The organism is Streptomyces sp. (assembly GCF_036566765.1).
In the GTDB taxonomy this organism is placed as follows: domain Bacteria; phylum Actinomycetota; class Actinomycetes; order Streptomycetales; family Streptomycetaceae; genus Streptomyces.
In genome coordinates this window covers 1-47,364 of sequence record NZ_DATCVQ010000207.1, presented here as the reverse complement: position 1 = coordinate 47,364, position 47,364 = coordinate 1, and the positions used below count along the sequence as shown (strand labels likewise).

The 47,364-nt window shown below is 71.4% G+C and carries 46 protein-coding genes, 5 pseudogenes and 1 riboswitch; of the genes and pseudogenes, 30 read left to right on the top strand and 21 right to left on the bottom strand.

Features of this window, described 5'->3' with window-relative positions:
* Positions 1 to 744 (bottom strand): bifunctional 5,10-methylenetetrahydrofolate dehydrogenase/5,10-methenyltetrahydrofolate cyclohydrolase (locus VIU94_RS12035; RefSeq protein ID WP_331910528.1); only part of this gene is annotated, 744 nt, incomplete at its 3' end.
* 27 nt (positions 745 to 771) lie between these two features.
* Positions 772 to 862, bottom strand: a riboswitch (ZMP/ZTP riboswitch).
* Between the two features lie 147 nt (positions 863 to 1,009).
* Between VIU94_RS12035 and VIU94_RS12030 the strand changes: the two genes are divergently transcribed.
* Positions 1,010 to 2,293 (top strand): GAF domain-containing protein, encoded by a 1,284-nt coding sequence (locus VIU94_RS12030; protein ID WP_331910526.1) that lies wholly within the window; start codon positions 1,010 to 1,012, stop codon positions 2,291 to 2,293.
* Positions 2,294 to 2,352: 59 nt separating this feature from the next.
* Here the strand turns inward: VIU94_RS12030 and VIU94_RS12025 are convergent, their stop codons facing one another.
* The 3 genes from VIU94_RS12025 to VIU94_RS12015 all read right to left on the bottom strand — a co-directional run bounded on the left by VIU94_RS12025 (position 2,353) and on the right by VIU94_RS12015 (position 6,373).
* Complete coding sequence (locus tag VIU94_RS12025; protein ID WP_331910524.1) at positions 2,353 to 3,900, bottom strand: carboxylesterase/lipase family protein; 1,548 nt, start codon at positions 3,898 to 3,900, stop codon at positions 2,353 to 2,355.
* 97 nt (positions 3,901 to 3,997) lie between these two features.
* Positions 3,998 to 4,927 (bottom strand): 5'/3'-nucleotidase SurE, encoded by a 930-nt coding sequence (surE, locus tag VIU94_RS12020; RefSeq protein WP_331910522.1) that lies wholly within the window; start codon positions 4,925 to 4,927, stop codon positions 3,998 to 4,000.
* Between the two features lie 171 nt (positions 4,928 to 5,098).
* Positions 5,099 to 6,373 carry an MFS transporter gene (locus VIU94_RS12015; protein ID WP_331910520.1) on the bottom strand — a complete coding sequence of 425 codons (1,275 nt, stop codon included), beginning with the start codon at positions 6,371 to 6,373 and terminating at the stop codon, positions 5,099 to 5,101.
* A 636-nt stretch (positions 6,374 to 7,009) separates the two neighbouring features.
* Between VIU94_RS12015 and VIU94_RS12010 the strand changes: the two genes are divergently transcribed.
* The 3 genes from VIU94_RS12010 to VIU94_RS12000 all read left to right on the top strand — a co-directional run bounded on the left by VIU94_RS12010 (position 7,010) and on the right by VIU94_RS12000 (position 10,540).
* Entirely contained in the window at positions 7,010 to 7,726 is a 717-nt protein-coding gene (locus tag VIU94_RS12010) for a phosphatase PAP2 family protein (protein ID WP_331910518.1), read from the top strand.
* Positions 7,727 to 7,845: 119 nt separating this feature from the next.
* Positions 7,846 to 9,399 carry a carboxylesterase/lipase family protein gene (locus tag VIU94_RS12005; protein ID WP_331910516.1) on the top strand — a complete coding sequence of 518 codons (1,554 nt, stop codon included), beginning with the start codon at positions 7,846 to 7,848 and terminating at the stop codon, positions 9,397 to 9,399.
* Positions 9,400 to 9,532: 133 nt separating this feature from the next.
* Positions 9,533 to 10,540: a LacI family DNA-binding transcriptional regulator gene (locus VIU94_RS12000; RefSeq protein WP_331910514.1), complete on the top strand. Its 1,008-nt coding sequence runs from the start codon at positions 9,533 to 9,535 to the stop codon at positions 10,538 to 10,540.
* Positions 10,541 to 10,612: 72 nt separating this feature from the next.
* Here VIU94_RS12000 and VIU94_RS11995 read toward each other — a convergent pair whose 3' ends face one another.
* Positions 10,613 to 11,347, bottom strand: a complete 735-nt coding sequence (locus tag VIU94_RS11995; protein ID WP_331910512.1) for a phosphatase PAP2 family protein — start codon at positions 11,345 to 11,347, stop codon at positions 10,613 to 10,615.
* A 113-nt stretch (positions 11,348 to 11,460) separates the two neighbouring features.
* A complete protein-coding gene (locus VIU94_RS11990) occupies positions 11,461 to 12,411 on the bottom strand; it encodes an alpha/beta hydrolase fold domain-containing protein (protein WP_331910510.1) in 951 nt (316 codons plus the stop codon).
* Between the two features lie 205 nt (positions 12,412 to 12,616).
* Between VIU94_RS11990 and VIU94_RS11985 the strand changes: the two genes are divergently transcribed.
* The 9 genes and pseudogenes from VIU94_RS11985 (at position 12,617) to VIU94_RS11945 (ending at position 22,449) form a co-directional block, all read left to right on the top strand.
* Positions 12,617 to 13,096 (top strand): ATP-binding protein, encoded by a 480-nt coding sequence (locus VIU94_RS11985; protein WP_331910508.1) that lies wholly within the window; start codon positions 12,617 to 12,619, stop codon positions 13,094 to 13,096.
* Between the two features lie 112 nt (positions 13,097 to 13,208).
* Positions 13,209 to 14,807, top strand: a pseudogene (locus tag VIU94_RS11980) (AMP-binding protein); the annotation flags it as partial.
* Positions 14,793 to 15,335 carry an acyl-CoA thioesterase gene (locus tag VIU94_RS11975; protein ID WP_414720934.1) on the top strand — a complete coding sequence of 181 codons (543 nt, stop codon included), beginning with the start codon at positions 14,793 to 14,795 and terminating at the stop codon, positions 15,333 to 15,335. The pseudogene VIU94_RS11980 and the gene VIU94_RS11975, both read left to right, overlap by 15 nt.
* A complete protein-coding gene (locus tag VIU94_RS11970) occupies positions 15,326 to 17,626 on the top strand; it encodes an oxidoreductase (RefSeq protein ID WP_331910506.1) in 2,301 nt (766 codons plus the stop codon). Before VIU94_RS11975 ends, VIU94_RS11970 begins: the two co-directional genes overlap by 10 nt.
* Before the next feature lie 14 nt (positions 17,627 to 17,640).
* Positions 17,641 to 18,660: a carbon-nitrogen hydrolase family protein gene (locus VIU94_RS11965; RefSeq protein ID WP_331910504.1), complete on the top strand. Its 1,020-nt coding sequence runs from the start codon at positions 17,641 to 17,643 to the stop codon at positions 18,658 to 18,660.
* Positions 18,657 to 19,775: a cupin domain-containing protein gene (locus tag VIU94_RS11960; protein WP_331910502.1), complete on the top strand. Its 1,119-nt coding sequence runs from the start codon at positions 18,657 to 18,659 to the stop codon at positions 19,773 to 19,775. The genes VIU94_RS11965 and VIU94_RS11960 overlap by 4 nt, the downstream gene beginning before the upstream one ends.
* A gap of 19 nt (positions 19,776 to 19,794) precedes the next feature.
* Positions 19,795 to 20,703, top strand: coding sequence for a fumarylacetoacetate hydrolase family protein (locus VIU94_RS11955; protein WP_331910500.1), 909 nt, complete (start codon positions 19,795 to 19,797; stop codon positions 20,701 to 20,703).
* Positions 20,704 to 20,792: 89 nt separating this feature from the next.
* Positions 20,793 to 21,500, top strand: coding sequence for a maleate cis-trans isomerase family protein (locus tag VIU94_RS11950; protein ID WP_331910538.1), 708 nt, complete (start codon positions 20,793 to 20,795; stop codon positions 21,498 to 21,500).
* 94 nt (positions 21,501 to 21,594) lie between these two features.
* On the top strand, positions 21,595 to 22,449 hold the full coding sequence (locus VIU94_RS11945) for a PaaX family transcriptional regulator (protein WP_331910498.1): 855 nt from the start codon (positions 21,595 to 21,597) through the stop codon (positions 22,447 to 22,449).
* 26 nt (positions 22,450 to 22,475) lie between these two features.
* On the opposite strand, the gene VIU94_RS11940 is transcribed toward VIU94_RS11945, so the two are convergent.
* Positions 22,476 to 23,126 carry a dihydrofolate reductase family protein gene (locus VIU94_RS11940; protein WP_331910496.1) on the bottom strand — a complete coding sequence of 217 codons (651 nt, stop codon included), beginning with the start codon at positions 23,124 to 23,126 and terminating at the stop codon, positions 22,476 to 22,478.
* A 235-nt stretch (positions 23,127 to 23,361) separates the two neighbouring features.
* On the opposite strand from VIU94_RS11940, the gene exaC reads away from it, so the two are divergent.
* A complete protein-coding gene (exaC, locus tag VIU94_RS11935; protein ID WP_331910536.1) occupies positions 23,362 to 24,885 on the top strand; it encodes an acetaldehyde dehydrogenase ExaC in 1,524 nt (507 codons plus the stop codon).
* Positions 24,886 to 25,248: 363 nt separating this feature from the next.
* Here the strand turns inward: exaC and VIU94_RS11930 are convergent, their stop codons facing one another.
* Complete coding sequence (locus VIU94_RS11930) at positions 25,249 to 27,477, bottom strand: MMPL family transporter (protein ID WP_331910494.1); 2,229 nt, start codon at positions 27,475 to 27,477, stop codon at positions 25,249 to 25,251.
* A 175-nt stretch (positions 27,478 to 27,652) separates the two neighbouring features.
* On the opposite strand from VIU94_RS11930, the gene sigJ reads away from it, so the two are divergent.
* The gene (sigJ, locus tag VIU94_RS11925) at positions 27,653 to 28,561 is read left to right on the top strand and encodes an RNA polymerase sigma factor SigJ (RefSeq protein ID WP_331910492.1); all 909 of its coding nucleotides are present in this window, start codon (positions 27,653 to 27,655) and stop codon (positions 28,559 to 28,561) included.
* Positions 28,562 to 29,651: 1,090 nt separating this feature from the next.
* Here sigJ and VIU94_RS11920 read toward each other — a convergent pair.
* The 4 genes and pseudogenes from VIU94_RS11920 to VIU94_RS11905 all read right to left on the bottom strand — a co-directional run.
* A pseudogene (locus tag VIU94_RS11920) lies at positions 29,652 to 29,792 on the bottom strand (IS5/IS1182 family transposase); the annotation flags it as partial.
* Between the two features lie 340 nt (positions 29,793 to 30,132).
* Positions 30,133 to 31,140 (bottom strand): hypothetical protein, encoded by a 1,008-nt coding sequence (locus VIU94_RS11915; protein WP_331910490.1) that lies wholly within the window; start codon positions 31,138 to 31,140, stop codon positions 30,133 to 30,135.
* 222 nt (positions 31,141 to 31,362) lie between these two features.
* Positions 31,363 to 31,824: an ArsI/CadI family heavy metal resistance metalloenzyme gene (locus tag VIU94_RS11910; RefSeq protein WP_331910488.1), complete on the bottom strand. Its 462-nt coding sequence runs from the start codon at positions 31,822 to 31,824 to the stop codon at positions 31,363 to 31,365.
* Between the two features lie 33 nt (positions 31,825 to 31,857).
* Positions 31,858 to 33,231 (bottom strand): NAD(P)-binding domain-containing protein, encoded by a 1,374-nt coding sequence (locus VIU94_RS11905; protein WP_331910486.1) that lies wholly within the window; start codon positions 33,229 to 33,231, stop codon positions 31,858 to 31,860.
* A gap of 156 nt (positions 33,232 to 33,387) precedes the next feature.
* On the opposite strand from VIU94_RS11905, the gene VIU94_RS11900 reads away from it, so the two are divergent.
* The 7 genes and pseudogenes from VIU94_RS11900 to VIU94_RS11870 all read left to right on the top strand — a co-directional run bounded on the left by VIU94_RS11900 (position 33,388) and on the right by VIU94_RS11870 (position 36,624).
* Positions 33,388 to 33,750 (top strand): ArsR/SmtB family transcription factor, encoded by a 363-nt coding sequence (locus VIU94_RS11900; RefSeq protein ID WP_331910484.1) that lies wholly within the window; start codon positions 33,388 to 33,390, stop codon positions 33,748 to 33,750.
* A complete protein-coding gene (locus tag VIU94_RS11895; RefSeq protein ID WP_331910534.1) occupies positions 33,750 to 34,250 on the top strand; it encodes a GNAT family N-acetyltransferase in 501 nt (166 codons plus the stop codon). Before VIU94_RS11900 ends, VIU94_RS11895 begins: the two co-directional genes overlap by 1 nt.
* Before the next feature lie 91 nt (positions 34,251 to 34,341).
* Positions 34,342 to 34,686 carry a hypothetical protein gene (locus VIU94_RS11890; RefSeq protein WP_331910482.1) on the top strand — a complete coding sequence of 115 codons (345 nt, stop codon included), beginning with the start codon at positions 34,342 to 34,344 and terminating at the stop codon, positions 34,684 to 34,686.
* Positions 34,683 to 34,979, top strand: coding sequence for a MerR family transcriptional regulator (locus tag VIU94_RS11885; protein ID WP_331910480.1), 297 nt, complete (start codon positions 34,683 to 34,685; stop codon positions 34,977 to 34,979). The genes VIU94_RS11890 and VIU94_RS11885 overlap by 4 nt, the downstream gene beginning before the upstream one ends.
* Positions 34,980 to 35,032: 53 nt before the next feature.
* Positions 35,033 to 35,539 (top strand): DUF6069 family protein, encoded by a 507-nt coding sequence (locus VIU94_RS11880; RefSeq protein ID WP_331910478.1) that lies wholly within the window; start codon positions 35,033 to 35,035, stop codon positions 35,537 to 35,539.
* 80 nt (positions 35,540 to 35,619) lie between these two features.
* Positions 35,620 to 35,954: pseudogene (locus VIU94_RS11875) on the top strand (YnfA family protein).
* A gap of 130 nt (positions 35,955 to 36,084) precedes the next feature.
* Positions 36,085 to 36,624: a DinB family protein gene (locus tag VIU94_RS11870; protein WP_331910476.1), complete on the top strand. Its 540-nt coding sequence runs from the start codon at positions 36,085 to 36,087 to the stop codon at positions 36,622 to 36,624.
* A 5-nt stretch (positions 36,625 to 36,629) separates the two neighbouring features.
* Here VIU94_RS11870 and VIU94_RS11865 read toward each other — a convergent pair whose 3' ends face one another.
* From VIU94_RS11865 to VIU94_RS11855, 3 genes are read right to left on the bottom strand one after another with little or no spacing between them, the layout of a single operon-like run.
* On the bottom strand, positions 36,630 to 37,694 hold the full coding sequence (locus VIU94_RS11865; RefSeq protein ID WP_331910474.1) for an ArsO family NAD(P)H-dependent flavin-containing monooxygenase: 1,065 nt from the start codon (positions 37,692 to 37,694) through the stop codon (positions 36,630 to 36,632).
* Entirely contained in the window at positions 37,691 to 38,461 is a 771-nt protein-coding gene (locus tag VIU94_RS11860) for an aquaporin (RefSeq protein WP_331910472.1), read from the bottom strand. Before VIU94_RS11860 ends, VIU94_RS11865 begins: the two co-directional genes overlap by 4 nt.
* Positions 38,462 to 38,506: 45 nt before the next feature.
* Positions 38,507 to 38,821, bottom strand: a complete 315-nt coding sequence (locus VIU94_RS11855; RefSeq protein WP_331910470.1) for an ArsR/SmtB family transcription factor — start codon at positions 38,819 to 38,821, stop codon at positions 38,507 to 38,509.
* A gap of 74 nt (positions 38,822 to 38,895) precedes the next feature.
* Between VIU94_RS11855 and VIU94_RS11850 the strand changes: the two are divergent.
* The 4 genes and pseudogenes from VIU94_RS11850 to trxB form a co-directional block, all read left to right on the top strand.
* A pseudogene (locus VIU94_RS11850) lies at positions 38,896 to 39,048 on the top strand (arsenate reductase ArsC); the annotation flags it as partial.
* A 151-nt stretch (positions 39,049 to 39,199) separates the two neighbouring features.
* A complete protein-coding gene (locus VIU94_RS11845) occupies positions 39,200 to 39,535 on the top strand; it encodes an arsenate-mycothiol transferase ArsC (protein ID WP_331910532.1) in 336 nt (111 codons plus the stop codon).
* A 49-nt stretch (positions 39,536 to 39,584) separates the two neighbouring features.
* Entirely contained in the window at positions 39,585 to 40,001 is a 417-nt protein-coding gene (locus tag VIU94_RS11840) for an arsenate reductase ArsC (RefSeq protein WP_331910468.1), read from the top strand.
* A 5-nt stretch (positions 40,002 to 40,006) separates the two neighbouring features.
* Positions 40,007 to 40,993, top strand: coding sequence for a thioredoxin-disulfide reductase (gene trxB / locus VIU94_RS11835; RefSeq protein WP_331910530.1), 987 nt, complete (start codon positions 40,007 to 40,009; stop codon positions 40,991 to 40,993).
* On the opposite strand, the gene VIU94_RS11830 is transcribed toward trxB, so the two are convergent.
* The gene (locus VIU94_RS11830; RefSeq protein WP_414720933.1) at positions 40,983 to 41,291 is read right to left on the bottom strand and encodes a MerR family DNA-binding protein; all 309 of its coding nucleotides are present in this window, start codon (positions 41,289 to 41,291) and stop codon (positions 40,983 to 40,985) included. The genes trxB and VIU94_RS11830 overlap by 11 nt on opposite strands.
* Here VIU94_RS11830 and merB point away from each other — a divergent pair.
* Positions 41,250 to 41,453, top strand: a complete 204-nt coding sequence (gene merB, locus VIU94_RS44685) for an organomercurial lyase (RefSeq protein WP_414720932.1) — start codon at positions 41,250 to 41,252, stop codon at positions 41,451 to 41,453. The genes VIU94_RS11830 and merB overlap by 42 nt on opposite strands.
* A gap of 20 nt (positions 41,454 to 41,473) precedes the next feature.
* Here the strand turns inward: merB and VIU94_RS11825 are convergent.
* The 4 genes and pseudogenes from VIU94_RS11825 to VIU94_RS11810 all read right to left on the bottom strand — a co-directional run.
* Positions 41,474 to 41,723 (bottom strand): annotated as a pseudogene (locus tag VIU94_RS11825) (DUF5990 family protein); the annotation flags it as partial.
* Positions 41,724 to 41,739: 16 nt separating this feature from the next.
* On the bottom strand, positions 41,740 to 42,084 hold the full coding sequence (locus tag VIU94_RS11820; RefSeq protein ID WP_331910464.1) for a sulfurtransferase TusA family protein: 345 nt from the start codon (positions 42,082 to 42,084) through the stop codon (positions 41,740 to 41,742).
* A complete protein-coding gene (locus tag VIU94_RS11815) occupies positions 42,081 to 43,262 on the bottom strand; it encodes a cysteine desulfurase family protein (protein WP_331910462.1) in 1,182 nt (393 codons plus the stop codon). Before VIU94_RS11815 ends, VIU94_RS11820 begins: the two co-directional genes overlap by 4 nt.
* 23 nt (positions 43,263 to 43,285) lie before the next feature.
* Complete coding sequence (locus VIU94_RS11810; protein ID WP_331910460.1) at positions 43,286 to 43,963, bottom strand: ArsR/SmtB family transcription factor; 678 nt, start codon at positions 43,961 to 43,963, stop codon at positions 43,286 to 43,288.
* A gap of 88 nt (positions 43,964 to 44,051) precedes the next feature.
* Between VIU94_RS11810 and VIU94_RS11805 the strand changes: the two genes are divergently transcribed.
* The gene (locus VIU94_RS11805; RefSeq protein ID WP_331910458.1) at positions 44,052 to 45,431 is read left to right on the top strand and encodes an MBL fold metallo-hydrolase; all 1,380 of its coding nucleotides are present in this window, start codon (positions 44,052 to 44,054) and stop codon (positions 45,429 to 45,431) included.
* On the top strand, positions 45,428 to 46,711 hold the full coding sequence (locus VIU94_RS11800; RefSeq protein ID WP_331910456.1) for an MFS transporter: 1,284 nt from the start codon (positions 45,428 to 45,430) through the stop codon (positions 46,709 to 46,711). The genes VIU94_RS11805 and VIU94_RS11800 overlap by 4 nt, the downstream gene beginning before the upstream one ends.
* Positions 46,712 to 46,798: 87 nt before the next feature.
* On the opposite strand, the gene VIU94_RS11795 is transcribed toward VIU94_RS11800, so the two are convergent.
* Entirely contained in the window at positions 46,799 to 47,167 is a 369-nt protein-coding gene (locus VIU94_RS11795) for a MarR family winged helix-turn-helix transcriptional regulator (RefSeq protein ID WP_331910454.1), read from the bottom strand.
* Here VIU94_RS11795 and VIU94_RS44680 point away from each other — a divergent pair.
* The coding region (locus VIU94_RS44680) for a class I SAM-dependent methyltransferase (RefSeq protein WP_414720931.1) at positions 47,100 to 47,364 on the top strand (265 nt) is incomplete at its 3' end. The genes VIU94_RS11795 and VIU94_RS44680 overlap by 68 nt on opposite strands.

Here is a 47,364-nt window from a genome sequence, read left to right as displayed (position 1 = left end):
CGCCGTCTCGAAGTCGACGTCGCCGACGTTGCCCGGGTTGTAGCCGGCGTCGATCACGACCGCGCCCGGCTTGATGTCCTCGCCCTTGATGAAGTTCGGCTTGCCGACGGCGGCGACGAGGACGTCGGCCTCGCGGACGATCGAGGAGAGGTCGGTGGTGCGGGAGTGGCAGTAGGTGACGGTGGCGTCGCGGCCGAGGAGCAGCAGTCCGGCCGGCTTGCCGAGGATCGCGCTGCGCCCGACCACGACGGCCCGCTTGCCGGTCAGGCCGACCTCGTACGCGTCGAGGAGCCGCATGATGCCGCCCGGGGTGCAGGAGACGAAGCCGGGCAGACCGAAGCCCATGGCCGCGAAGGACGCCATGGTCACGCCGTCGACGTCCTTCTCCGGGGCGATCGCCTCGAACGCGGCGCGCTCGTCGATGTGCGGGCCGACGGGGTGCTGGAGCAGGATGCCGTGGACCTCGGGGTCGGCGGACAGCGCGCTGATCGCGGCGACGAGTTCCTCGGTGGTGGTGGCCGCGGGCAGTTCGACGTGCTTGGAGCGGATTCCGGCCTTCGCGCAGCGGTTCTGCTTCATCTTCACGTACGTGACGGAGGCCGGGTCCGCGCCGACCAGCACGGTGGCGAGGCAGGGCGTGACGCCTGTGCGGCGGGTGATCTCGGCGGCGCGGGCGGCGGTCTCCTCGACCGTGCGGCGGGCGAGCGCGGTGCCGTCCATGAGGGTCGCGGTGCTGGTGGACATGGGCTGCTCCTGGGCTTCGGCTGCAGAGGAAGTCGCCCAGGCGCGCGGCAGTCGGACGTCGGTCCGTCGGGCCGCTCCCCGGTGGTGATCCACCCAAGCGCCAGTCACGGCCCGAGCCCCACTCTACGTGACCGCCATCGGCACGGTCCGGCCAGGGCGGCGCCGGGACGCTTGTCGACGGACGGCTCCGCGACCACGATGGCGCGCACGGGCCAACGGGACACGGACCGGACACGGGCTGGACGACCTCGGTGGGGAGGCCGACTTGAACGAAGGCTGGACGGCGGCGCGGGAGCCGGACGTGGGCGCGGTGCGCCGGGCGCACGAGGTGTTCACCGCGGGCGGCGAGCTGCGGCGACCGCCGGTGCGCGACCTGGTCGCGGCGTCGTGGCGACGCTCGGCGCGGGCCCGGGTCAGCCCGGACGGGGCGGCCTGCGTGGAGCTGGGCGACGGCGACCTCGCCGCGTACCGGGAGGAGCATCCGCTGGCGGCCGCGATGCCGGTGATCCGGGAGCTGATGGGCGCGTACGCGACGGATGGGGAGCATCTGCTCGCGGTCTGCGACGCGGCGGGCCGGATGATGTGGGTGGAGGGCCATCCGGGCACGCTGCGCAAGGCGGACGGCATGAACTTCGTGGCGGGCGCGCGCTGGTCGGAGTCGGCGGCCGGTACGAACGCGCCCGGCACGGCGATCGCCGTCGACCGCCCGGTCCAGGTGGTCGCCGCCGAGCACTTCCGGCGTCGGGTGCAGGCGTGGACGTGCGCGGCCGCTCCGGTCCACGATCCGCACACCGGCCGGGTGCTCGGCGCGGTCGACATCACGGGCGGCGACGGGCTCGCCCATCCGCACAGCCTGGCGTTCGTGCAGGCGGTGGCCCGGGCGGCGGAGTCGCATCTGGCGCTGCACGCGCCGACCGCGCCCGCAGACCGGCCGCGGCTCTCGGCGCTCGGCCGGGACGAGGCGCTGCTGTGCGCAGGCGGCCGGACCGTACGTCTGAGCCGCCGGCACAGCGAGATCCTGGCGGTCCTCGCACACCGCCCGGAGGGGGTGAGCGGCGAGGAGCTGCTTGTGCAGCTGTACGAGGACGAGTCGGTCACGCCGGTGACGCTGCGCGCGGAGTTGTCGCGGTTGCGCGGGCTGCTCGGCCCGGAGGCGCTGCGCTCGCGCCCGTACCGGCTCGCGTCTCCGGTGGACGCGGACTTCGCGGCCGTGGACCGGCGGCTCGCCTCGGGCGCGGTCGCGGCGGCGCTGGCCGACTACGCGGGTCCGCTGCTGCCGGGTTCGCGAGCGCCTGGGGTGGTGCGGCTGCGCGAGCGGCTCGCGGACCGGCTGCGGGCGGCGCTGGTGGACCGGGCGGACCCGGGGCTGCTCGCGGACTGGACGTACAGCGCGTGGGGCGAGGAGGACGTGGAGATGTGGCGCGCGCTGGCGGACGCGGTCCCGGCGGTGCAGCGGCCGCCGGTACTGGCGCGGCTGCGCACCCTGGACGCGGAACTGTCCTCGGGCGCAACGGGGTTGCAAGGTCCGGGTCCGCGCACTCGGCGGTGAGGAGACAGAGAGGGGCCGGGCACCGCGCACGCGGTACCCGGCGTCGATTCATCGGGCGGCTACAGCGGTGGCCGCGGCGGCTGGGTGCGCCAGAAGGCGCACTGGTGGTCCGTCGTGAAGGACGAACTCATCTGCGTCGCCTGTGGGTTGAGAGTCAGTACCGTTCCCGTCCCGGTCGTGGGCCAGGAGGGCTGCCCCGGCACGGTCGGCGCGCCGAAGCGGGCGAAGGCGCCCCAGTAGCGCTTCATCCGCGTCGCGAGCGCTGCCTGGACCGGGGTCAGGGGGCGGTCGCCCGCCGTGAAGTCGTGCAGGTACGCCAGCTCGGCGCTGTGCGCGTTCGACATGTCGAGCCCGGGGACCTGCGCGCCCGCCAGCGTCGGGGAGTTCGGGTCGTCGAACTCGTAGACGTACGTGGGTACTTGCGTGGCGAACCGCTGAGCCGTCCAGGCGGTCTGGCAGGCGAACGTGGAGTCGGTCATGACCGCGGAGAGGGCCAGGTACGGCGAGCCGAATCCCGACACGGGATAGCGGGCGAGCACTTCAGGACCGGCGGCCCCGTACTCCGCCAGGATCTGCGCCGTGTACTCCTCCTCCGTCAGCCGCGGCTGCGACAGGGCCACGAACAGGCGCGACTCGGAGCGGGTGCTGCCGATCAGCACCGGCACCTTGTTCCAGACCCCGCTCCCGATCGCGGCGCCCGGATCCACCGGCAGCAGCCCGTCACCCGAGGCCGGTCCCGAGGTCGGCAGCGTGCGCGCCGCCTCGACCAGCGTCGCGGCCGGCGCGGCGCGCAGGCACGCGGCGGCCCCGGCCGGATCGGTACAGCCCGCTGCCGCGGCGAATGCCCGGGCCTGCGACGCGGCCCGCGCGATGTCGGGCGTAGGGAGCAGCGTGCACGGCCCGCTCTGCAGCACGGCGCGGTGGAACAGGCCCGCCGCCGAAGGCGCTGCCAGCAGCCCGCAGACCGAAGCGCTGCCCGCCGACTGCCCCGAGACCGTGACGTTGCCGGGGTTGCCGCCGAACGCCGCGATGTTCTCCCGCGTCCAGCGCAGCGCCTCGACCTGGTCCATCAGGCCGAAGGAGCCGGAATGCCGGACGTTCTCCCGTGCCAGTTCGGGCAGCGCCAGGTAACCCAGCTGTCCCAGGCGGTAGTTGATGCTGACCACGACGCTGTCGGTGAGGTCGGCCATCGTCCGGCCGCCGAACTGGGTGCCCGTGCCCATGGTGTACGCACCGCCATGGATCCACAGGATCACCGGAAGCCGGGCTCCCGCGCGGGCTCCCTTGGGACGGTACACGTCCAGGTAGAGGCAGTCCTCGTCGACGGCCGAGGGGTCCGCGAGACCGAACGGCGCGAACTGCACACAGGCCGGTGCCTGCCGGTCAGCCTCCCGTACGCCGCTCCAACGGCTCGGCTCCCGCGGCGCCCGCAGCCGGGCCTCGCCGACCGGGGGCGCGGCGTAGGGGACGCCGAGGAACTCCTGTGCTCCGTCATGATTCAGGCCGCGCAGCGGACCCTGCGCGGTGGTGACGACCGGGCGCGGGGGTGTGCCCGCGTCAGAGGTCGTGACCGCCGTGGCGGGGGCCGTCGACGCGAGCAGAGTCACGAGTGCAAGGGCCGTACCGAGCAGGGATCTTGCCGAGCTGCGCCGATTTTCGGGCCGCTTCATCCGTCCTCCTGAGTCAGCTGGTGTGGAGCGGTGGTCAAGGGCGCAGACCGGCGATCAGGGCTGAGGCAGTGGCGTGGTCGGCGGGGCCGGTGTTCCAGGTGGCGTTCATCGGGCTGACGGCGATCCTGTCGGCGCTGACGGCCTCGACGTCACCGCCCTTCGCCGCCGCGCGCAGATCCACCGTCACGTCGACCTTCCAGGTGCCGTCGCCGGAGTCGGTGAAGTCGGGTTCGAGGATGGTCTGCGGGTCCTGGAAGGTGGCGGCCACACCGACGGCGGCGCCCTTGCCGTCGGGGCCGACGACGGGGTGGTTCACGTTCAGGCCGACGCCCTGGGGCAGCAGCGGCCCGGACTTCGCCCGTGCCCGCAGCCGGTCGATGAGCTTGACGGCGAAGTCGAGCGTGGGGCCCATCGCGTTGACGGTGGCGACCGGATCGGGCGCCGAGACGCCGCCGGTGCTCAGCGCGATGGCGGGTACGCCGGACTCGAGCGCCGCGACGGCACCGCCGACGGTGCCGGAGTGCGTGGCGAGGCCGGCGACGTTCGGGCCGTAGTTGGTGCCGGACACCACCAGGTCGGGGGCGCGGCCCTCGAACACTTCGGAGAGGCCGAAGGCCACCGAGTCGCCCGGGGTGCCGTCGACGGCCCACACCTTCGGCTCGGGGTGCTTCACCGTGATCCTTGGGGCGCTCATCATCTTCGTACCGGCACCGGTCTGGTTGGTGAGCGGGGCGACGATGGTGACGTCGTGTCCGGCGGCGGTCAGCCGCTCGTATGCCTTGCGGATGCCGGGCGCGTTGTAGCCGTCGTCGTTGGTGAGCAGGATCCGCAGCGGCGCCGGGGGCGTCGTGCTCGCCGCGGGCGCCAGGGCCTCATGCGACGAGGCGACCGCGGGGGCCGTTCCGGCGAGGGCCGGCGTACACAGCAGCAGGGCGGCCAGCGGCAGTACTCGCTTGCGTTGCACGGAGCGCTCCTTCGAATGGGAGGTAGGCGAGGGTCGGGGATGAGGGGGTGACCGGCGGGCGCACGACCCCCGGCATGCGCCCGCCGGAGTACGTCGGCTGCGCGGAGCGCGGCGTCGACTGCGTCGGCTGCGCGGAGCGCGGCGTCGCCTGCGTCAGCTGCGTCAGCTGCGTCAGCGCACGCTGCGGATCGGGAGGATGGCGAGCGCGCCGATCAGTGACAGGGCGCCGCCGGCCAGGAACAGCGGGGTGTATCCGCCCAGGGCGGTGACGATGGCGGAGGCGACGAACGGGGCGACGATCTGCGGACCGGCGTTCGCGATGTTGAGGACGCCCATGTCGCGGGCCGCGTCCTCCGCTCGGGGCAGGACCAGGGTGACGAGCGCGGTGTCGACCGCCATGAAGCAGCCGAAGGCGAGGCCGTTGAGCGCGCTGAAGACGAGCATGCCGGTCCAGGTCGGGCTGACGACGGGGACCGCCATGACGACACCGGCCAGCGCGGCCGAGACGCCGACGAACACCTTGCGGCGGTTCCAGCGGTCGGAGAGCAGGCCGCCGACGACGGTGGACAACGCGACGGCGGCCATCGACACCGGAGTGAGGATCGCCATCGCCTCGGGCGGGTTCAGCCCGGCGGGCAGCGCGATGTGGTCGTCCAGGATGTACAGCTGGTAGCCGACGACGGAGAAGTAGCCCAGCACCATCAGGGCGCGGCCGATGAAGGCCCAGCGGAAGTCGTGGTTGGCCAACGCCGAGAGGAACGCCGCGAGTTGGGCGCCCTTGGGCGCTCTCGCGGTGAGCTCGGTTCTGGGGGTGTCACGGCAGAAGACGGAGAGCAGCAGGGCGGCGAGGGCGACGATCGCACCGAAGACCAGATACCCGGTGCGCAGGTGCGTCGCGGTCTGCGCGGCGACGAGTACGCCGACGGTACCGCCGATCGGCAGACCGAGCCCGACCAGCGCGGACGCCGTGCCGCGGCGGGCGACGGGGATGCGGTCGGGCACGATCGCGGTGACCGCCGCCTGGTAGGTGTTCATCGTCGCCTGGACCAGGCACCAGCCGATGCCGACGAGCAGCGCGGTGGAGACGCTGCCGAGGAAGGCCAGGGCGAGCAGCGAGGCGCAGGCGCCGCCGAGGATCCAGGGATTGCGGCGGCCGCTGCGGTCGGAGAGGGCGCCGGCGATCGGGTTGAAGGCGGTGGCGAAGATGGCGCTGATGCCGCCGATCAGGCCCAGGACGGCGACCTTGTCGTCGGGGGCGATCGCGGCGACCTGGGTGGGCAGGAGGACGGAGCCGACGCCCATGTAGAGCGCCATCATGGCCGAGTTGGCGACCAGGAGCAGGAGCATGAGCCCGCGCTGGCGTGGGGCTTCGGGCGCCACGGGGGTGGCGGTGGGGCCGGCGTCGGCCGGCGGGTCGATCGGATCGGTGAGCTCGTTCGTGGCCATGACGACTCCTCGGGGGACGGAGCGGGGAGGTGGCGGGGTACGGGACCGGGGGTCCGGCGGAGTGCGGTGCGGTGCGGTGGTGCGCCGGTTCCGGTACGCGGTTGGGCGGTGCTCGGGTGAGGGAGGCGCCGCGTGAGCGGTCGCGGGGGCGGCGGTGTCACCGGAAGCCGCCGCGGACAGCTGCGGTCCGATACGCGTTGTTACACGTGTCACTCGCAGCGCTGGACCCTGTGTAGCACCCATTTCCAGCCCCCGCTAGAGCTTGCGCAGGGTCGTTGCGCAGATCGTGACCCGGGCGAGATTCGCACGTGGAGCACGTGTAACCAGCCGGTCGGCAGTACGGACCAGGGCCGTTGCGTCTCGAAACCCTCTTGCTCTTGTGGCGACGGTCGCGAATCCGCAATACTCCGTGCCGCACTGTGACGGCCCCAGCGGCCCAGCGGTCCCAGCGACTCCGGCGCTCCGGACTCCGGCGCTCCGGACCCGGCGCTCCGAACTCCGGCCTGCCCAGTACAACCGGCGACCGCTCCCGCCTCTCCCCTCCCCCGCTTCCGCGCACCTCCCTTACGCCGCACCCCCGCGCCCGCCTTCCCGCGCGCCCCCACCGCTCGGGGTGAAGACCGTGAAAGGCCCGCCATGCCGCTCTCACCGGACATCGCCCTGCCCCCGCACCCCGCACCCCCTCCCCGCCATCACCTCCCGGCCGCTCCGCCGCGCCACGCGCTCGCCACCGGGATCGCGCTCCTCGTCGCGTCACTGCTGATCGGATTGCTGCTCCTGGTCGCCGACCGCCCCTTCTTCCAGGGGCTCGACGATCGCTGGGCGGCCTCCGTGGAAGGCGTTCGCTCCGGCGCGGCCACCGACTTCGCCACCGTGCTCGACCGGCTCGGCGGCCCGATCGGCCTGATCCTGCCGCTGATGCTGATCGGTTGTCTCTGCGTCTACGGGCGCTGGCGCTCGGCGCTGTACGTGTTCTCGGCCGCGATCGTCGCCAACCTGGTCGTGGTGCTGCCCCTCAAACTGCTCGTCGACCGCCCGCGACCGCCGCACGTCTGGGTCCTCGTCAACGACGGCTCGTACCCCTCCGGCCAGGTCTTCAGCGCCGTCACACTGATGGTCGCGGCCGCGGTCGTGCTGTTCCCGCCGCGCGCGCGACGCTGGTGGTGGCTGTTCGGCGCCGCGTACGTCGTCTCCATGATGTGGAGCCGCACCTGGCTGCACGCCCAGTGGCTCAGCGACACGCTGGCCGGCGCACTCGGCGGGGCCGGAGCCTGCCTGCTGCTGTGGCGGGCGTTCGCTCCCCTGCTGCGAACGGAGGCGGAGCGGACGGCGGACAGCAGCCTCTGGACCTGACGAGCGTCCACCGAGCCAGCGATATCGCGAATCATTGACGGTCGATGAATTTACGCAATACTCTCACCGGCGTGTCGGGTCGGCGCGTGTTCGGCGCGCGACCCAGGAAGGATTGCCTCATGGCTCTCACCCCAGGCCCTGATCACCCGCTGGTCGACCTCCCGACCGGGCGCCTGCGCGGCGCGGTCGAAGGCGGGGTCGCCGTGTTCCGCGCCGTGCCCTACGCCGCTCCCCCGGTCGGCGACCTGCGCTGGCGACCCGCCCGGCCGCACCCGGGCTGGAGCGGCGTCCGGGACGCCACCGCCGACGGGCCCAGCGCGCCGCAGCTGTACATGGAGGGCGGGGACCCGGTCCTCGGCGGCCATGGATCGCCGCCCTTCGACGAGGACTGCCTGACGCTCAACGTCTGGACCCCGGCGGCCGACGAGGCCCGTCGCCCGGTGCTCGTGTGGATCCACGGCGGCGGCTTCGTCTCGGGCTCCGGATCGCTGCCGAACTACTCGGGCGAGACCTTCGCCCGGGACGGTGATTTCGTGGTGGTGAGCGTCAACTACCGCATCGGCCCGCTGGGTTACCTGTACACCGGCCCCGAGGAGGGCAACCCGGAAGGCGCCGGCAACCCCTGGCTCAGCGACCAGCTGGCCGCGCTCCGCTGGGTCGCGGCGCATATCGCCTCCTTCGGCGGCGACCCGGAGAACGTCACCGTCGCCGGGCAGTCGGGCGGCGCATTGTCCACCGCCGCCCTCGCCGGACTCCCCGAGACCCAAGGCCTGATCAGGCGCGTGATCCTGCAGAGCCCTCCCTTCGGCCTCGATCTCCCCGGCCCGGACGCATACCTGGAACGGACCGCCGCCTATCTGGAACTGGCCGGCGTCAAGACCGTCGCGGAACTGCGCGAGCTGCCCTGGCCCGAGCTGATCGGCGCGGCCGGCGGGCTGTTCGCCCGGACGACGCGCTGGGGCTACTGGCCGACCCCGTTCCTGCCCGTGATCGACGGGGTCACCCTGACGCGCCATCCAGTGGAGGCCCTGCTCCACGGCGCCGCGACCGGCGTCGACGTGATGATCGGCTGGACCCGCGAGGAGGCCAACTTCGGCTTCGCCCTCGACGCGGGGTACGCGGCCGCAGGCCGGGAGCAGGTCACCGCCCGGATCGCCGAGACCTTCGGCGCCGAAGCCGCACCCGGGGTGTACGCGGCGTACGAGCGGGCCCGGCCCGGCGCGCGTCCCGTCGATGTGCTGATGGATCTGATCACGGACGAGCTGTTCCGCGTCCCCGCCGTACGACTGGCCGAGGCCAGGGCGGAGTCGGGGCCGCCCGTCTGGGCGTACCAGTTCGATCTCCCGACGCCCGCGCACGAGGGCCGCCTGGGCGCCGCCCACTGCCTCGAACTCCCCTTCGTCTTCGACAACTTCGACCGGTGGGCGCACGCGCCGTTCCTGGCCGGGATCGACCCGGCGGTCCGTGACGGCCTGGCGCACACCATGCACCAGGCGTGGATCGCCTTCGCCCGCACCGGCGACCCCAATCACCCGGCGATGCCGACGTGGGAGCCGTACGGCACGGACACCCGTACGACGATGCGCTTCGACGCGGTGGTGACCGCTCTCGGCGACCTCGCCGGCGACTCGCGCCGCCTGCACGGGCCGGTGGCGCGAGGGCTCCCCTCCTAGCAAGGGTGAGCGGTGGGCCGCGTCACGGCCGCGTGGCCCACCGCTCCCGTGACTTAACTCGTGTAACCTCGAAGGCGGAAGAAGGTACGAGCACAGGCACGAATCCCACCATGAAGGAGCGTCGAGGGACGTCATGGCCGAAGAAACCCCCGTCCCCGCCTCGATCACCAGCGCCGACGTGGCCCGCTTCGCCGGGGTGTCGCGCGCCACCGTCTCCTTCGTGCTCAACAACACCCAGGGCCACCGGGTCAGCGAGAGCACCCGTGCCCGCGTTCTCGACGCGGCTCGCCAGCTGGGTTACGTCCCGCACGCCGCCGCCCGCTCCCTGCGCGCCGGTCGCAGCAATCTCGTCCTGATGCCCACGTCGATCTCCGCGATCGGCCGGCTCGTCAGCGACTGGGTCGACGACCTGCACAGCGAGCTCGAACGGCACGGCTACACGGCCGTCCTCCACGCGGGCCGCTACGCCGACCCCGTCGACGCCGCCCGCGCCTGGGCGGAACTGCGTCCGGCGGCGGTCGTCGCCCTCGACGGCGACCGCCTCACCGCGCAGGCCGCCGAGTTGCTGCACCGCGCCGGAGTGCGGGGAGTACTCGCCTTCGCGTCCCGTCCCGTGCCCGGCGTCCACACCATCGCATTCGACCACGCCCACATCGGCGCCACGGCCGCCGAGCACCTCATCTCCCGTGGACGGACCCGGATCGGCGTCGTCATGCCCCAGGAGCGCGGCCTCGACAGCCTCGCCCGGCCGCGCCTCGCGGGAGCCGAATCGGTCGCCGCCCGGCACATGGCCACCGTCACCCCGCTGGAGCTCGCCTACACCCGGGAGTCGGCCACCGCGCTCGCCCGGCGCTGGGCGGAGCTGAACCTGGACGCGGTCTTCGCGTACAACGACGAATACGCGGCGCTGCTCCTGCACGCGCTCCAGGCCGAGGGCATCGCCGTACCGGACGAGGTCGCGATCGTCGGCTCCGACGACCTCGTCCTCTCCGCGCTCCAGCAGCCGGCCCTCAGCACGATCCGCCTGGACCTGGCCTCACCCGCGCAGATCGCGGACGCCCTGCACGAGCTGATCGAGACCGGCACGACGCCGCCGCTCCCCGCCATAGAGGCCGTACTCGTCCACCGCCAGACCTCCTGAGCCTCCCTTTCCCGCCCGAGTGTGATCCGCGGGCGGGAAGGGAGGCCGTCGTGCGCTAGGGCCGGACAGGCCCTACGGGACCGCAGGGGCCGGGGTGGTCGCGGCCGCCCCCCGACGGTCGCGCGCGGATTCCCGGGCGAGCGCGGGGGCGCAGAGCCACCAGGCCACCAGGCCCGCGCCCGCGCCGGCGGCCGCTCCGGCCGCCGTGTCGGTGAGCCAGTGCGCGTGCAGCCAGGTACGGCTCCACATCATGGCCAGGGTGAACACCGCTCCCCCGAGCCACCAGGCCCGGCGCCGCGCGGCCGGGACCAGCAGTGCCCCGACGAGGACGACGAGCAGCGCGGCCCCGGCCGCGTGGCCGGACGGGAAGGAGCCGTGGTCGACACGGACGAGCGGGTTCGCCGGACGCGGCCGGTCCACCAGGTGCTTGAGTCCCTGGACGACGAGCAGGTTGCCGGCGAGGTAGACGCCGAGCAGGAAGCCGGCCGAGGTCCAGCGCCTGCGCAGGAGCAGGAAGAACAGCAGGGCGAGCGGTACGACGACGCCCAGCGGGCCGCCGAACCAGTTCAGGGCCGCGGCCAGTACCGCGTACGGCCCGTCGTGCGGGCCGCCCATCCACGCCAGCCACCGGTCGTCCAGGTCCTGGAACGGCGGGTTCGCCGGGTCCGGCCGTACGGCGAGGGCCGGCAGCGTGGCGACGGCGAGCAGGAGAAGCCCTGCCGCCAGGGCACCGGGGCGGCGCCGGGGCGCCGCCCCGGGGGGTCTCTCGGTCAGGGGCGGCGAAGGGGTGAGGGGGTTGCTGGACATGGGGGCCTCTCGCGACCGCGGGGGTGGTGTCCGCGGCCCTTGGGTGGTCGACGTACGGGCGGGACGGGGGCGGACCGGATCCGGCGGCGAGGGAGGAGCGGACTCCGAGGGACTCAGGCCCCCGCGTCCAGGTGCCGTGCCAGGAACGCGACGCTCTCCGCGACGAGCCCCGGGATGTCGGAGCAGCCCAAGAAGATGTGGTCGGCGCCCTCGACGGGTCGGAGGGTCACCTCGCCGCCCACCCCCGCCAGGGCCTCGGCCAGGGCCTCGCTCTGGCTGTACGGGACCAGTCCGTCCTGGGTGCCGTGGATCAGCAGGAACGGCGGCGGCGTCGAGCCCTCGGCGTACGTCACCGGGCTCGCGGCCCGGGCCAGCGCCGGGCGCTGCGCTTCGGCGCCGCCGAGGAGGGCTTCGTACGGGTCGGGGAAGTCGCCGCCCGGCATCGCCGGCATGGGGTGCTCGGCGACGGCGACGAGGTCGGAGACCCCGTACCAGTCGACGACCGCCAGGACCCCGGTGTCGCCGGCGCCCACCCCGTGCGCGCCCTCCAGCGCCTCGGCGTCCGCGCTGTGCGGGCCGACGAGGCCGGCCAGGGCCGCCAGGTGGCCGCCCGCCGACTCGCCCCAGACGGCGATCCGGTCCGGGTCGATGCCGAGGTCGGCGGCGAACCGGCGGACGTAGCGGATCGCGGCCTTCACGTCGTGCAGCTGGGCCGGGAAGGGGGCTTCGAGGCTGTGCCGGTAGTCGATGGAGACGAGCGCGAGTCCGGCCGCCAGGACCGCTCCGTGCAGCAGGGCGGCGGGCACGGTGGGCGGCGGGTAGCGGCGGTCGCCGTCCAGCCAGCCGCCGCCGTGGATCCAGACGACCGCAGGGAACGGCCCTTCTCCGGCCGGGACTTGGACGTCGAGAAGCCGGGGGCGGTAGCCGGGCGTGATGGCGTACGTGACTCCGTCGAAGCGGCGTACCCCGTGCTCGTCCGTCGTGGGCGGCACCGGGGGGTGGTAGGGCGGGGGCGGCCAGGTCATGTCGGCCGGGTCGAGCTCGGCCGGGTGGGTTTGTGTCATGTGCGGCCCTTCTGCCGGCCCGGGGTTCGTAATGCTTTGTCCGAAATGCTTGCGCATGACACCCGGGGAGACGTAACTTGTTACACGTGTTACCAAAACTCTAGCGACGCATTTCCGCCGATGACAAGCCCATCGAGTGTCCGATTCTCGGGTTCGTTACACGAGTGACTCCTGGCGTCGCGCGTCCCCTCCCCGGGAGCACGTCATGCTCACCACCCCCGCTCATCCCGCACCCTGCGCTCCGGCCCGCACCACCACCCCCGCCCCCGCCCGCGCCTTCGCCCACTGGGTCGCCGAGCCCACCGCCGAGACCGTCCCACTGGTCCGCACCCGCGTCCGCGCCGTGCTCGAGGGCTGGCGGATCGCCTCCGATGTCGCGGACACCCTCCTGCTGGCCGTCAGCGAACTCGTCGGCAACGTCGTCCGGCACGCCGCCGCGGCCACCGGCCGGATGCGCGTCGGCGTCTTCTGCGGCGGGGGCTGGCTGCGCCTGGAGGTCGCGGACGGCGCGGCCGACCTGCCCCGCCTGCCCGACCCCTCGGCCGAAGTCGATGTCGATCCGGATGCGGAGGACGGGCGCGGCCTCCTCCTGGTCCAGCTCCTCGCCGCCGAGGCGGGCGGTGAACTCGCCGTCCTGGTGCATGAGTTCGGCAAGTCCGTGCGGGTGCGCGTCCCCGTCTCCTGAGCGACTCGACAGCACCGAGGCGTCTCGAATTATCGCGAAAGATTGACGGCCGCCAAATTATCGAGATACTTGCACCATCTCCCCCGCTGCTCCCTGATCGAGGTGCCGCCCCATGGAGCTCTCCCCTTCGGCTCATGCCGATTCCTTCTGCCGCGACCGGCTGCCCGACTTCTCCCTCTGGCCCGAACTCCACTTCGAGCTACCGGAGTTGGCGTATCCCGACCGGCTCAACTGCGCCCGCCGCCTGCTCGACGACGCCGTCGAGCGCTGGGGCCCCGACCGTCCCTGTCTTCTGACCCCGACCGAGCGCTGGACCTACGGCGAGCTCCAGCAGCGCGCCGACCAGGTCGCCCAGGTGCTCACCGAGGACCGCGGGCTCCGGCCCGGAAACCGCGTCCTGCTGCGCGGGCCGAACAATCCCTGGCTCGTCGCCGCCTGGTTCGGCGTGCTCAAGGCCGGCGGAGTCGCCGTCACCACGATGCCGCTGCTCCGCTCCGCCGAACTCGCCGAACTGTGCGAGATCAGCCGTCCGACGGTCGCCCTGTGCGACCACCGCTACGTCGCGGAACTCGAAACGGCGGACCTGCCGGTCATCCCGTACGGGGGCGCCGGCGCGGCCGATCTGACCGCCCTCTGCGCCACGAAGGAGGGCCGGTTCACCGCCGTGGAGACGGCCGCCGACGACGTGGCGCTGATCGCCTTCACCTCCGGCACGACCGGGCGGCCCAAGGCGACCCTGCATTTCCACCGGGACGTTCTGGCCAACGCCGACACGTTCTCCCGGCACATCCTCAAACCCCGCCCCGACGACGTCTTCACCGGCACACCGCCACTCGCCTTCACCTTCGGCCTCGGCGGGCTCGTGGTCTTCCCGCTGCACGTGGGCGCCGCGACCCTGCTGGTCGAGCAGGCCAACCCTGAGCAGCTGGCCGACCTGGTAGCCGCGCACGGGGTGACCGTCCTGTTCACCGCGCCCACCGCCTACCGGGCGATCATGGCCGCCGGAGCGACCGGGCAGTTGTCCGGCCTGCGCCGCTGCGTGTCAGCCGGGGAACCCCTGCCCGCCGCCGTGTGGGAGCAGTTCCACGCCGCCACCGGCCTGCGGATCATCGACGGCATCGGCGCCACCGAGATGCTGCACGTGTTCCTCTCCGCCTCCGACGACGACATCAGGCCCGGCTCCACGGGCCGGCCCGTCCCGGGATACCGCGCCGCCGTGGTCGACGACCAGGGCGATCCGGTCCCCGACGGGCAGCCCGGCCTGCTTGCCGTCACCGGACCCACCGGCTGCCGCTACCTCTCCGACCCGCGCCAGACGATGTACGTCAGGAACGGCTGGAACATCACCGGCGACACCTACATCCGGGACGCCGAGGGCTACTTCTGGTACGTGGCCCGCAGCGACGACATGATCGTCTCCGCCGGGTACAACATCGCGGGACCGGAGGTCGAGAAGGCCCTCGACGCCCACCCGTACGTCGAGGACTGCGGGGTCGTCGGCGCTCCCGACGAGCGGCGCGGCATGCTCGTCAAGGCGTACGTCGTCCTGCGCGAGGGCGTGCCCGCGGCCGAGGCCACCGTCCGCGAGCTCCAGGCGCACGTCAAGCAGGCCATCGCGCCGTACAAGTACCCGAGGGCCGTCGAGTTCGTCGCCGAACTCCCGAAGACGGCCAACGGCAAGCTCCAGCGCGGCGAACTGCGGCAGCGCGCGCGGGCCGAGGCCCGCGCCGAGGACACCCGTACCGACGCCGCGGAGAGCAGTTGCGCCGCCGGCGCCCCCGAGGCGCTGGTCCCGGACCTGCCCAGCGTCACCGTCGAACGCCGCGTCGAATGGCCCGACACGGACGCCGCCGGCCACTACCACCACTCCACCGTCGTGCGCTGGGTCGAGGCGGCCGAGGCCGTACTGCTGCGCCGTCTGGGCCTTTCCCATCTCTTCGGCAGTACGCCCCGCGTCCGCTTCGAGGCCGACTACCGGGCCCGGCTCTGGTTCGGCGAGGCCGTCCGTACCGAGCTGCGGGTCACCAAGGTCGGCGTGAGCTCCCTGCACTACGCCTTCACGGTCCTCGGTGAGGAGGGCACGGAGGCGGCCTCCGGCCGCATGGTCATCGCCCACTCGGCGGCCCGCGCCACCGGCGCCACGCCCTGGCCGGCCGATGTCCGCGAAGTCCTCACCAAGGCGGGCCCGCAGGCCCCCGAGCTGATCACCGGAACCACAGGAGTCACCCCATGCGCGTAGCAGTCATCGGAGGAGGGCCCGGCGGCCTGTACTTCGCGGCCCTGGCCAAGCAGCTCTCCCCGGACTGGGAGGTCACCGTCTGGGAGCGCAACGCCCCCGACGACACGTTCGGCTTCGGAGTCGTCTTCTCCGACGAGACCCTCGACGGCATCGCGACCGCCGACCCGGTCGTCCACGCCGCCATGTCGGCGGAGTTCGCCCGCTGGAGCGACATCGACGTCCGCCATCGGGGGCAGACCCTCACGTCCGGCGGTCACGGCTTCGCCGCCCTCGGCCGCCGCAGCCTGCTGCGGATCCTCCAGGACCGCTGCGCCGCCCTCGCCGTGGACGTCCGCTACCGCACCCAGGCGCCGCCGGCCGACCGGCTCGCCGCCGAGTACGACCTGGTGGTGGCCTGCGACGGCGTCCGCTCGGCGACCCGCGCCGCGTACGCCGACACGTTCGGTCCGGACCTGGACGAGCGTTCCGGCCGCTACATGTGGCTCGGCACCGACAAGGTCTTCGAGGCCTTCACCTTCATCGTGGAGGAGCGGGCCTTCGGCACCCTCCAGGTGCACGCCTACCCGTACGACGACACGCGCTCCACCTTCATCGTCGAGCTCGGCGAGGACGCCTGGCGGCGCGCCGGATTCGCACAGTCCGCCGACCGCGCGTATCCGCCCGGCGTCAGCGACGAGGAGGGCATCCGGCGCTGCGAGGAGATCCTCGACGGACACCTGGACGGCCACCGGCTGCTGCCCAACAACTCCAAGTGGCTCCGCTTCACGACGGTGCGCAACCGCACCTGGCGGCACGAGAACGTGGTGCTGCTCGGGGACGCCGCCCACACCGCCCACTTCTCCATCGGCTCCGGCACCAAGCTCGCCATGGAGGACGCCCTCGCCCTCGCGGCGTGCCTGCACGAGCACCCGGACGACGTTCCGGGCGCGCTCGCCGCGTACGAGGACGAGCGCCGGCCGGTCGTGGAGTCCACCCAGCGGGCCGCGCAGGCCAGCCTGGAGTGGTTCGAGAACATCGACCGCTACACCGGCCAGGACCCGCACCAGTTCGCGTTCAACCTGCTGACCCGCAGCCGCCGCGTCACCTACGACAACCTGCGCGTCCGCGACGAGGCGTTCACCACCGCCGTCAACACCACCGCCCCCGTCCCTCCCATGTTCCGGCCGCTGCGCATCGGCGGACTTCGGCTGCGCAACCGGGTCGTCGTCCCGCCCACCGCCCTCGCCACGGCCCGCGACGGCATCCCTGGCGACTTCGACCTCGTCCACCTGAGCGCCCAGTCCCTGGGCGGAGCCGGCCTGGTCATCGCCGGCATGACCGCCGTCGCCGCCGACGCCCGCCCGGACTCCGGCTGCCCGGGTCTGTGGAACGATGAGCAGGAGGCTGCCTGGCGGCGCATCACCGGCCTCGTCCACGACCAGAGCGACACCCGCCTCGGCGTCCAACTCACCCACGGGGGCCGCCGGGCCTCCGCCGGACCGCCGATCGCGGCCTCCCCCCTGCCCTGGGACGAGCAGGGCCCGGTGCCGCGCGAGGCCACCCGCCACGACATGGACCTGGTCGTACGGGACTTCGTCCGCGCGGCCGGGCGCGCCGACCGCGCCGGGTTCGACGCCGTGGAACTCCAGTACGGGCACGGACACCTGCTCTCCGGATTCCTCTCGCCGCTGACCAACCGACGCACCGACGAGTACGGCGGCGACCTGGAAGGACGGCTGCGCTTCCCCCTGGAAGTGCTGCGCGCCGTACGGGAGATCTGGCCCGCCGACAAGGCGCTGCTCGTCCGGATCTCCGCCGCCGACTGGGCGAAGGGCGGGCTCAGCGAGGCGGACGCCGTCGGCATCGCCCGTGCCCTCGCCGAGGCCGGCGCCGACGCCATCGACGTCTCCACCGGCGAGGTCGTCCCGTACGAGCGACCCCGCTTCGGCCGCAGCTATCAGACCCCGTACGCCGACCTGATCCGCAACGCGACCGGGGTCCCGACCATCGCCGTCGGCGCCATCTCCACGTACGACGACGTGAACTCGATCATCCTGGCCGGCCGCGCCGACCTGTGCGGCGTGGGCCGCGCCCAGCTGCACGACCCGCTGTGGACCCTGCACGCGGCCGCCGCGCAGGGCTACCACGGCCCCGCCGCGCCGTGGGCGCCGTCCTGGCAGGCGGGCAGCAGTCGCCCGCCGGCGGCCCGCACCGACCGGGTGCCGCCGCGGCTCGAACTCCTGCGGCAGCCCGCCGTTCCCGTGCACCAGCGCTGGCTGCCGCGCGTGGCCTCCACCGCCCGCGCCCGATGAAAGGGGGACCACCCGTGCGACAACCGCCCCTTGACACCCTGCCCCGGTTCACGGCCGCCGCCGTCCAGGCCTCGCCCGTGTACCTCGACCCCGCCGCCACCGTCGACAAGGCCGTCGCCCTGATCGCCGAGGCGGCTGGGAACGGGGCCCGACTGATCGTGTTCCCCGAGGTGTTCGTACCCGGATACCCGTACTGGAACTGGACGATGAACCCCGTCCAGGGCTCCCCGTGGTTCGAGCGCCTGCAGCGCGCCTCCGTCGACGTCCCCGGCCCGCACGTCGACGCCCTGCGCGCGGCGGCCCGCCAGTACGGCGTGGTCCTGGTCATCGGCGTCAACGAGCGAGCCGCCCACAGCCTCGGCGTCCTCTACAACACCCTGCTCACCATCGGCCCGGACGGTGAACTCCTCGGCACACACCGCAAGTTGGTCCCCACCTGGGCCGAGAAGCTCACCTGGACCGGCGGCGACGGCAGTTCGCTGCGCGTCCATCGAACTCCCGTCGGCCCGCTCGGCGCCCTCGCCTGCGGCGAGAACACCAACACCCTGGCCCGGTTCGCCCTCCTCGCGCAGGGCGAACTGGTCCACGCCTCCTGCTACATCGCGCTGCCCGTCGCCCCGGCCGACTACGACATGGCCGACGCGATCGCGGTGCGGACCGCCGCCCACAGCTTCGAGGGCAAGGTTTTCTCCGTCGTCGCCTGCTCCACCGTCTCCCCGGAGATCGTCGACACCCTCGCCGGCGACGACGAGGAGCTGCGCGCCCTCTTCCAGCGGCCGCGCAGCGCGCTGTCCGGCATCTTCGGCCCCGACGGCCGGCCGGTCACCGAACCGCTCGTCGACGACGAGGGCATCGTCTACGGCGAGATCGACCTCGGCCGCTGCATCCAGCCCAAGCAGATGCACGACATCACCGGCCACTACAACCGCTTCGACATCTTCCGCCTCGAAGTCGACAACACCCCGCGCCCGCCGGTGACGTTCACCGTGCCGCCGGCGGGCCCTCTGACCACCCATCCTGAGGAGGACGCATGACCATCGAGCAGGACGACGCCATGCTCGGCCGCGCCCGGGTCTCCGACACCCCCGAACTCACCGCGTACTACGGCGAACTGGAAGCCCTCGACGCCGGCGCCCTGTGGACCGTCGCCAACGACATCGAGCCCTGGTATCCGCAGCCCAAGTCCGTTCCCGTGCTGTGGCGTTACGAGGAACTGCGACCGCTCGTCCACAAGGCCCTCGGCCTCGTCAAGGCCGACGACGCCGGACGTCGCGTCGTCATGCTGGTCAACCCCGGCCGCAGGGACGTCAGCGCCGCCGCGGGTCTGCTCTACACGGGCCTGCAGATCATGGGCCCGGGCGAGGCGATGACCGCCCACCGGCACCAGGCCGCCGCCCTGCGCTTCGTCCACGAGGGCGCCGGCGCCTGGACGATCGTCGACGGCCAGAAGCTCAAGGTCGGCCCGCGCGACTTCGCCATCACCCCGAACGGCACCTGGCACGAGCACGGCAACGACGGGGCCGACGCCCCGGTGATCTGGCAGGACGGCCTCGACATTCCGCTGGTCAACGCCCTGGACGCCGGGTTCTACGAGGTGCACCCCGAGCTCCATCAGACGCCCGGGAAAGTGGTCAACTCCTCCGTCCTCACCTACTCCGGCACCCTGCTCCCGTACGGCGTGGAGAAGTGGACCCGGCCCTACTCGCCGCTCCTCGCCTACCCGTGGGAGCCGACGTACGAGGCCCTGCGCGGCCTGGCCGAGGCGACGGAGGGCTCCCCGTACGACGGGGTCATCGCGGAGTACACCAACCCGGTGACCGGCGGTTCGGTGATGCCGACCATGGGCGCCCACATGCAGCTGCTGCGGCCGGGGCAGGCCACCGCGGCCCACCGCCACACCGGCTCGGTGATCTACACCGTCGCCAAGGGCCGGGGCGCGTCGGTGATCGCCGGACGGCGGTTCGAGTGGCGGGAAGGGGACATCTTCTGCGTCCCGTCCTGGGCCTGGCACGAGCACCACAACCTCGACCCGTCCGAGGACGCCTGCCTGTTCTCCTTCAACGACTTCCCCGTCATGCGCTCGCTCGGCTTCCACCGGGAAGAGGCGTACCCCGACAACGGCGGCCACCAGCCCGTCACCGCCGCCTGACTCAGAAGGAACCCTTCCCATGCGTCTGCTGACCTTCACCCCCACCGCCGACCCCGCCGACACCGCACCGCGGCCGGGTGTCGAGACCGACGGCCACGTCCTCGACCTCGCCGCCCTCGCCGCCCACGCCGGCGTCCCGCTCCCGCACGACCTGCTCGGCCTGGTCAAGGCCGGTCCCGCCGCGCTGCACGCCGCCCGCAGGCTGCTCGAAGGGGACCGGCCCGCCCATGCCGTCCACCGGACCGAGGACGTCCGTCTCAGCGCCCCCTTCCGCCCCGGCAAGATCATCGGGGTCGGCCTCAACTACGTCGAGCACGTCGAGGAGTCCAGCCGCAGTCTCGACACCGACAAGGAACTCCCGCCCCGTCCCGTCCTGTTCAGCAAGCCCGCCACCGCCGTCACCGGCCCCGGCGCGCCCATCCTGCACAACGCCGACCTCACCGCCCAGCTGGACTGGGAGTGCGAACTCGCCGTCGTCATCGGCCGCACCGCGTACCGGGTGAGCGAGGAGGACGCGTACGACCACATCTTCGGCTTCAGCATCGTCAACGACATCAGCGCCCGCGACCAGCGCCGCTCCGGCCAGTGGTTCTTCTCCAAGGGCCAGGACTCGTACGCGCCGTTCGGCCCGGTGGTCGTCACCGCCGACGCGATCCCCGACCCCATGGCCCTCGACCTCTCGCTGCGCGTCAACGGTGTCACCAAGCAGAAGTCGAACACCCGGCACATGCTCTTTCCCATCGCCCGCCTGATCGCCGACATCAGCTCCGGCATGACCCTGGAGCCCGGCGACGTCATCGCGACGGGCTCGCCCTCGGGGGTGGGGGCCGGCATGGTCCCGCCCGAGTTCCTCGTGCCCGGTGACACGGTGGAGGCCACGGTCGAGCTGATCGGCACGCTGACCAACCCCGTCGTCGACGCCCGCTGATCCCCCGTACGCCCAGTAAGCACCGAGGAGTACCCGTGCCGCCCCGCACCTACCGCATCGGCCAGATCGTGCCGAGCTCCAACGTCACCATGGAAACCGAGATTCCGGCGATCCTGCGCGCCCGCGCGGCCATCGCGCCGGACGAGCGGTTCACCTTCCACTCCAGCCGGATGCGCATGACCCACGTGACCCCCGAGCAGCTCAAGGCCATGGACTCCGACTCCGACCGCTGCGCCGTGGAACTCTCCGACGCGCGGGTCGACGTACTCGGCTACGCCTGCCTCGTCGCCATCATGAGCATGGGACCGGGCTACCACCGCGTCTCCGAGGAGCGGCTGCACCTGCGTACGGTCGAGAACGGCGCCCCCGCGCCCGTCGTCACCAGCGCGGGCGCCCTCGTCCACGGACTCAACACCATCGGTGCCAAGAAGATCGCCCTGCTCGCCCCCTACATGCGTCCCCTCACACGGACCGTCGTGGACTACCTCGCCCAGGAGGGCATCGAAGTCCTCGACTACCGGGCCCTGGAGATCCCGGACAACCTGGACGTGGCCGCCCACGACCCGGCCAGGCTGCCCGGCCTCGCCCGCGCGCTGGAGTACGCCGAGGCCGACGCGGTCGTGCTCTCCGCCTGTGTGCAGATGCCGTCGCTCGGCGTCATCGAGGAGGCCGAACAGCTCCTGGGCAAGCCGGTCGTGTCGGCAGCCGTGTGCACCGCCCACCAGATGCTCCGCGCCCTGGACCTCCCGGCCGTGGCGCCCGGGGCCGGGCACCTGCTGTCGGGGGCATACGCCTGACGGGCCGGCGGGCTGACCGACTGACGGGCTGACCGACCGGCCGGGCCCGAGGGCGCCCCGATATGATCGCCACCGCTGACAACGGAAGGCGATCATGTCGGACAGCCCCCTCAGGCCCAGCTCGTTGATCAACACGGTCTACGGGGCGTTCCTGCGCCGCCTCGGCGGCTGGGTCTCCATCGCCGACCTGATCACGCTGATGAGCGAGCTGGACGTCGACGGCCCGGCGGTGCGCTCCGCGATCTCCCGGCTGAAGAAGCGCGGAGTCCTCGAACCGGAGCGCCGGGGCGCCAGCGGCTACCGGCTCAGCCCCGCCGTGCTGCCCGTCTTCGACGAGGGCGACCGCCGGATCTTCGCGAGCCTGGAGCCCGCCGACCTGGCGGACGGCTGGGCCATGGCGGTGTTCTCCGTACCGGAGTCGGAACGATCCCACCGCTACCAGCTGCGCACCCGCCTGACGTGGCTCGGCTTCGGCAACATCGCCCCGGGTGTGTGGCTGGCTCCGGGCCGGCTCCTCGAGGACGCGCGGAGCATGCTCGTCCGGCTCGGCCTCAGCGACTACGTCCACCTGTTCCACGCCGAGTACGCGGCCTTCAGCGATCTGCCGGGCACGGTGAGCTCGTGGTGGGACTTCCCGGCGATCCAGAAGCAGTACGCGGAGTTCACCGACACCTACGCCCCGGTGGCCGCCCGCCTGGCGGCGACCGAAACGGAACCGGAACCCGCCGCGGCCTTCCGCCACTACGTCCCGCTGCTCACCCAGTGGCGGCGCCTGCCCTACCTGGACCCGGGCCTGCCCACCGAACTGCTCCCGGCGGACTGGAACGCGGTGGCGGCCCGGCAGGTCTTCCAGCAGCTGCACGGGATCCTGCTCGACCCCAGCCTGCGACACGTCGGCGAGGTCACGGGGCTGCGGGGCTTCGGCGAGGTCACGGGGCTGGGGGGCTGAGGTCTCCTCTCATCGGACGCCGGGCGTCACTTCCGCCAGAACAAGTGGTGCGTCACGCTGCCGCTCGGGCTGGGCACGATGTCGAGGTGGAACCGGTCCAGCAGCTCGTCGGGCGACTCCCAGAGCCGTGACCCGGACCCGATCTCGATCGCCGGCGAGACCGCCACATGCAGCGTGTCGACGAGGTCGGCGTCGAGGAACTCCCGAATGACGGCAGCCCCTCCGCCGAGCCGTACGTCCTTGCCCTGCGCAGCCTCCTTCGCCCGTTCGAGGACCGCGGCCGGGTCGCCGTCGACGAAGTGGAACGTGGTGTCGGAGAGCGTGAACGAAGGACGCGGGTGGTGGGTCATGACGAACACCGGGGTGTGGAACGGGGGCTCGTCACCCCACCAGCCGCGCCACTCATGGTCCTGCCAGGGTCCGCGCTGGGGGCCGAACTTGTTGCGGCCCATGATCTCGGCGCCGATGTTGTTCTTGAAGTCCCGGGTGAAGTAGTCGTCGAGCCCGCGGCTCCCCCCGGGATCGGTCCGGTTGGGCCAGCTGGCCGTGGCGCCGGCCCAGGCGAACATGCTTCCGGGATCGGCGTCCCCGAACGGCCTTTCGAGGCTCTGGCCCTCGCCGGCGCCGAATCCGTCGCGCGAGACGTTGAAGTTCTGGACTCTCAGCAGCTGTCCCATTGCGGTCTCCTCCTTGTTCGTCGAGTTCGTCGAGTTCGTCGAGTTCGTCGAGTTCGTCGAGTTCGTCGAGTTCGTCGAGTTCGTCGAGTTCGTCGACAAGCATGAGACCCGGCGGACCGTACGAACTCGTCGCCGCGCCCATCGTCGCGCAACGGGGTTGCAACGTCCGGGTCCGCAGACTCGGCGGTGCGCGCCGGCCAGGGACGGCCGGCGCGGTCCGAGGGAGGCCCCGCAGATGACCCGTTTCGCCGCACCCGGCACCGACGGCGCGCTCATGTCGTACCAGTCGCGCTACGACCACTGGATCGGCGGCGAGTACGTCGCCCCGGCCAGGGGCCAGTACTTCGAGAACCCGAGCCCGGTCGACGGCCGACCGTTCACCGAGATCGCCCGCGGCACGGCGGAGGACGTCGAGCGCGCCCTGGACGCGGCGCACGCGGCGGCACCGGCGTGGGGTCGCACGGCCCCGACGGAGCGCGCGAACGTCCTGCTGAGGATCGCGGACCGGATGGAGCGGCATCTCCCGGAACTGGCGGTCGCGGAGAGCTGGGAGAACGGCAAGCCGGTGCGCGAGACGATGGCGGCCGACATCCCGCTGGCCATCGACCACTTCCGCTACTTCGCGGGCGCGCTGCGCGGGCAGGAGGGCTCGCTCAGCGAGGTGGACGACGACACGGTGGCGTACCACTTCCACGAGCCGCTGGGCGTGGTCGCGCAGATCATCCCGTGGAACTTCCCGATCCTGATGGCGGTCTGGAAGCTGGCCCCGGCGCTGGCGGCGGGCAACGCGGTGGTGCTCAAGCCGGCCGAACAGACCCCGGCGTCGGTGCACTTCCTGATGAGCCTGATCGCGGACCTCCTGCCGCCGGGCGTGGTCAACATCGTCAACGGCTTCGGCGCGGAGGCGGGCAAGCCGCTGGCATCGAGCCCGCGGGTGGCGAAGATCGCCTTCACGGGCGAGACCACGACCGGGCGGCTGATCATGCAGTACGCCTCCGAGAACATCAAACCGGTCACCCTGGAGCTCGGCGGCAAGTCGCCGAACATCTTCTTCGACGACGTGTGGGCGGCGGACGACGACTTCCGCGACAAGGCGCTCGAAGGCTTCACGATGTTCGCCCTCAACCAGGGCGAGGTCTGCACCTGTCCGTCGCGGGCCCTGATCCAGCGCGGCCACTACAGCGAGTTCCTGGAGGCGGCGATCGCCCGCACGGAGAAGATCCTCCCGGGCCACCCGCTGGACACGGACACGATGATCGGCGCCCAGGCGTCCAACGACCAGCTGCAGAAGATCCTTTCGTACCTGGACATCGGTCAGCAGGAGGGCGCGAAGATCCTGACGGGCGGTCAGCGCATCGAGTACGACGGCGAACTGGCCGGCGGCTACTACATCCAGCCGACGATCTTCGAGGGCGACAACCGCATGCGGATCTTCCAGGAGGAGATCTTCGGCCCGGTCGTCGCGGTGACGTCCTTCACGGACTTCGACGACGCGATCACGACGGCCAACGACACCCTGTACGGCCTCGGCGCGGGCGTCTGGACCCGCGACATCAACACCGCGTACCGCGCCGGCCGCGCCATCCAGGCCGGCCGCGTCTGGACCAACTGCTACCACGCCTACCCGGCCCACGCCGCCTTCGGCGGCTACAAGCAGTCGGGCATCGGCCGCGAAACCCACAAGATGATGCTGGACCACTACCAGCAGACCAAGAACATTCTTTGTAGTTATTCACCCAAGAAACTCGGGTTCTTCTAAAGGTTGAGCACGGTGTCTGACCTGCACAAAAGACCGGTCAGGCACCGTGCACTGACCCCCGCCAGCTACCGAAATCGGGTGATCACAGAGTTCACTTGCCTCCGATATCCCACGTGGCAGGGAAGATCCGGGCCATATACGGACCAGCGCGATCGCCGGTCCACCGCGCATACCAGCAGACACTGGCCGTCTTCGCAGCCCAGATTCGGAGCCCGCGGCCAAACCGTCCTCAGTCCCGGTGACGGGCCGTGCGGGAGGATGGCCAGGCCCTCCAGGACATGACCGCCAACGCAGCCTGCGCGGCAAGTGCCGCACACGGGCGGGTCCCCGGCGCGAACACGGCGTCCGGGGCGAGCCGTCCGGTCACACAGCCTGGTGCTCCCGGCTGGACACCGCGGGAGCCGGACCGGCCGGCGGGCCCGACTCGCTGATGCCGAACCGTGCGTGCAGGCGGCGCAGCGGGCCGGGGGCCCACCACATGGCCTTGCCGCCGAGCCTCATCGCGGCAGGCAGGAGCGCTCCACGGACGACCGTCGCGTCCATCAGGACGGCGAGCGGCAGGCCCACGCCGTACGCCTTGACGAAGGTGATGTCCGATACCAGGAAGGCCAGGAAGACGATCGAGATCAGTACGGCGGCCGCGGTGACCATCCGCCCGATGCGCTCAAGTCCCATGGCCACGGCGGCCGTTTCGGACCCGGTACGTTCGTACTCTTCCCGGATGCGGGAGAGCATGAAGACCTGATAGTCCATCGCCAGGCCGAACGCCAAGGCGAACAGCATGACCGGAACGATGGAGCCGATGCTGCCGGTGACGGTGAAGTCACCGAGCAGAGAGGCGAGGTGGCCGTCCTGGAAAATCCAGACGAGGGCGCCGAAGGTGGCCGTCAGGCTCAGGCCGCTCAGCACCAGGGCGAGCAGCGGAAGCAGCACGCTGCCGGTGAGCAGGAAGAGCAGGACGACCATGGCGACGGCCACGGCGCCCAGGGCGTAGGGAAGCCGGTTGCCGATGGAGTCGGTGGTGTCCTCGTTGACCGCCGCCTTGCCGCCGATCAGGACCGGGAACGGGGAATCCACCGCGCGGATCTCACCGAGCAGGTCGATGGCGGCCTGAGCGGACCCGCTCGACGGGACGACCGAAAAGTACGTGCCGTCGCCGATGTTGAAGCGCTGGTGCTGTGCGGTGCCGGGCTCAAGGAGTTCGCCGTCCGCGTAGCTGCCGGCCGTGGTGTCGATGCGGCCGACTTGCGGCAGCCGGGAGAGCTCGGCGGCGTAACGGTGCACGCTGTCGCCTGACTCGGGGGTCCTCTCGGCGACCACTTGCAGGGCGTTCACCTCGGCGGAGTCGAAGCCTTCGCGGATCGCGGTGGCGACCTGCCGGGACTGCGAGGTCTCGGGCATGCTGCGCTCGTCGGGCATACCCAGCTTGATGCCGAGTGCCGGAGCGCCGAGGACGAGCAGTACGAGCATCGCCAGGGTGGCGACGGGAACCGGACGGCGCATCACGAAGACGGCGAGCCTGTGCCAGAAGCCGTTCTCGGCGTTCTCGGCCGTGGATTCCGGGCGGCGGCTGCCGAGGATCCGGCCCTTTTCGATACGGGGGCCTAGCACCACGAACAGGGCGGGCAGGACGGTCAGCGCGGCGACGGCGGAGAGCAGTGCGGTGATGATGCCGCCGTAGGCGAGCGACCGTACCGCCTGGAGCGGGAAGAAGATCAGCCCGGCAAGGACCACGGCCACGGTGACGGCGGAGAACGTGACGGTCCGGCCGGCGGTCGCCATGGTCCTGCGCAGGGCTTGTTCGGGCGAGGCCGAACCAAGCTCCTCGCGGTACCGGTTGACCATGAGCAGGCAGTAGTCGATGGCCAGGCCGAGGCCCAGGAGCGTGACCACGCTCATGGAGAAGACCGACAGGTCGGTCACGCTCGCAAGGAGCCACATGACGCCCATGCCGACGAGCATCGAGAAGAAGGCCACGATCAACGGGAGCAGCGCCGACACGATGCTGCCGAAGATCAGCACCAGGACCACAAGGGTCACCGGGAAGGTGATCATCTCCCCCTTGGTGGCATCCTCCTGACTCAGCGCCGCCGATTCCTTCTGGAACATCGCGTAGCCGCCGGCGGTGACGTCGAGACCCTCCTGCTCGCCCTCGTAGCGTGGCAGCAGCGCGTCGAGACGCTTGCCCGCGGCCGTCTCGTCACCCACGAGGGTCGCGACGACCAGGGCCTGGCGCTTGTTCTCGCTGCGCAACTGGGGCGGCTTGCCCGCGGTCCAGTAAGAGGAGACGTTCCGCAGTCCCGGTTCATCGGCCAGGCGCCGGGTCAGCCGGGTACCCGCTTCGGTGGCCTCGGCGGAGTCCACGTCCTGAGGGGTGGTGACCAGGAGCATCAGGTTCGGTGCGCCCTGGCCGGCTTCCTCGAGAACCTTCGCGGCCCGTCCGGATTCCGCTCCGGTATCCGAAAGTCCGCCTGCTGTAAGTTTGTCGAACAGTGTCGAGCCCAGCCCACCGCCCACCACGGCGAGCACCGCGGCGGCCACGAGCAACGCCTTGCTGCGGTACCAGATCAGCCCTGCCAGCCTTGCCAACATGCCTGGCCATCTCCTTTTCCTTACTTTCGCCCTACGCGTCCGGCGCGGGTCGCGGATAGGAGAGCGGGGGCTGTCCGCATGTGACACAGGAAGCCTGAGTGAGAGGCAGATCACACCAGCGGCCGCGCCGACGCTCGGCAGACGGGGAACGAGAGGGCGGGAGGCCCGGATGAACATGAGTGCGCCGACTTCGACGTACGCGGGACAGAGTGAGCAGACCGGTGAGGGAACCGCGGCGGACACGTTCCAGCGGCACCGGGGCCTGTTGTTCAGCGTGGTCTACCACCTGCTCGGAAGTGTCACGGACACCGAGGACGTACTCCAGGACACGTGGCTGTCCTGGTCCTCCGTGGAGCACGAGCAGATCACCAACGCGCGGGCATACCTGGTGCGGATCGCCGTGAACCGGGCACTGTATCGCCTGCGCCGCGAGCGGGACCGGCGTGAGGAGTACGTCGGGACCTGGCTGCCGGAACCGGTGGTGACCGAGGGGGGTGTGGAGGAGAACATGCTGCGGGGCGAGCACGTGTCGCTCGCGATGATGGTGGTCCTGGAGAACCTGTCACCGCTGGAGCGGGCGGTGTTCGTGCTGCGCGAGGCGTTCGGGTACGAGTACGCCGAAATCGCCCGAACGCTGGACAGGACCGATGACTCGGTACGTCAGCTGGCACACCGCGCGCGCAAACGGATGCAGGACCGTAGGCCCCGCTACCGTTCCGACTCCGATGCCGTGCGCGCCGCCACGGAGCGATTCATGGCCGCCTCCCTGGGGGCGGATCTGGAGGCGCTGATGGAAATCCTCGCGCCGGACGTGCAGTTGTGGAGCGACGGCGGCGGCAAGCTGCGTACCGCGCTGCGAGTCATCGAGGGCCGTGACAAGTTCCTGCGCCTGGTTGCCTCGACGTCCCAGCGGCTTCCCGTCGGACTGTCCGTCGCATATCTGGAGGTCAACGGGACTCCGGCCGCAGTGCTGTCCACGGCCGACGGGCTGTGGGGTCTGATCGCCGTCGAACTGGATCCGGAAGGCCGGGTCCAGGCGATCTACAACGTGATCAACCCCGAGAAGCTCTCTACTTTCGTCTGAGGGCATACGGGGAAATGGAGTGAACTGGTGAGAGGACGGCGAGCTGTAGAGAGTCAGGGCCCAGGTGGACCCCCACCTCGAGGTCACCGAGATCGTGACCCGGATGGTCCGGGCACAGGGGCCCGCGCGGCCGCCGCTGGCCCGCCGTGATCAACGGCGATGGTGGAGGCGGTGGACGCTGAGCAGGTGCAGGCGGCATTGCGGGCCAGGTGGGTGCGGCCTGGGCGGCGGACCGGCTGACGGAGGCCCTCGGCGTCCGCTCCGCACGCGCGGGGCGGGCTCTGTCTCCGGAATAAGCACGGTCACCTGGGCATCCGGGTACCGCCGCGTCAGTTCGCGTATGTATCCGGACACGCGGCGACCGAGCGAGCGAGTCGACAGCTCGATGAGCTCGACCCCGGGGCTTCCACAATTCCCAGTCCCGGCGCAGCACTTCGACGGCCTGCCGGTCCTCCGGCGCGCGGTGGGTAACGGAGCCGGCGAGGACCTCGTCACCGAGCCTGACCGCGCTCTCCGTCCGCCTGCACATCGGCATCCCCGGCGAGCGCTCCACCGAGATCGCGGAGGTCGGGGCCGCCGAAGCTCACGACTGCCGAGAAACGGGATCTGAGACGGCCCCCCAACCGTCGCGGCCCGGCGGGCCGCTTGAGCGGAGTCGTCCTCACTTGCCGGGCCGGGGACAGGGAGGCCGTCCGCCTGAACCAAGATCCGGGCCATTCACGGGCCAGTCGCCACCCGACTCTACGTAGGATGCCCATTTCTGCTGGTCAGCGGGGTGCCACCTGTGTACCACCAGCAGACGAAGAATCTGCTGGTGAGCTACTCCCCGAAGAAGCTGGGCTTCTTCTAGCAGCACGAAAGAAAGCGCCTGACCTGGGGTTTTCCCCGGGTCAGACGCCTTCTGGGAGGGCCCGCCCCTTCCCATGGGGGAGGCGTCGAAATACGCCCCTTCTCCCAGTTCATCCCACCCGTATCCCAGTCCTGACCAGCAGCTCCGGGCCATACACGGGCCAGATTGCGGCTCAGCCCGTGGGGCTGCTGTCCTGGCTGCGCCGGCTCCACTCCTGCATCGACTCCTCAATGAGCTTCTTCAGCGCTGCCGCTCCAGCGTGAGAATGGCCTTGACGATTGACGTCATGCGGTTGGGGCTGCATCGGGACCTGCGGAAGATCCGCCAGGACTTCAGGCTCGCGACACCGCGTTCGACGGGCGCTCGCGCGGCGGCCAGTGCGGCACGGCTGTTGTCGCGAGCGGTGATGGTCGTCTCGACGGCCTGCCGGGCTGTGTCTTCAGCTGTGCGGGAGGCGTTCACTCGACCCTCCAGCCTGCTGAGCAGTGCGGCCCGCGCCTCTGGGTCGTCCTGCACCTCCGGCAGAGGTCTCGCGCACACTGAGCATCGGTGTTCGCTCTCTTCTGCGGTGCGTCGGGCATCGTCGATCTCGTGATGGCAACGCGGGCAGGATTCCGGCTCAAGGTCTCCCAACAGAGCTCGGGCTGCGCTGCTTTGCTGAGCCCGGCGGACGGCACTCTCATCCTTCAAGCGCGCCTTGCGCGCCAGGGCGTGGCCTTCTTCAGCCTCCTGGAGAGCCGCTTGGTCGTGCGCGAGCCGACGTGCGGCGGCGTCGACCTCGGCGAGCAGGCCGCAGGTCGGGCTGGCCCGCTTCCAACGCCGCCACCTTCTCCTCGGCAGCCCTGAGCGCCTGCCGCAGCGGTTCGGTCTGCTGCTCGCGGGCCTGAGCATCCTCTCGCGCCCGGCGCTGAACCCGGTTGCTCTCCTGGGTGTCCTTCTTGCGGGCTGTGTTGACCTGGGTCAGCTGGCGACGCCGGCGACCTCGATGTCCGCGCGGACGTAGGAGAACCAGCCCACCGTTTCCGGTCGTTTGAAGGTTTCGAAGCCGTCCCCTCGCAGCGCGTAGCTGAGCGCCCAAAGGAGGCTCGACTTGCCGACGTTGTTCATGATGCTGGCGATGGCCCACGGGCCTGGGCCCAGCATCATGTCGACGGTGAAGGCACCGTTGTTGTCGTCCGTGCCGGTCTTGGTGCCTTCGCAGTACAGCCGGTGCACGACCAGTTGCCGTCGCGCGGGCGACGGGCTCGGTGTACCAGGCCAGGACCGGGAACTGCTCTGTAGCCCGATCTGCGCCCTCACGTCCCTTGGCCGTGAGGTAGTAGTTGTCCTGGAGCACCCGCTTGGCGGTGCGCCGCGGCACGACCAACACCAGCCGGGGGGCAGCGAGGATACTCATCGCCTGATCGATGTACCCGAACGCCCCGAACAGGTATCGGAGCATCGGGACGGCGCAGATCTCCGGCTCGTCCGAATCCAGGATGCTGCCAGCCAGCTCCAGGTTGATGGTCTCCTGCTCGCGCTCGTAGTCGTTGAGAAGCTCATCCGCCAGGTAATCCGGGTTACGGAGCCAGAAGTCGAGCTTCTGCAGCCGGCCTTCAGCACGCAGCACAGCTACCGCATCCTTCGGTGCGGCCTGCTGCTCCGCTTCGTTCAAAGGATCGGACACCGCCACAATGAGCAGCAGAAGCCGAATCGCGTCGAAGAAGCGATCCACCTCGTCTTCTTCCACTCACACAACGTAATTGGTCGTGATGTGGTTGATCAATGCCCCTGCGATGACCCATCAGAGCGTGCAGACAGCGCTTGGATGGCCTGGTCGGCCAGGCGGCCGTCCGCCAGTTCATGAAGGTGGTTCTGAGTGGCGCAGAGCGCGGGCAGGACGACTCGGGGCCGCGACCGGTCTGCTGTTCCGGTCGCGGCCCCGCTGGTGTGGACATTGGTCATCTGTGGGTCAGCAGCACCGGCTGCCCGCCGCAACCGGCTGGCCGGCCTCGGCCTCGGCGGTGTTGAGGCAGCAGGTGCTGCCCTGTTGCTTGGCGAGGGTGTCGGCGTCGGCCTTGACCACGTAGACCTCCCACGGTTCGCGGCCGGGGCCGTGCACCCACACCTTGTCCTGGAGTGCGTAGCAGCAGCGAGTGTCGTTCTCCTCGGTCGTCGCCAGACCCTCTCCGCTCAGGCGCGCGGTGGCGGCGTGGACGGCCTCGGTGCTGTCGACCTCGACGCCGAGGTGATCCAGGCGAGTGTTCTCGCCCTTGCCGCCTTCGATGAGGACGAGCTTGAGCGGCGGTGTGGCGATGGCGAAGTTGGCGTAGCCGTCACGGAGCTTGGCCGGCTCGGTGCCGAACAGCCTGGTGTAGAACTCGACCGATGCCGCGAGGTCGGGGACGCGCAGAGCGAGCTGTACGCGGGTCATGACGGGCCTCCTGCCGATGGATGGGTGGGTGGTTCAGCAGCCGCCGGAGCCGGCCGGAAAGCTGGTACCGAGCTGGATGAGCGCGGGGGCGGGGGCGCAGCAGCCGCCGCCGTCGGCCTGCTGGTCGGTGTCGGGCTGGTCGAAGAGGCCGGCGCCGCCGCAGACTCCGGTCTCCGGCAGGACGAGTTCGACGCGCTCGGCGGCTTCGCGGTCGCCCGCGAGGGCGGCGACGACGGAGCGGACCTGCTCGTATCCGGTGAGGGCGAGGAAGGTAGGGGCGCGGCCGTAGGACTTCATGCCGACCAGATAGACGCCCTCCTCCGGGTGGGAGAGCTCCTTCACCCCGTGCGGGTAGACGGTGCCGCAGGAGTGCTGGTTGGGGTCGATGAGCGGAGCCAGTTCGACCGGGGCCTGGAGGCGCTCGTCGAGGCCGAGGCGGAGCTCGGAGAGGAAGGAGAGGTCGGGGCGGAAGCCGGTGAGGACGATGACCTCGTCGACCGGGTCGAGACGGCGGCCGTCCTCGGCCACGAGGACGAGCTGCTCGCCGTCGCGTTCGATCGCCTCCGTGCGGAAGCCGGTGACCGCGTCGGCGTGGCCCTCGTCGACGGCGGCCTTGGCGGCCAGGCCGAGCGCGCCACGGGCGGGGAGCTGGTCGGCCGTGCCACCGCCGAAGGTGGAGCCGGAGATGCCGCGGCGCAGGACCCACACCGCCTTCGCACCCTGACCGTCCTCGGCCTTCGCCAGGTCGGCAAGGGAGGCGAGCGCGGTGAAGGCAGAGGCGCCGGAGCCGATGACGGCAACGCGCTTTCCCGCATAACGGGCTCGGACGGCCGGGTCCTTGAAGTCGGGGACGCGGTAGGAGACGTGGTCGGCGGCGGCCTTCTCGCCGAGGGCCGGAAGGCCCGAGGCTCCGGCCGGGCTCGGGAGGGCCCACGTGCCGGAGGCGTCGATGACCGCGCGGGCGAAGATCCGCTCCTCGCGGCCGTCGGCGTGGGTGACGTGGACGACGAACGGCTGGGCCTCGCGGTCAGCGTCGACGATCCGGTCGCGGCCCGCGCGGGAGACGCCCGTGACCGTGGCGCCGAAGCGGACCTTGTCGCCGAGGACGTCCGCGAGCGGCTGGAGGTAGTCGGCCGCCCAGTCGCCGCCGGTCGGGTACGTGGTGGCGTCGGGCTTCACCCAGCCGGTCGGCGCGAGGAGCTTTTCCGCCGCCGGGTCGGTGACCTCGCCCCAGGTGGAGAACAGCCGCACATGCGACCACCCGCGGACCCCCGCACCGGCGGCCGGACCGGCCTCCAGAACCAGCGGTTCGAGGCCGCGCTCGACGAGGTGGGCCGCGGCGGCGAGGCCGGCGGGCCCGGCCCCGATCACGAGGACGGGCAGCTGGTCGGTGATGGTGGCGTTCACGACGATTCCCCTCACTATTTCGACATCTGTCGATGGCTTGTGCGGCCAGCATGGCACCCTGCATCGATATTCGTCAACATAGACATCCATCGAATCCATGGCGTACGAGCCGGAACACCCCTGGGCGACTGGTTCGACGTGTGTCAACATAGACGTATGTCGAATGCTGCCGTGTTGCCGCTGATCCAGCCTGAGGCCGCCCCCTGCTGCCCGCCGCTGAACGAGCGCCCGCTGACCTCCGAGGAGGCCGAGCGCACCGCGAAGATGTTCAAGGCCCTCGGCGACCCCGTGCGGCTGCGGCTCTTCTCCGCGGTCGCTTCCCACGAGGGCGGCGAGGCGTGCGTGTGCGACATCTCCGACGTCGGCGTCTCCCAGCCGACCGTCTCCCATCACCTGAAGAAGCTGAAGGAGGCCGGGCTGCTCTCCTCCGAGCGGCGCGGCACCTGGGTGTACTACCGCGTCGAGCCGGCCGTCCTCGCGGCGATGGGCGCGCTGCTGACCAAGGCGGCCGCCGCGTGATGGTCTCCACCGCGACCGTTGTGCCGCTCACGGCCGAGCATGCGGCGCAGGTCGTGGCGATCTACCAGGCCGGCATCGACGAGGGCAACGCCACCTTCGAGACGACCGCCCCCACCTGGGAGCAGTTCGACGCGGCCAAGCTGCCCGAACACCGCTTCGCCGCCGTCGACGAGACCGGCCGGGTCCTCGGCTGGGTCGCCGCGAGCAAGGTCTCCGACCGGTGCGCGTACGCCGGCGTCGTCGAGCACTCCGTCTACGTGCACCCCGACGCGCGCGGCCGAGGCGTGGCCTCCGCACTCCTCAAGGCCCTGGTCGACTCCACCGAGGCGGCCGGGATCTGGACCATCCAGTCCGGGATCTTCCCCGAGAACACCGCCAGCCTCGCCGTCCACGCCCGCGCCGGATTCCGGATCATCGGCACCCGCGACCGCATCGGCCGCCACCACGGCCGCTGGCGCGACACCGTCCTCGTCGAACGCCGCAGCCCCCACATCGACTGACCCGGCTTCCGGACTTGCACCCGGTACCCAGGTACAGGTTTACCGTCGATCGTGTGCCCCGAGGGGGCACGTGAGGACGGAGGCGAGTGCAATGACCGACCTGGACTGGGTGCCGACCGCCTGCACCCTGCCCACCGAGGAGCGCCCCTTGCGGGTCGCCGAGTGGGACGCGCTGTTCGCCGGGCATCTGACGACGCTGGAACGCCCCGCGCCGACCCGGCACCGCCTGTCGCTGTCCGAGGCCCCGGGGCTTGAGGAACGGGTACGGGAGCTGGCCGACCGGGAGACCGGATGCTGCTCGTTCTTCACCTTCGCGGTCACCCCCGCCGACGGCGCTGTCCTGCTCGACGTCACCGTGGATCCGGCCCACGAGCCGGTCCTCCAGGCACTGTCCGCGCGAGCGGCCTGCCTGGCCGGTCTTGAGGAGCGGCAGTGAGCAGCGGTCTTCGCAGCGGCCAGGTCGCCGAGGCCGCCAGCCTGAACATCCAGACCCTGCGCTACTACGAGCGGCGCGGCCTGCTGGCCGAGCCGGAACGCAGCAACGGCGGCCACCGCCTGTACGGCGAGGACGCGGTGACCGCGCTGCGGGTGATCAAAGCCGCCCAACGGCTCGGGTTCACGCTGGACGAGGTCGCCGAGCTACTGGAGGCCGGCCGCCACCGCCACGGCCGCCCCGTGGCGGGGCTCCAGGAGCGCGCCGCGGCGAAGCTCGCCGAGGTCGACGCGTAGATCGCCGACCTCACCGCCATCCGCACCGCCCTGGCCGCCGCCGTCGAAGCCGGGTGCGACGACCTGACCGTCTGCGCCTCCAGCGCCTGCTGCCCCGTCCCCTTCACCGACCTCGCCGAGGAGAACCGTCATGTGGGGGCGGCTTCCTCAGCCGGGTCGCGTCCCGGCGTCCGGCGGCGGTCATCGCGGGGACGGTTGCCGCAGCCCTCGCGGTCAATCTCGCCCTGTGGCTGGTGGGTCTGGGCTTCGGCGGGTCGTTCCAGCACACCGAGGCCGATGGGTCGCTGCACACCACCACGGCACCGCAGGGCGTCATCATCATGACGGTGCTTTCCATGAGCGGCGGCCTGGCTCTGGCCGCACTGCTGGCGGCGGCCGGGAAACGGCGTGCCGCCCTGCGGTCGGCCCAGGGCCTAGGGGCGGGTGCCGCTCTCGCTACGACGGCCCAGACGTTCACCGCCGGTTTCGATACGCCCAGCACGATCGCGCTCTCCGCCATGCACGTCGTCATCGCCGCACTCGTGCTCCTCGCCCTGGAAGCACTGGCCCGCCGCAAGTGAGCCGCTCGGACAGGCCCGGTCCGGGTCTGGGGGCCGCCCGCTGAAGATCACGAACGCTGGCCGTCGGTAGGGTCACGGGCATGGTTGTCGCCCGTTCCATTGCCTGTTCGCCGTCGCCGCCCTCTTCGAGATCGGCGGCGCCTGGATGGTCTGGCAGGGCATCCGCGAGCACAAGGGCTGGATCTGGATCGGCGCCGGCGTCGTCGCGCTCGGCCTCTACGGGGTGGTCGCCACCTTCCAGTCCGACGACAACTTCGGGCGCATCGTAGCCGCGTACGGCGGGATCTTCGTGGCCGGATCGATCGCCTGGGGCGTGGTCGCCGACGGCTACCGTCCCGACCGCTGGGACGTCATCGGCGCCCTGATCTGCCTCGCTGGAATGGCCGTGATCATGTACGCGCCTCGAAACAGCTGACGCACCGGCCCTCGCGCCCGACAGTTGCGACCTGACCGCGTCCGCGCTTCCGCCGCCCTGAGGACGGGCATCAAAGGATCAGGCAGCCGTCAGCCCGGCGGCCGAGGAACCCGAGCGAGCGGGTGGCGCCATGGCAGGTCAACTGCCCGTGGACCGTCAGGTGATCCACACCGAACTGGAGGGAGCTCGTGCGAGCTTCCACCGCCTGCTGGACACCGCCACCAAGGACGATCTGCGCAGGCGCACCGACGGCACCCGCTGGACCAACGAGCAGCTGCTCTTCCACATGCTCTTCGGCTACATCCTGATGCGCCCGCTGCTGATCCTGATGCGCGTCTTCTCCCGGCTGCCGAACCGTGTCGGCCGGGCCTTCGCCCGCCTTTTGAACGCAGCCACGCGGCCGTTCGACGTCGTCAACTACCTCGGCCCGGTCGGCGCCGTCCAGGTCCTCGGGCTTCGGCGTATGGCCGTCACGTTCGACCGGGTCATCGCCGACCTGCACCGACGACTGGACTCCGAGTCGGAGAGCACGCTCGCCAGCGGCATGCCCTACCCCGACCGCTGGGACCCCTTCTTCGACGACTTCATGACCGTCGCAGACCTGTACCGCTATCCGACCCGGCACTTCGACTTCCACCGGCGCCAGCTCACCCTCACGTCGACCCGCTGAATCCGCTACCGGGATCCGCCCAGGAGGGAGGCGATTGCTCGGGCGGCTTCGCGGGCGGGGCGTCCGACGCCGATGAGGGTGGCCGAGGCGGGGCCGGTCCAGTCGCCGTAGCCGAGGAGGTGGAGGCGGGGTTCGCCGATCGCCCGGGTGCCGGTCGTGGGGATGTGGCTGCGAGGGCCGCGCAGGCCGAGCGGGGCAAGGTGGGAAAGGGCGGGGCGGAAGCCGGTGCACCAGATGATCGCGTCGGCGTCCGCCGTGGTGCCGTCGGCCCAGGCGACGCCGGTCGGGGTGATCCGATCGAACATCGGCTGCGCCTTGAGGAATCCGGCGTCGCGCGCTTCCCGTACGGCCGGTACGGCGACGATGTCGCCCAGTGAGGCCACGCCTCCGGTGTCGGTACGTCCCTCGTCGAGGGCGCGGCGGCGGGCGGTGGCGTGGTCGAAGAGGGCTCGGCCGTCGATGTCGTCGGCGAGGTAGCGGGGTTCGCGCAGGGTGACCCAGGAGAGCTCGGTGTCGTGGGCGAGGTCGGCGGCGATCTGGGCGCCGGAGTTGCCGCCGCCGACGACGATCACTTTCTGTCCGGCGAACGCCGCCGGGTTCTCGTACTCGACGGTGTGAAGCTGACGGCCGCCGAAGTCCGCACGGCCGGGGATGGCGGGGACGAAGGGGCGCGACCATGTTCCGGTCGCGCTGACGACCGCGCGAGCCCGCCACGTACCGGAGTCGGCCTCTACGCGCAGGAGTTCGCCGTCACGGCGGACTCCCGTGACGCGTACGGGCCGGTGGACGGGGAGCTCGTACCGCTGCTCGTACTCGGTGAGGTACGAGACGGCGTGGGCGGCGTCTGGGTACGTCTCCCCCGCCTGCGGCGGCATCAGCCGGCCCGGCAGAGAGGAGTACGCCGCCGGGGAGAAAAGGTGCAGCGAGTCCCAGGTGTGCTGCCAGGCCCCGCCGGGGGCCGCGCCGGCGTCGAGGACGGCGAAGTCCAGGCCGAGGCGGCGCAGGTGGTAGCCGGCGGCGAGCCCGGACTGGCCGCCGCCGATCACCACCACGTCCACGGTCTGGGTCACTCGGCGTCCGTCTTCCCTCGCATGAAGATGACCGCAACCAGGGCCAGACCCACGACCGCTCCGATCAGCTGCACGCCGATGAACCCCGGGACCGAGGAGGGGGCGATGCCCGCGAAGGTGTCGGTGAACGCGCGGCCGATCGTCACCGCCGGGTTCGCAAAGGAGGTCGAGGAAGTGAACCAGTAGGCCGCGCCGATGTACGAGGCGACGGCGACGGGCGCGAAGCGGAGCCGGTCTGTGCGGGCGAGGCCGAAGATCAGCAGGATCAGGCCGGCGGTCGCCACGACCTCCCCGAGAAGCAGGTTCCCGTCCGAGCGGTCGTGTGTGGACCACTTCACCAGCGGCTCGCCGAACATCGCGTCCGCGAGGACCGCACCCGCGATCGCGCCGACGATCTGGGAGGGGACGTAGACGGCGAGCTCGCGCCCGTTCACCCCGGCGCCGCCGCGGCGGGCGGTCCACCACTCGGCCAGGGTGACGGCCGGGTTGAAGTGAGCCCCGGAGACCGGCCCGAGGAGGGCGATCAGGACGCCGAGTCCGAAGACGGTGGCGGTGGAGTTCGCGAGGAGCTGCAGGCCGACGTCCTTCGTGAGCTCGGTGGCCTGGGTGCCGGAGCCGACCACGATCGCCACCAGTGCGGCGGTGCCGACGAGCTCGGCGGCGGCTCGGGCGGCGAGGGGGGTACGGGGCGGGGTGGCGCCGGGTGCGGGCTGCGGCGACGCGTCGGCGGCTATGGCGTCCCTCGCGGCGGGCTCGGTGGCGGTCACGGGCGGGGTCTCCTCGGGCAGGTGAGGCACAGGGGAAGGGGACGGCTAGGGGCAGGAGCGCTTGAAGTTCGCCGCGGCGGTCAGCCGTGCGGTCTGCGCGAGCGCCGCGAACTGGCCGGCGAGCTGCTCGATGACGTCCGGCTTGAGCCGGTAGTAGGTGAACCGGCCGCAGGGTTCCGTTTCGACGACCCCGGCCTCGCGCAGCACTCTCAGGTGGTTCGAGAGGTTGGTCTGCTTGGCACCGGTCTCCTCCACGAGGTGGGTGGTGCACAGCGTCTCGCGGGCGAGCAGAGTCACGATCTGGAGGCGCAGGGGATCACCCAGAACCCGGATCAGATCAGTATCAACTGACGTCATCATGGGCTGATACTCTCACATCACCCTGAGCTGATACCAGCCTGGGCTGACCTCTTTGAACCCAGGGGGTTCTCGCCATGGCCGCGTCCCCGTACCCGGTCCTTCCCGACGAACGTCTCGCAGCCGGTGTCGCCCGTTTCGCCGTGCGCCATCAGGGCCGGTTCTCCGTCGAGACGGTACAGCGCCTCGTAGCCGACTCCTACGAGCAGCTCGCCGCGCACGCACACGTTCGTACCCACCTCGTGGTACTGACGGAGCGGTTCGCCGCCGAGCGACTGGAGGCGCTCGCGCACATGGAGACCCCGCCCGTGGTGGGCCGACCGACGCGCGTCCTGTTCGTCTGCAGCCACAACTCCGGCCGCTCCCCAGACGGCCGCCGCCCTGCTCGCTCACCGCGCCGGCGACGAGGTCATCGCGTCCTCCGCCGGGACCGAGCCGACCGGCCAGGTCGACCCCCATGTGGTCCAGGTGCTCACCGAGGCCGGTGTCCCGCTGGAGGATGCCTACCCGAAGCCGCTGACCGACGAGGTCGTCCGGGCCGCCGACATCGTGATCACGATGGGCTGCGGCGACGCCTGCCCGGTGATCCCCGGCCACCGCTACCTCGCCTGGCGGATCGCGGACCCCGACGGCACGCCGATCGCCGCCGTACGGAACATCCGCGAAGCCCTCGACACGCGCATCACCGCCCTGCTGGACAGCCTGCCCGGCTCCTGAAGCTTTCCGTTCCCCGCAACACGCTTGTCCCTGCCATAAGGAAGAACCGATGACCGCTCCGCTCGCCTCCGTGCTCTTCGTCTGCGTCCACAACGCCGGCCGCTCCCAGATGGCCGCCGGGTTCCTGCGCCACCTGGCGGGTGATCGCGTCGAGGTCCGCTCGGCCGGCTCACTCCCGGGCGACCAGATCAACCCCTCCGCCGTCGCGGCCATGGCCGAGCTGGACATCGACATCTCCGACCAGAAGCCCAAGGTCCTCACCGTCGAGGCCGCCCAGGCGTCCGACTACATCATCACCATGGGCTGCGGCGACGCCTGCCCGTACTTCCCAGGCAAGACCTACCTCGACTGGACGCTGGAGGACCCCGCCGGCCAGGGCGTCGAGGCCGTCCGCCCCATCCGCGACGAGATCAAGGGCCTCATCGAGGGCCTCATCGCCGAGATCGACGCGCAGCAGGAGGCGTGAGCTCCGTGATCGAGCCCACCGCCACCGGTGACCACGTCCGCGAGGTCATCGTCATAGGCTCCGGCCCCGCCGGATACACCGCCGCCCTCTACACCGCCCGCGCGCAGCTCAAGCCGCTGCTCTTCGGCAGCTCCATATTCGTCGGCGGCTCGCTGACGACCACGACCGAGGTCGAGAACTTCCCCGGCTTCCCGACCGGCATCGATGGCCCTGACCTCATGGACAACATGCGGGCCCAGGCCGAGCGGTTCGGCGCCGAGATGATCGACGACGACATCGTCTCCGTCGACTTCACCGGCGGCATCAAGCTCCTCACCGATTCGGAAGGCACCGTCCACCGTGCGAAGACGGTGATCATCGCCACCGGCTCCGGCTACCGCAAGCTCGGCCTGCCCAAGGAGGACGAGCTCTCCGGCCGCGGTGTCTCGTGGTGCGCCACCTGTGACGGGTTCTTCTTCCGCGACCGCGACATCGTCGTGGTCGGCGGCGGCGACACCGCCATGGAGGAAGCCACCTTCCTCACCCGCTTCGCCCGCTCGGTCACCGTCGTCCACCGCCGCTCCACCCTGCGTGCCTCCAAGGCCATGCAGAACCGCGCCTTCGCCGACGACAAGATCTCCTTCGCCTTCGACAGCGAGATCGCCGAGATCAAGGAGACCGGCGGAATGCTCTCTGGCGTCGTCCTGCGCGACGTCCTCACCTGCGCCACGCGCGAGCTCGACGCGACGGGCCTGTTCATCGCCGTCGGCCACGACCCGCGCACCGAACTCTTCACCGGCCAGATCGACCTCGACGACAAGGGCTACATCACGGTCGACTCCCCCTCCACCCGCACCAACATCCCCGGCGTCTTCGCCGCCGGCGACGTCGTCGACCACACCTACCGCCAGGCCATCACCGCCGCCGCCAGCGGCTGCCAGGCCGCCATCGACACCGAGCGGCACCTCGCCGCACTGGCCTCGCATGCCGAACCCGTCGGCGTCACCGCGTAGCCCACGAACGGCCCGCTTGGGGTCGGGCATGCCTTCCACCGGGGGCTCCTTCGCGTGCTGACCCAGCGCCGAAGGAGCCCCCGGTCCCGTTCGCGGACAACGCGCCGAAGATGCTGCTGATACCGGCTTCCGCGCAGGTGACCGGGTCGGTCCCGGCCGCGCGCCGGGCAAGTTCGCGCAGCTCGGTACGGGTCTTGCGCAGCTCGGCCATGCGTCTGTCGATCTCCGCGAGGTGCTGGTCGATGAGGCCGGTGACATGGCCGCACGGCGCTTCGCCGCTGTCGCGGAGGGTGAGGATGCCGCGGATCTCGGCAAGGGTGAGTCCGGCTTCTTCACGAGCCGCACCTCCGCCGAAGCGTGGGCCGAGCAGCACCCGGAAGCGACGGGCCAGATCGCTGGCCAGGCTCAAGCGGAGGAGGTCGGCCGACACGTCTTCGGCCCCCTCCTGACCGGCTCATAGCCACTGCATCGGCGGCGCCGTCAGACTCCGGGTTCCGCAGTCCAGGTAATACGCGGGGGCACGACCCGAGCACACAGGGGTTCCCCGCATGCGTCCGTGAGACCCAGGCAGCCAACCAACACCGCTCCGGACGGCAGCCTCGACAACCCGTGCGGGAACGGCCTCGAGCATCAGCCTGGCCCGCCGGAACATGGTGAAGACGCCCACGTCGTCGACCGCGCCCCACGACAGGTAGAGCAACCGGCCACCCGGCAGGCCCTGCACATGAGGGTGAGCTGTACGCGGCTCAGGCACTCGGCTGAGCCCCGGAGCCATCGGGGGCCGTGCGGTGCCAGGGGGCGTCGGGGCGGGTGGCCAGGGCACCTGCAACGAGCCGTAGGGCGTAGACGGGCCGACCGGCCGGGTCCGGCGCGGGGCCGAGGTAGTCGTGGCCGGTCATGTGACACCAGGCGGGCAGGTCCAGCGGGGCGGCCGGGTCGGTGGCGACGACATGGACGACGGTGCCCGGCGCCGCTCCGTCGATCTCCTTGCGCAGGCGCAGCAGGAGCGTGACGCAGAACAGGCCGGTGCCGTCGACGAGTAGATCCGGGCCAGAGGTGCGGGAGTCCGCAGGGTCGGAGAACGCGGTCACAGCACGGCGGCCCCCTCGGTGAGAGCGGTGACCGCCGTCGCCATGTCTTCGGACGTCGTCCAGCGCCCGAGGGAAAGCCGGAGGGCACCGAGCGCACGGGCGGGTTCGAGGCCCATGGCGGTCAGGACGGGTGAGGGGCTGTGGGCTCCGCTGTGGCAGGCCGATCCTGTCGAAGCGGCGATCCCGCCGGCCGCGGCGAGGAGTTCGTGCCCGAGTACGCCGTCGATGCTGACGTTCAGGGTGTTGGGGAGGCGTTCCCGCTCCGGGCCGTTGAGGTGCACGCGTCCGGGGAAGGCTGCGACGAGTCGCGCGTGGAGGTCGTCGCGCAGGGCGGCGACGCGAGCCGGGGCCCCGGCGGTGAACTCCTCGGTCGCGATACGGGCGGCGGCGCCGAGGGCCACGGCCAGTGCCACGTTCTCCGTGCCGGCACGCAGGCCATGTTCCTGGCCGCCACCGTAGACGACCGGTTCGAGGCGGACGCCATCGCGGACGTACAGCGCGGCGGCACCCTTCGGCGCGTACGTCTTGTGGCCGACCACGGTGAGCAGGTCGACGCCCAGTGCCTCGACGTCGATCGGGATCTTGCCCACGGCCTGGGCTGCGTCGCAGTGGAACAGGGCCCCGTGCTCGTGCGCGATCGCGGCGAGCTCGGTGATCGGTTGGAGGGCGCCGGTCTCGTTGTTCGCAGCCATCACCGACACCAGGACCGTGTCGTCGGTAAGGGCACCGGCCAGTGCGGCGGGGTCGACGAGGCCGTGCCCGTCGACGGGCAGCACGGTCACGCGTGCTCCGTGCAGGCGTTCCAGGGCGCGACAGGTCTCCAGGACCGCCGGATGCTCGGTCGACTGGGTGATCACGTGTGGGCGCGAGCGGCCGGCGGCCAGTACGGCGCCGCGCAGCGCGAGCAGGTCCGCCTCGGAGCCGGAGGCGGTGAACACGATCTCACCCGGTCGTGCGCCGAGGAGGCCGGCAACCTGACTGCGGGCCTTCGCAAGGGCCCGGCGCGGCGCCTCGGAGAAGGGGTGGCTACTGGAGGGGTTGCCAAAGAAGTCGGTCAGGTGCGGCAGCATCGCCTCGGCGACCCGCGGGTCCACGGGCGTGGTGGCGTTGTAGTCGAGATAGACAGGGCCACGGGCGAGTCCCGGGTGCGGGGGGATACCGCCGATCGCGGGGAGCACGTCAGGTCCTCCGGGCGCGGCGCTCACGTGAGGTCCGCCGTGTCGACAGGCAGGTCGGCCAGGCGCCACTCCACCATGCCGTCGTGGAGGCGGATCGCCCGGCGTCCACGGTCGGTCAGCAGCCGTACGGCGTCGTAGGCCAAGGCGCAGTACTCGCCCCGGCAGTAGACGACGATCTCCTCGCCCGCGGGCAGCTCTCCGATGCGGTCCGTCAGCTCCGCGACCGGGATGCTGAGCGCGCCGGGGATGTGCCCGGCCCGGTACTCCTCCACCGGCCGGACGTCGAGCACCGTCACTCCCCCGGCGGCGACCCGGGTCCGCAGTTCCTCATGGCTGACTTCGGCCGCCCCGTCCTCGCCCAGGTAGGCGTCCCGGGCGGCAGGGACGGCGGCCTGGTGGCGGTCGGCCACCTTGCGCAGGAGGACGAGAAGCCGGGCGACGTCGTCTCCGGCGAGCCGGTAGTGGATGCGGACACCCTCGCGTCGGGTGGCGACGAACCCGGCCTGTTTGAGCGTCTGCAGATGGGCGGAGGCCGTGGTCAGGTTCAGCCCGGATGCCTTGGCCAGTGCGTCGACGGTGCGCTCGCCCTGAGCGAGCAGATCAAGCAGTTCAAGGCGCTTTCCACTGGCCAGCGCCTTGCCGCTGGTCGCGAAGGCGTCGTAGAGGGCGGACTTGCTGCCGCTGGTGGTGGCTTCCCGCATTGCTTCCTCCAAATATCTATGGATTACTGTAAACGAAGTCCGGCGGCATCGCACTCCGCCCGGCAGTCAGCTTCGGAAGGACAGGACCATGGGCTTCGCCGACGATCATCTGACTCCGCTGGTCGACCAGGGCCTGGGCAACAGCGCCTACCTCGTCGACCTCGGTGACGGCCGCGCACTCGCCGTGGACGCGAGCCGGGATCTGCGGGCCCTGAAGGCGGCCGCCGCCCGGCGCGGACTGCGCGTCTCGTTCGCCGCCGACACCCACCTGCACGCCGACTTCCTCTCCGGCGCGCTCCAGCTCGCCCACGACGACGACGCGACTGTCCTGGCCTCCGCGGCAGGACAGCGTGCCTTCGACCACCGGGGCCTCGGCGACGGCGACGAGGTCGACCTGGGCGGCCTCACGCTGCGGGCCCTCGCCACGCCGGGCCACACCGACGAACACCTCTCCTTCCTCCTCCTCGACGGCAGCCGGGAGCTGGGGGTCTTCACCGGCGGCTCGATGATCGTCGACTCCGCGGCGCGCACCGACCTCCTCGGCACCGACCGCGCCGAAGAACTGGCCCGCGCCCAGTACCGCTCCCTTCACCGCCTCACCGAGCTGCCGGACACGACCGCCGTGTGGCCGACCCACGGCGCCGGCTCGTTCTGCTCCGCCCCGCCCGGGGCCGAACGCACCAGCACCATCGGCACCCAGAAGCAGACCAACCCGCTCCTCGCCGCCCCGGACGAGGACGCCTTCGTACGACAGCTCCTCGCAAGCCTCGGCTCGTACCCGGCCTACTTCGACCGCCTCTCCGAGGCCAACCGGCGTGGCCCCACCGTCCTCACCGCCTCACCGGCACTGCCCGGCCTGACAGCCGAACAGGTACGCACCCTGCTCGCGGACGGCGGGCATGTCGTCGACGTCCGCCCGGCGGCCGACTACGCGGCCGGCCACATTCCCGGCTCCCTGTCGATCCCGCTGCGCGGTCAGTTCGCAACCTGGCTGGGCTGGCTCCTGCCCGACACCGCCCCGCTCGCGTTCGTCACCAACGACGACCAGGACCCGTCAGAGGTCGTCTGGCTGTCGTACAAGATCGGGTACGAGCGGCTGGCGGGCCGTCTCTCCGGTGGCATGGCGAGCTGGACGGCGGCCGGAAACCCGCAGACCACCACCGAGTTCGTCACCGCCGAAAGGGCCGCGAACCGCCCGTACGTCGACGTGCGGCAGGAGTCGGAGTTCGCGGCCGGACACGTCTCCGGCGCCCTCGGCATCGAACTCGGCACGCTCCCCGCGCATGCCGCCGACGCCCCCGCGGGCGCGGTCGTGGCCTGCGGTCACGGCGAGCGCGCCATGACCGCCGCGAGTCTCCTGGAGCGCGCCGGCCGCACCGGCATCGCCGTCCTCGACGGCGGACCGAGCGACTACGCCGCCGCGCACGAACAGAAGCTCGTCCAGGGAACCGAGGGCACGCACGCGTGAACGCCACCCCGTCGACCACCTCACCGACCGATGCACACGGGCGGCCCGTGCGCCTCGGCCTGCGCGAGAACCGGCTGCAGTTCACCCTGCTCGTCATCGTCAACATCTGCGTCGGCGGACTCGTCGGACTCGAACGCACCACCGTGCCGCTCATCGGGTCCGAGACTTTCGGACTCACCAGCGACCTGGCCGTCTTCTCCTTCATCATCGCCTTCGGCGTCACCAAGGCCCTCACCAATCTGGCCGCCGGTGCGCTGACCGCCCGATTCCGCCGCAAGCAACTCCTCGTCACCGGCTGGCTGATCGGCATACCCGTCCCCTTCGTTCTCGCCTGGGCGCCGTCCTGGGGCTGGATCGTCGCGGCCAACGTGCTGCTCGGCCTGAACCAGGGCCTGACCTGGTCGATGACCGTCAACATGAAGATCGACCTGGTCGGCCCGTCCCGCCGCGGACTCGCGACCGGCCTGAACGAGGCCGCCGGATACACCGCCGTCGGCGGCACCGCCCTGCTCACCGGTTACCTCGCGACGTCCTACGGCCTGCGCCCCGTCCCGGAGTTGATCGGTGTCGTGTTCGTCGTCGCCGGACTGGCCCTCGCCCTGGTCGTCCGTGACACAGCCGCGCACGTCGCCCTCGAACTCGCCCAGCACGCCAAGCCGCTCCCCAGCGACGAGGACACCGGCCTGAGGGCCACGTTCACTCGCACGTCCTGGCACAACCGATCCCTGCGCGGCGCCAGCCAAGCCGGTCTCGTCAACAACCTCAACGACGGTCTCACCTGGGGCGTCTTCCCGCTCCTGTTCACCGACCACGGCCTCGGCCTCGCCGCCGTCGGCCTCATCAAGGGCCTCTATCCCATCCTGTGGGGCATCGGCCAGATCCCCACCGGCCACCTCGCCGACCGCATCGGCCGCAAACCGCTGATCGTCACGGGCATGCTCGTCCAGGCGGTCGGGTTCGTCCTCGCTCTCGCCCTGCTCGACAGCCCCCTGCTCGCCGGAGTCCTTTCCGCGGTCTTCCTGGGCCTCGGCACCGCCATGGTCTACCCGGCCCTCATCGCCTCCATATCCGACCACGCCCACCCCGCCTGGCGCGCCAACGCCCTCGGCACGTACCGCTTCTGGCGCGACATCGGCTACGCCGTCGGCGCCCTCATCGCCGGGATCCTGGCCGACTGGCTCGGCCTGAACGCCACCGTGATCGCCGCCGCCGCACTCACCGCGGCCGCCGGCCTCCTCGCCGCCCGCTGGATCACCGAACACCGCCCCGGCGCCCGGTGACCGCCGCAAGCCCTGGGGCCAATGGACCACGCCAGGGGACATCGACCGCACGCTGACCGTGTTCTTCGAGACCTGCCCGCCCAGCGGTCACTCGTGTCCGTGGGCGCTGGCAGCCCTGAGCCGCTCGGTCACCTGCACCAAGGTCGCGGTGAAGGTTCCGAGCTGATCGGGGGGCACGTCCGCGAACAGCAGGGCGGCCAGTTCATCGCGCCCGCCCCGCAGCGCCGACGTGACCGAGCGCCCCTCGTCCGTAAGCGAGACGAGCGTGGCCCGCCGGTCGGTGGGGTGCGGCTCGCGAACCACCAGCCCATCCTCCTGCAGCGCGTCAAGGAGCCCGGTCACGTTCCGAGGGGTGACTCCCAGCCGGGTAGCCAGGGCCCGCTGTGTCATGGGTCCGTCGTGGAACAGGGCCCAGAGCACTCCCGCGCGCGCCGCGGTCAGCCCCTTCTCCGCCATCCCCCGCTGCATCATCGCGCACGGGGCCCCAGCCGAGCGGCTTCCCTTCCCTGACACTTCCTTCGACGCGGCAGTGGTGTGCCTGACGCTCTGCTCCATCGCCGACCCGCACACGGCCCTCACCGAACTCCACCGGGTGCTCCGGCCGGGAGGACAGCTCCGGTTCTTCGAACACGTCCAGGCCCGCTCGCAGGCGA

Bases quoted from the DNA above. Each gene is read 5' to 3' on its own strand.
- VIU94_RS12010 (WP_331910518.1), top strand. From the start codon at position 7,010: ATGCCGCTCTCACCGGACATCGCCCTGCCCCCGCACCCCGCACCCCCT.
- VIU94_RS11805 (WP_331910458.1), top strand. From the start codon at position 44,052: ATGGGCTTCGCCGACGATCATCTGACTCCGCTGGTCGACCAGGGCCTG.
- exaC (WP_331910536.1), top strand. From the start codon at position 23,362: ATGACCCGTTTCGCCGCACCCGGCACCGACGGCGCGCTCATGTCGTAC.
- VIU94_RS11810 (WP_331910460.1), bottom strand. From the start codon at position 43,963: ATGCGGGAAGCCACCACCAGCGGCAGCAAGTCCGCCCTCTACGACGCC.
- VIU94_RS11960 (WP_331910502.1), top strand. From the start codon at position 18,657: ATGACCATCGAGCAGGACGACGCCATGCTCGGCCGCGCCCGGGTCTCC.
- VIU94_RS12000 (WP_331910514.1), top strand. From the start codon at position 9,533: ATGGCCGAAGAAACCCCCGTCCCCGCCTCGATCACCAGCGCCGACGTG.
- VIU94_RS11910 (WP_331910488.1), bottom strand. From the start codon at position 31,824: ATGACCCGCGTACAGCTCGCTCTGCGCGTCCCCGACCTCGCGGCATCG.
- VIU94_RS11870 (WP_331910476.1), top strand. From the start codon at position 36,085: ATGGCAGGTCAACTGCCCGTGGACCGTCAGGTGATCCACACCGAACTG.
- VIU94_RS11895 (WP_331910534.1), top strand. From the start codon at position 33,750: ATGGTCTCCACCGCGACCGTTGTGCCGCTCACGGCCGAGCATGCGGCG.
- VIU94_RS12015 (WP_331910520.1), bottom strand. From the start codon at position 6,373: ATGGCCACGAACGAGCTCACCGATCCGATCGACCCGCCGGCCGACGCC.
- VIU94_RS11950 (WP_331910538.1), top strand. From the start codon at position 20,793: ATGGAAACCGAGATTCCGGCGATCCTGCGCGCCCGCGCGGCCATCGCG.
- VIU94_RS11970 (WP_331910506.1), top strand. From the start codon at position 15,326: ATGCGCGTAGCAGTCATCGGAGGAGGGCCCGGCGGCCTGTACTTCGCG.
- VIU94_RS11990 (WP_331910510.1), bottom strand. From the start codon at position 12,411: ATGACACAAACCCACCCGGCCGAGCTCGACCCGGCCGACATGACCTGG.
- VIU94_RS11840 (WP_331910468.1), top strand. From the start codon at position 39,585: ATGACCGCTCCGCTCGCCTCCGTGCTCTTCGTCTGCGTCCACAACGCC.
- VIU94_RS11900 (WP_331910484.1), top strand. From the start codon at position 33,388: ATGTCGAATGCTGCCGTGTTGCCGCTGATCCAGCCTGAGGCCGCCCCC.
- merB (WP_414720932.1), top strand. From the start codon at position 41,250: ATGGCCGCACGGCGCTTCGCCGCTGTCGCGGAGGGTGAGGATGCCGCG.
- VIU94_RS11930 (WP_331910494.1), bottom strand. From the start codon at position 27,477: ATGTTGGCAAGGCTGGCAGGGCTGATCTGGTACCGCAGCAAGGCGTTG.
- VIU94_RS11940 (WP_331910496.1), bottom strand. From the start codon at position 23,126: ATGGGACAGCTGCTGAGAGTCCAGAACTTCAACGTCTCGCGCGACGGA.
- VIU94_RS11985 (WP_331910508.1), top strand. From the start codon at position 12,617: ATGCTCACCACCCCCGCTCATCCCGCACCCTGCGCTCCGGCCCGCACC.
- VIU94_RS12005 (WP_331910516.1), top strand. From the start codon at position 7,846: ATGGCTCTCACCCCAGGCCCTGATCACCCGCTGGTCGACCTCCCGACC.
- VIU94_RS11855 (WP_331910470.1), bottom strand. From the start codon at position 38,821: ATGATGACGTCAGTTGATACTGATCTGATCCGGGTTCTGGGTGATCCC.
- VIU94_RS11995 (WP_331910512.1), bottom strand. From the start codon at position 11,347: ATGTCCAGCAACCCCCTCACCCCTTCGCCGCCCCTGACCGAGAGACCC.
- VIU94_RS11795 (WP_331910454.1), bottom strand. From the start codon at position 47,167: ATGGCGGAGAAGGGGCTGACCGCGGCGCGCGCGGGAGTGCTCTGGGCC.
- sigJ (WP_331910492.1), top strand. From the start codon at position 27,653: ATGAGTGCGCCGACTTCGACGTACGCGGGACAGAGTGAGCAGACCGGT.
- VIU94_RS11890 (WP_331910482.1), top strand. From the start codon at position 34,342: ATGACCGACCTGGACTGGGTGCCGACCGCCTGCACCCTGCCCACCGAG.
- VIU94_RS11945 (WP_331910498.1), top strand. From the start codon at position 21,595: ATGTCGGACAGCCCCCTCAGGCCCAGCTCGTTGATCAACACGGTCTAC.
- VIU94_RS11955 (WP_331910500.1), top strand. From the start codon at position 19,795: ATGCGTCTGCTGACCTTCACCCCCACCGCCGACCCCGCCGACACCGCA.